Origin of the sequence: Methylorubrum suomiense (assembly GCF_022179765.1) — a bacterium.
In the GTDB taxonomy this organism is placed as follows: domain Bacteria; phylum Pseudomonadota; class Alphaproteobacteria; order Rhizobiales; family Beijerinckiaceae; genus Methylobacterium; species Methylobacterium suomiense.
On record NZ_BPRE01000014.1, the window covers coordinates 56,100 to 113,770 of the forward strand.

The following is a 57,671-nucleotide window of genomic DNA, read 5'->3' on the forward strand; positions in this document are numbered from 1 at the left end:
CACCGCGAAGGCGCCGAGCGTCATGGCGAGATAGATCACCATGTAGATCACGACGCCGCGGATGCCCTCCTCCGAGCCGGCGGCCAAGCCGATGAGGGCGTAGCCGACATTGCCGATCGACGAGTAGGCCATCAGGCGCTTGAGGTTGCGCTGGCCGATCGCCGCGAAGGAGCCGAGCGCCATCGAGGCGATCGAGACGAACACGATGATCTGCTGCCAGACCGCGGTCACGTCGGGGAAGGCACCGATGAACACGCGCACGGTCATCGCCATGGCGGCCATCTTGGGGGCCGAGGCGAAGAAGGCGGTGACCGGCGTCGGCGAGCCCTCGTAGACGTCCGGCGTCCACATGTGGAACGGCACCGCCGCCAGCTTGAAGGCGACACCCGCCGCGACGAACACGATGCCCAGCACGATGCCGAAGCTCACCGGGCCGTCGAGCGCCGTGACGATGCCGGGGAACGAGACCGTGCCGGTGAAGCCGTAGACCAGCGAGGCGCCGTAGAGCAGCATGCCCGACGAGAGCGCGCCGAGCACGAAGTACTTCAGGCCGGCTTCCGTGGACTTCACGTCGTCGCGGTGGAAGGCGGCGATGACGTAGGCGGCGAGCGATTGCAGCTCCAGGCCGAGATAGAGCGAGATCAGATCGTTGGCCGAGGCCATCACCATCATGCCGATGGTGCACAGCACGATCAGCAGCGGATACTCGAACCGGTCGATGCGCTCGCGCTGGAAATAGTCTCGCGAGAGCAGGATCGTGGCGGACGAGCCGATCAGGATCAGGGCCTTCATCACCCGGGCGAAGGGGTCGGCGATGAAGGCGCCGTTGAGCGTGGTGACCTGGCCGGTCTGGGAGACCACGAGGAAGAAGGTGAAGATCAGAAGCCCGAGCGCGCCGAGATTGACGCTCTCAGCCGAGCGCTCGCCGCGCCACGCGCCCCAGAGCACCAGCAGCAGCGCGCCGATGCTCAGGACGATCTCCGGCAGGACCGGCGTGATCGCCGGCAGGACGGATTGGATCGGGGTCATCGCGCGGCGGCCTCGATTTTCTGGGACTTCGGTCCAGCCATGTTCTCGGCCGCTGCGAGCTTCGCCGCCTTGGCGGCCGCTTCCGCGGTCTGCGTGTTGGCGAGCGCCGTGCGCATGTTCTGCATCAGGGCTTCGGTCGAGGGCGCGAAGGTATCGAGCACCGGGGCCGGGTGGACGCCGTACCAGATCGTCAGCGCGACGAGCGGCGCGATGATGATCTTCTCTCGCAGGTCGAGGTCGAGGATACCCTGGAGATTGGGCTTCTCCAGCTTCCCGTAGATCACCCGCGCGTAGAGCCACAGGGCGTAGCCCGCCGACAGGATGATGCCGAAGACCGAGAAGAACGCGACCGTCGGGTTGGCCTTGAACGCGCCCATCATCGCGAGGAATTCGCCAACGAAGCCCGAGGTGCCGGGCAGGCCGACATTGGCCATGGTGAAAACCATCATGGCGGCGGCGTAGAGCGGCATCCGCTTCACCAGACCGCCATAGGCCGCAATCTCGCGGGTGTGCATCCGATCGTAGACGACGCCGACGCAGAGGAAGAGCGCGCCCGAGACGATACCGTGGGAGATCATCAGGAACAGGGCACCCTGTATGCCCTGCTCGTTCAGGGTGAACAGGCCCAGCGTCACGAAGCCCATATGCGCCACCGAGGAATAGGCGATCAGCTTCTTGATGTCGGTCTGCATCATCGCGGTGAGCGAGGTGAAGATGATCGCGATCACCGAGAGGGCGAAAACGAGGGGCGCGAATTCGGCGCTCGCGTCCGGCAGCATCGGCAGCGAGATCCGGATGAAGCCGTAGCCGCCCATCTTCAGCAGGATGCCGGCCAGGATCACGGAGCCCGCCGTCGGCGCCTCGACGTGGGCGTCGGGGAGCCAGGTATGAACCGGCCACATCGGCATCTTCACCGCGAAAGAGGCGAAGAAGGCGAGCCACAGCCACCATTGCATGCCGACGGGGAAGCGGTGGGCCAGCAGCGTCGGGATGTCGGTGGTGCCGGCCTCCCAGTACATCGCCATGATGGCCAGCAGCATCAGCACCGAGCCGAGCAGGGTGTAGAGGAAGAACTTGAAGCTGGCATAGATGCGCCGCTTGCCGCCCCAGATGCCGATGATGAGGAACATCGGGATCAGGCCGGCCTCGAAGAACAGGTAGAACAGCACCAGATCGAGGGCGCAGAACACGCCGATCATCGTCGTTTCCAGAACGAGGAAGGCGACGAAATACTCCTTCACCCGGTGCTCGACCGAGAGCCACGAGGCGCCGATGCAGAACGGCATCAGGAAGGTGGTCAGCAGGATCAGCGGCATCGAGAAGCCGTCGACCCCGAGCTTGAAGCGGATGGTCTCGGCCAGCCACGCATGGCTCTCGACCAGCTGGAAGCTGGGGGACGCGATGTCGTAGCGGGCCCAGGCGGCGAGCGAGAGCAGGAAGGTGACGATGGTCGTGATGAGCGCCGCCCAGCGGGCGTTGCGCTTCACGGCCTCCGTCTCCTCACCCAGCGTCAGGATGAAGGCGGCGCCCGCGAGCGGGACGATCAGGAGCCCGGAGAGAATGCCGAGGCCGAACATCAATGCGCTCCTCCGACCGCCGGCACGCCGGAGACGAGGTACCACGTGATCAGGCCGGCGACCCCGACGAGCATCACGAAGGCATAGTGGTAGACGTAGCCGGTCTGGAAGCGGACCACGCCGCGGGTGACGTCCACGACCCGGGCCGAGATGCCGTCGGGGCCGAAGCCGTCGATGACGCGCCCGTCACTTTCCTTCCAGAGGAACAGCCCGAAGTTCTTGGCCGGACGCACGAAGAGCCGGTCGTAGATCTCGTCGAAGTACCACTTGTTGAGCAGAAAGCGGTACAGGATCGGCTGCGAGGTCGCGAGACGGTTCGGCAGGTCGGGCCGGCGGAGATACATCCAGAAGGCCAGGACGAAGCCGAGCACGAGCATGATCGCGGGCGAGGCGGCGACCCAGCCCGGCGCGTCGTGGATCTTGTGCATGATGTCGTTGCCGGAATGGTGCGGCAGCGCGTGACCCCAGAACCGGTCCATGTCGTGCCCGATGAACCGCTCCTTGAAGATCAGGCCGGCAAACAGCGCACCGAAGGCCAGGATTCCGAGCGGAATCGTCATCACGAGCGGGCTCTCATGCGGCTTGTGGGCGCCGTGATCGTCGTGGTGCTCGATCGCGCTGTGCGAGGCGGGCTCCAGATCGTGACCCTTGTCGTCGTGCGCCACACCCTCGTGATGGCCGGGCTTGCCGTCGGCCTCGTGCGCGAGAGCGTGGGCATGGGCCGAGGCATGATCGTCGTGCGCGGCGTGCGCGTGGTCGTCGTGACCATGGGCTCCATGCGCGACCCACCGCTGCGGCCCCTCGAAGGTGAGGAAGAACAGGCGCCAGGAATAGAACGAGGTCATCAGCGCGGCGATCACGGTGGCGAGGAACGCCAGCACGTGGCCGGGGCGATCCGACATGTAGGCCGCCTCGATGATCGCATCCTTGGAGTAGTAGCCGGCGGTGAACGGGAAGCCGATCAGGGCGAGCGTGCCGATCGTCATCATCGCCGTGGTGAAGGGGATGTAGGGGCGCAGGCCGCCCATGTTCCGCATGTCCTGCTCGTGGTGCATCGCGTGGATGACCGAGCCGGCGCCGAGGAACAGCAGCGCCTTGAAGAAGGCGTGGGTGAAGAGGTGGAACACGCCGGTGGCGTAGGCGCCCACGCCCAGGCCGACGAACATGTAGCCGAGCTGCGAGCAGGTCGAGTAGGCGATGACCCGCTTGATGTCGTTCTGCACGAGGCCGACGGTGGCGGCGAAGAAGGCCGTGATGCCGCCGATGATCGTGACGACGGTGAGCGCGGTCGGGGCCAGCTCGAACAGCGGCGACAGGCGGGCGACCATGAACACGCCGGCGGTCACCATGGTGGCGGCGTGGATGAGCGCCGAGACCGGGGTCGGGCCCTCCATCGCGTCCGGCAGCCAAGTGTGCAGCAGGAACTGCGCCGACTTGCCCATGGCCCCCATGAACAGGAGCAGGCAGGCCAGCGTCAGGGCGTGCCAGTCATGTCCGAGGAAGTGGAAGGTCGCGTCCTTCAGCTCCGGGGCCTTGGCGAAGATGGCGTCGAAGCCCACGGATCCCGTCAGGACGAAGACGAGGAAGATGCCCAGCGAGAAACCGAAATCGCCGACGCGATTGACGATGAAGGCCTTCATCGCCGCAGCGTTGGCCGAGGGCTTCTCGTACCAGAAGCCGATCAGCAGGTAGGAGGCGAGGCCGACGCCTTCCCAGCCGAAGAACATCTGCACGAGGTTGTCGGCCGTCACCAGCATCAGCATGGCGAAGGTGAACAGCGACAGGTAGGCGAAGAAGCGCGGCCGGTGCGGATCCTCGTGCATGTACCCGATGGAATAGACGTGCACGAGGGTCGAGACCGAGGTGACGACGACGAGCATGATCGCCGTCAGCGTATCGACCTTGAAGGCCCAATCGACCACGAGGTCGCCCGCCGTGAACCACTGCGCGACGTGGACCGTCTCGGCCCGGCCGTCCCCCGTAACGAGGAAGAAGGCGCCCCAGGACAGGAGGCAGGCGAAGGCGAGGCAGCCCGTCGTCACAAGTTCGCTCAGCCGGGCGCCGAGCGTGCGGCCGAACAGGCCGGCGATCAGCGCGCCGATCAGCGGGAAGAAGACGATGGCGTGATACATGGGGGATCGTGCCTCGCAGCAGGCGGACGAGAGGGTGGCGCGCTGGTGAGAGCGGTCAGCCCTTCATCATGCTCACGTCTTCGACGGCGATGGAGCCGCGGTTGCGGAAGAACACCACCAGGATGGCGAGGCCGATGGCGGCCTCGGCCGCGGCCACCGTCAGCACGAACAGGGCGAAGACCTGGCCGGTGATGTCGTTGAGATGGGTCGAGAACGCCACGAAGTTGATGTTGACCGCGAGCAGGATCAGCTCGACCGACATCAGGATGACGATGACGTTCTTGCGGTTGATGAAGATGCCGAGCACGCCGAGCGTGAACAGGATCGCGGCGACCGTCAGGTAGTGGCTCAGGCCGATCATGCTCAGACCTCCACGCCCTGCCGGGAGGGCACCTTGATGGTATCGACCGCCATCGCCTGAGTGCGGGCGTTCTGGACGGAAATGTTCTGGCGCTTGACGCCGGTGCGGTCGCGCAGCGTCAGGACGATGGCGCCGATCATCGCGACTAGCAGGATCAGGCCGGCGATCTGGAAGAAGTAGACGTAATCCGTGTAGAGCACCCGCCCGAGCGCCTGGGTGTTGGTCAGGCTCTCGCCGTGGGCGGCACGCCCGAGCGGCGCCTGCACGAGCCCCGGATCGATCGTCCAGCTGCCGACGACCAGCAGCAGCTCGATGAGGAACACGGCACCGATCAAGCCGCCGACGGGAAGGTAGCGCTGGAAGCCTTGCCGGAGGGCGGCGAAATCCACGTCGAGCATCATCACGACGAACAGGAACAGCACCGCCACTGCGCCGACATAGACGACGACGAGGATCATCGCCAGGAACTCGGCCCCCATCAGGATGAAGAGGCCCGCGGCGTTCACGAAGGCGAGGATCAGGAACAACACCGATGTGACGGGGTTCCTGGCGGCGATCACCATGAAGCCCGAGGCAACGGCGAGGCCCGCGAAGAGATAGAAGAAGGCGGCGGCTGCGGTCATGCGGTTTTCAGCATCGGCCGCCCTCGCGGGCGGCTCCCTTCTGCCTCGGTGGACCCTCGGCCGCAGGCGGCGGCCCGTCTATAGAACTCGGCCCTGCGGCGCACAACAGCGCACCGGAAGACCTTGGCCGGAACCTCAGCGATACGGTGCGTCGGTCGCGATGTTCCGGGCGATCTCGCGCTCCCAGCGGTCGCCGTTCGCGAGCAGCTTCTCCTTGTCGTAGAGCAGCTCTTCACGGGTCTCGACCGAGAACTCGAAGTTCGGCCCCTCGACGATGGCATCGACCGGGCAGGCCTCCTGGCACATGCCGCAATAGATGCACTTCACCATGTCGATGTCGTAGCGCGTGGTGCGCCGCGTGCCGTCGTTGCGGCGGGGGCCCGCCTCGATGGTGATGGCCTGGGCCGGGCAGATCGCCTCGCAGAGCTTGCAGGCAATGCAGCGCTCCTCACCGTTGGGATAGCGGCGCAGGGCATGCTCGCCCCGGAAGCGCGGCCCCCGGTGCCCCATCTCGAAGGGATAGTTGATCGTGGCCTTCGGCTTGAAGAAATACTTCATGGCGAGGACGAACCCCGACACGAACTCCTTCAGGAGAAGGCTTCTGGCGACCTGATCGAGCTTCACGGCGCGATCTCCGAATGCGGTTGCGGTCAGGCTCCCGGCGCGAGGCCGGTGAGCTTGAGGACGAAGGCGACGACGATGACCGAGATCAGCGACAGCGGCAGGAAGACCTTCCAGCCGAGCCGCATGAGCTGGTCGTAGCGGTAGCGCGGCACCATGGCCTTCACCATGGCGATCATGAAGAACAGGAAGCTTGCTTTCAGCGCGAACCAGATCACGCCCGGCACCCAGGTGAAGGGCGCGAACGGGATCGGCGAGAGCCAGCCGCCGAGGAACAGCACGGTCCCGAGCGCGCACATGGTCATGATGGCCACGTATTCGCCGAGCATGAACAGCAGGTACGGCGTCGAGGAATACTCGACCATGTAACCGGCCACGAGCTCCGATTCCGCCTCAGGGAGATCGAAGGGCGGGCGGTTCGTCTCGGCGAGCGCCGATACGAAGAACACGCCGAACATCGGGAACAGCCACAGCCAGTACCAGCCGAACAGCCCGAGCGCCGTGTCCTGCGCCATGACGATGCGCGAGAGATTGAGGGAGCCGGCGCAGAGCAGCACGCAGATGATCACGAAGCCCAGCGACACCTCGTAGGAGATCATCTGCGCGGCGGATCGGAGCGCGCCGAGGAAGGCGTATTTCGAGTTCGACGCCCAGCCGCCCATGATGACGCCGTAAACGCCGAGAGAGGAGATAGCGAAGATATAGACGATGCCGACATTGAGGTCGGCGATCGCCCAGCCATCCGCCAGGGGGATCACCGCCCAGGAGGCGAGCGCCAGCATTGCGAAGACCAGCGGCGCCAACAGGTAGATCGCCTTGTTGGCGCCCGCCGGAATGACCGGCTCCTTCAGCACGAACTTCAGGAGATCGGCGAAGGACTGGAACAAACCCCAGGGACCGACCACGTTGGGCCCCCGCCGCAACTGCACCGCCGCCCAGATCTTGCGATCCGCCAGAAGGGCGTAGGCGATGAAGACCAGGAGCGCTGCGAGCAGCACGAAGCTCTTCAGCGCGATCAGGAGAACGGTGCCGAGCACCTCGAGGAAGGTCATCGGGCCGTTCCCTATTCCGCCGCTTCGAGCGCGCGGCCCCGGGCGAGCCCGGAGCACTCGGCGAGCACCCGCGAGGAACGGGCGATCGGATTGGTGAGATAGAAGTCGGCGACCGGCGAGGCGAACGCCGCCTTCTCGGACCGACCCGGCAGCGCCGCGAGCGTCTCCAACGCCGCCATATCCGACGGCTCGACGGACCCGACCGCGGCGAGATGCGGATGAGCGGCGTACAGCGCCTTACGCAGGCCTCCGAGCGAATCGTAGGGCAGGCGCTTGCCCAGGATGTCGGAAAGAGCGCGCAGGATCGCCCAATCCTCGCGGGCATCCCCGGGCGGGAAGCCGGCGCGATTGGTCATCTGCACCCGGCCTTCCAGATTGACGTAGGTCGCGCTCTTCTCGGTATAGGCGGCGCCCGGCAGGATCACGTCGGCGCGGCTCGCACCGGCATCGCCGTGGGTGCCCTGGTAGATCACGAAGGCACCCGGTGGGATCGCCCGCTCATCGGCACCGAGGTTGAACACCACATCGAGCGCGCCCGGCTCCAGCATCTGCGAGAAGGTCAGCCCGCCCTCCCCCGGCACGAAGCCGAGATCGAGCGCACCGACGCGGGCCGCCGCCGTCTGCAGCACGCCGAAGCCGTTCCAGCCCTCCGCGACGGCGCCGACTTCCTTCGCCAGGGCCGCCGCGGCGGCGAGCGCGCCGGGCACGCCGAGCGCGCCCTCGCCGACGATGATGAGGGGGTGCTCGGCCTTTTGCAGGATCTCGAAGAAGCTGTGCTCGCCCTTGCCCAGCGAGGTCAGGGTGTCCGTGCCCGCGCCGAGATAGGTGTAGGGGTAGGTAAGGTCGGGCTGCTCGTCGAGGATCAGGCCGACGGCGAGCGGCGCCATGCGCCAGCGCTTGCGGATGCGCACGTTCAGGAGCGAGGCCTCGGTGCGTGGATTGGTGCCAACCAGGAGGATCGCGTCCGCCCGCTCGATACCGGGGATCGTCGGTCCGAACGTGTAGGCGGCGCGGCCCCAGGCCGGATCGAGTGCCTCGCCGGTCTGGCGCGCATCGAGATTCGTGACGCCGAGCGATCCCATCAGCTGCTTGAGGGCGAAGATCTCCTCGACGCCCGCGAGATCACCGACCAGCGCGCCGACGCGCTTCGGGTCGGCCCCCTTCATCTTGGCGGCGATAGCCGAGAAGGCCTCGCCCCAGGAGGCCGGACGCAGGCGTCCGTTCTCGCGCAGGAACGGTCGGTCGAGCCGCTGGAGGCGGAGACCGTCGACCACGTGGCGCGTCTTGTCGGAGATCCACTCCTCGTTGATCTCCTCGCTGATCCGCGGCTCGATCTGCATCACCTCGCGGCCGCGGGCATCGACGCGGATCGCGGAGCCCACCGCATCCATCACATCGACGGATTCGGTCTTGTGCAGCTCCCACGGGCGCACGTTGTAGCTCTGCGGCTTGTGGACCAGCGCGCCGACGGGGCAGAGATCGGCGACGTTGCCTTGCAGCTCCGAGCCCATCGCCTGTTCCAGGTAGCTCGTGATCTCCATGTCCTCGCCACGGCCGATGGCGCCGAGATCCGGCACGCCCGCGACTTCCGCCAGGAAGCGGACGCAGCGGGTGCAGTGGATGCAGCGATTCATCGCCGTGCGCACCAGCGGGCCGATATACTTCTCTTCGACCGCGCGCTTGTTCTCGTGATAGCGGGTCGAATCGACGCCGTAGGCCATCGCCTGATCCTGCAGGTCGCAATGGCCGCCCTGGTCGCAGATCGGGCAATCGAGCGGGTGATTGATGAGGAGGAACTCCATCACCCCCTCGCGGGCCTTTTTCGTGAGGCCCGAGCGGGTCAGAACCTCCGGCGGCTCACCGTTCGGTCCGGGCCGACAATCCTTCACCGCGTAGGCGCAAGAGGCCACCGGCTTCGGCGCGCCCTTCAGCTCCACCAAGCACATGCGGCAATTGCCGGCGATCGACAGCCGCTCATGGAAGCAGAAGCGCGGGATTTCCGCGCCCGCGACCTCACAGGCCTGGAGCAGGGTGTAATCGGCCGGGACATCGACCTCGGTGCCGTCGACGAGGATTTTGGTCATCGTGTCTTCTCGACGTTGAGCATCGGGGCGGCGGTCACTCCGCCGCCATCGGCACTGCATCCATGTGTGGGTTCGCGCTGTACTGATCGATCCGCTTCTCGATCTCCGGCCGGAAATGCCGGATCAGGCCCTGGATCGGCCAGGCCGCCGCATCGCCCAGCGCGCAGATCGTGTGCCCCTCCACCTGCTTGGTGACTTCGAGCAGCATGTCGATCTCGCGCTTCTGCGCGCGGCCGGCGGCCATGCGGGTCAGCACGCGCCACATCCAGCCGGTGCCCTCCCGGCAAGGCGTGCACTGGCCGCAGGACTCGTGCTTGTAGAAGTACGAGATGCGCGCGATCGCGCCGACGATGTCGGTCGACTTGTCGAGCACGATCACCGCCGCGGTGCCGAGACCCGAGCCGAGATTGCGGAGGGTGTCGAAATCCATCTTGGCGTCGATGATCTGCTCGGCCGGAACGAGCGGGACGGATGAACCGCCCGGGATGGAACACAGAAGATTGTCCCAGCCGCCGCGCATGCCGCCGCAATGCTTGTCGATCAGCTCGCGGAAGGTGATGCCGAGCTCTTCCTCGACGTTGCAGGGCTTGTTGACGTGGCCCGAGACGCAGAACAGCTTGGTGCCGGTGTTGTTCTTGCCGCCGAGACCGGCGAACCACGCGCCGCCCCGGCGCAGGATGGTGCCGGCGACCGCGATCGACTCGACGTTGTTGACGGTCGTGGGACAGCCATAGAGGCCCATATTCGCCGGGAACGGCGGCTTCAGCCGCGGCATTCCCTTCTTGCCCTCGAGGCTCTCGATGAGGGCCGTCTCCTCGCCGCAGATATAGGCACCCGCGCCGTGGTGCACGTAGATGTCGAACGGGTAATCGTGGATGTTCGACGGGCCGACGAGACGGGCCGCGTAGGCCTCGTCCACGGCCCGCTGAAGGGCGAACTTCTCCGCTACGTACTCGCCGCGGATATAGACGTAGCAGGCATGCGCGCCCATGGCGAAGGACGCCAGCAAGCAGCCTTCGATCAGGAGATGCGGATCGTGCCGCATGATCTCCCGGTCCTTGCAGGTGCCCGGCTCCGACTCGTCGGCATTGACGACGAGGTAATGGGGACGCCCATCAGACTTCTTGGGCATGAACGACCATTTCAGGCCGGTCGGGAAGCCTGCGCCGCCGCGGCCGCGCAGGCCCGAGCCCTTCATCTCGTCGATGATCCAGTCCCGGCCCTGATCGAGCAGGAACTTGGTGCCGTCCCAGGCGCCCCGCTTCTTCGCCGCCTCGAGATCGGGCGAATGCAGGCCGTAGAGGTTGGTGAAGATGCGATCCTGATCGGAGAGCATGTCTCGGTCCTCAGCCCTTCGTTCCGGCGAGGTCGGCGGCCTGCCGCACCCAGTTCTCGCGATCGATCCGACCGGGGAACGCCAGATAAGCGCCGATCCAGGCGACCTCCTGCGGGGTCCAGGCGGCGATCTGGTCGTAATGCCAGATGCCGAGCCCGTTCAGGCGGGTCTGGTTGACCGGGCCGATTCCCCGGATCCGGGTCAGGTCGTCCGGACGGTCGTCGCGGGCAGCCGGCAATCCTTCGGGACGCTGGCCCGCCGCGTCGGCGCGCGCCTCCGGGCTCTCCGTCTCGGGCACCGCGTCGTCCGCGCCCCCGGCCACCGGGTGCTGCGGCGGTTCGGTGCGCAGAGCCGCATCTTCGGCGAGCGCACGGGTCTCCTCGTCGGGCGTCACGGTCACGGCCGGGGGTTCGCCGGCTGCGACGCGCTCGGCCGGCGAGTCGAGGGCCGAGCTGTCCCCCGGCCGGGACCCGGCGGTCTTGGCCTGCGAGGTGCCCCGCTCCGTGGCCTCGGCCTTGTCCGATTCCCGCACCGGAGGTTCACCCGCGGCGGCGCGCTGCGCCGGCCCGTCGGCGGTGCCCTGCTCGATGGGGCGGCCGGCCTCCGGACGGGCGGGCTTCGCCTCCGTCGCGGCCCGTGCCTCGGAGGAGGCAGCTTCCTCGTGCTTGATCTCTTCCTCGGCCTTCGTTGCCTCGAAGCGCTTGCGCCACGCACCGACGCGCGAACCGTCGAACAGCGTCGGGTCGGTGAGCGTGTTGACCGCGTCCTTCGGCTCGGACGAGACGCGACCGATCTGCGATCCGATCTTGACCGGGCGCCCGGCGGCGAGATCGTCCATGAGCTTGTTGAGGCTCTCGGGCGTCAGATCCTCGTAGTAATCCTGATTGATCTGCACCATCGGCGCGTTGCAGCAGGCGCCCAGGCACTCGACCTCGAGCCAGGAGAAGTTGCCGTCCGCCGAAACGTGGCCGGGCGGGCCGAGGCGCGCCTGAAGCGCGGCCTTCAGCTCCTTCGCCCCGCAGCAATCGCAGGGAACCGTGCCGCAGAGCTGAATCCAGAAGCGGCCGACCGGCTCCAGCGCGAACATCGTGTAGAAGGTCGCGACCTCCAGCACGCGGATATGCGGCATGCCGAGCTGGTCGGCGACCGCCTCGATCGCCTTCTGCGGCAGCCACCCGCCGTTCTGCTCCTGCGCCTTCCACAAGAGCGGGATCACGGCGGAGGCCTGACGCCCTTCCGGGTACTTCTCGATCTGGCCGCGGGCCCACTCGGCGTTCTCCGGGGAGAACGCGAAGTTCTGAGGCTGCTCGGCGGCGGGGGCGAGTCTGCGGTTGGCCATGACGTCCGACGCGTTCCTTCAGCGGTCCACTTCACCGAACACGATGTCCAACGTGCCGAGCACGCAGGACACGTCGGCCAGCAGGTGGCCGCGGCACATCCAGTCCATCGCCTGCAAATGCGCGAAGCCCGGAGCCCGGATCTTGCAGCGATACGGCTTGTTGGTGCCGTCCGACACGAGATAGACGCCGAACTCGCCCTTGGGCGCCTCGACCGCCGCGTAGACTTCGCCCGCCGGGACGTGGAAGCCTTCGGTGTAGAGCTTGAAGTGGTGGATCAGCGCTTCCATCGAGCGCTTCATCTCCCGGCGCGGCGGGGGCGCGAACTTACCGTCGGTGGAGGCGATCGGGCCCTGACCGGCAGGCTCACGCAACTTGGCGCAGCACTGCTTCATGATCTTCACCGATTCCCGCATCTCTTCCATGCGGATGACCTGCCGGTCGTAGGTGTCGCCGTTCTTGCCCACGGGGATGTCGAAATCCATCTCCTCGTAGGCCTCGTAGGGCTGCGACTTGCGCAGATCCCACGGGATGCCCGAACCGCGCACCATCACGCCCGAGAAGCCCCATTCCATCGCCTCGTCCTGGCTGACGATGCCGATGTCGACGTTGCGCTGTTTGAAGATGCGGTTGGCCATGACGAGGTTGTCGAGGTCGTCGACCACCTGCAGGAACGGGTCGCAGAACGCCTCGATATCGTCGATGAGCGCGGGCGGCAGGTCCTGATGCACGCCGCCGGGGCGGAAATAGTTGGCGTGCAGGCGGGCACCCGAGGCGCGCTCGTAGAAGATCATCAGCTTCTCGCGCTCCTCGAAGCCCCAGAGGGGCGGCGTGAGAGCGCCGACATCCATCGCCTGCGTCGTCACGTTGAGGAGATGCGAGAGCAGCCGTCCGATCTCACAGAACAGGGTGCGAATGAGCTTGGCGCGGCGCGGCACCTCGATGCCGGCGAGCTTCTCGATCGCCAGACAGAAGGCGTGCTCCTGATTCATCGGCGACACGTAGTCGAGCCGGTCGAAATAGGGCGTCGCCTGGAGGTAGGTCTTGTGCTCGATCAGCTTCTCGGTGCCGCGATGGAGCAGGCCGATATGCGGATCGACGCGCTCGACCACCTCGCCGTCGAGCTCGAGCACGAGGCGCAGCACGCCGTGCGCCGCCGGGTGCTGCGGCCCGAAATTGATCGAGAAGTTGCGGATATTGTGTTCGGACATGCCCGCGGCCTCAGCTCGACGTCTTCTCGTCGCCGGGGAGCACGTAATCCGTGCCCTCCCACGGCGACAGGAAGTCGAAGTTCCGGAATTCCTGGGTGAGCTTGACCGGCTCGTAGACGACGCGCGCCTCGTCCTGGTCGTAGCGGACCTCGACGAAGCCGGTCAGCGGGAAGTCCTTGCGGAGCGGATGCCCCTCGAAGCCGTAATCGGTGAGCAGCCGGCGCAGGTCGGGATGACCCGAGAACAGGATGCCGTAGAGGTCGTAGGTCTCGCGCTCGTACCAGTTGGCGGCCGGGAAGACCGTGATCGCGGAGGGCACCGGCGTCGCGGCATCCGTCTGCACCTTCACCCGCACGCGGGTGTTATGGCGCAGGCTGAGCAGGTGGTAGACCACCTCGAACCGGCGCGCCCGCTGCGGATAATCGGCGCCGCAGATATCGATGAAGCACCGGAAGGCGCAGGCCGGCTCGTCCCGCAGGTAGGTCAGCGCATAGACGATGTCGCTGCCCTGCACGGTCAGGGTCAGTTCGCCGAAGGCGATCGCCCAATCGGTGACCGCGGGGCCCAGGGCGCCGGCGATGCGCTCGCCCATGGCGCGCAAAGCGTCGTCGCCCTGGGGCGCCGCGACGGTGCCGCGCAGGACAATGCCGTTGGTGGTCACGGCGGCGGGCATGGCTTCGCTCATCGCCTCTCCCTCAGCGCTCGATCGTGCCGATACGGCGAATCTTCCGCTGCAGCAGCAGAACACCGTAGAGCAGCGCCTCCGCCGAAGGCGGACAGCCCGGCACGTAGATATCGACCGGCACGACGCGGTCGCAGCCGCGGACCACCGAGTAGGAATAGTGGTAGTAGCCGCCGCCATTGGCGCAGGAGCCCATGGAGATGACGTAGCGCGGCTCCGGCATCTGGTCGTAGACCTTGCGGAGCGCCGGGGCCATCTTGTTGGTCAGCGTACCGGCGACGATCATGACGTCGGACTGACGCGGGCTGCCACGGGGCGCGAAGCCGAAGCGCTCGCAATCGTAGCGCGGCATCGACATCTGCATCATCTCGACGGCGCAGCAGGCGAGGCCGAAGGTCATCCACATCAGCGAGCCGGTGCGGGCCCAGTTGATGAGTTCGTCGGCGCTGGTGACCAGGAACCCGCGATCGGCCAACTCATCGTTGATCGACAGGAACATCGGATCGCTGGCACCAATGGGCCGGCCGGTCGCGGGATCGATGATCCCTTTCGGCTGGGGCGCGATCTCGGGCGCGCGGGACAGGGTCGGGTTCAGGGCCATTTCTGCCTCTGAGCGAGGATAGGAAGGGCGACGTCGGACCGGCCGTGGCCTAGTCCCATTCGAGGGCGCCCTTGCGCCACTCGTAGACGAAGCCGACGGTCAGGACGCCGAGGAAGATCATCATCGACCAGAAGCCGAACCAACCAAGTTCCCCGAACGTGATCGCCCAGGGAAACAGGAAAGCGACCTCTAAATCGAAAATGATGAATAGAATTGCGACGAGGTAAAAGCGCACATCGAACTTCATGCGCGCATCATCGAATGCGTTGAAGCCGCATTCGTAGGCCGAGAGCTTCTCAGGATCCGGGCTCGAATAGGCGACCACGAAGGGCGCAACCAGCAGGGCCGCCGCGATGAACAGCGAGACGCCGATGAACACGATAAGCGGAAGATAGTCCGCAAGCAGGCCGGTCATGCCGAACCCCTCGTTTCGTTGCGCGGGAGGATCATGGAAGTGCCCTCGCGTCGACGCCTGGCCGCGGAGAGGGTTCCTCCCGTGGAATTCCTCCAATGCCAGACTGGGCGCTGGCGAGGCTTAGACGAGGCCTCAGGACGAAACAAGGGTATTGCGCGTCGCACAAACACCCCATGCACCCCGAGACAGCCACGCTGGTATACCAGTGCATGGGCTACCTTCGCAGCACGCATGGGTTGCCCCCACGGAAGGGCGGGTCGGGCGATCCGCGCGATGGCCCATACCACTTTTCTCGCTCGATACACGTTAAACGCGTAGGCCGCGCCGAGATCTTTCCGATCGCCCTTCACCGCGCCGGAAGCCGGCCGGAAAACGAATCGCGAAAGTGCGATTCCCTTGCTTGACAGCCCGAAGCGCCCCCCCTAAACCCCGCCTCGTCGCCGGCAGCGAGGCCATCCCCTCCGGCGACCGCCACGCGGGCGTAGCTCAGTCGGTTAGAGTGCCGGCCTGTCACGCCGGAGGTCGCGGGTTCGAGCCCCGTCGCCCGCGCCACGTCTTCTCAAGAAGACAATCTAGACCGCAAGCTGAAATCGGCACAAGCGGCCCGAACTTGTCCGATTCCGTGCATTGTCGAATTCGGTCCGCGCCCTCGGGCCGGTCGGCCTGTTCGTGCGCCGGGATGCATGGGTGTCGGCGGCGCATGCGTGGCCGCGACGACACGGCGGCGGCCGCACCGTTGCGTCTGTCCGGACTCGCCGCTGTTTCGCCGCATCGGCCGGGGATGCGCTGGGGCAACGCCTCACGCCCTCGCTCCGAATCGCCCGATGCCGATCCTGCGCCCCGTTGCCGCCGCGCTTCTCCTCGCTCTCACGCTCGCGGGCTGCGGCGGCTCGCCCGTTCTGGACGCCAGCCTTCCGACGGTCCCGGTGATACTCGACGAGGGCGCCGCCGCCCAGGCGATCTCGCGCTATCGGGCGCAGCACGGCCTCGGACCCGTCACGATCGATTCGAGCTTGATTCGCGCGGCCTCGTTCCAGGCAGGCGCCAATGCGCGGATGGGGCGCCTCAGCCACGAGGCCGCCGGCTCGTTCGAGAGCCGAATGGCGCAGGCCGGCTTTGCCAAGCGCTACGCGTCGGAGAATCTCAGCGCGGGTTCGGAAACCTTCGATCAGGTCCTCGCCCGCTGGAAGGCCTCGCCCGAGCACAATCGCAACATGCTCATGCCGCAGTTGCGCCGGATCGGCATCGCCCGGGTCGATGCCCCGGGCACCCGCTACAAGCGCTTCTGGGCGCTGGTCATGTCGGGGGATTGAGCGGCGGTCCTCGCTAGATGAGGCGGGACCGCCTTCCCGGGGCGGACTCCGGTTACTGCGCCTGGGCGAAGAGCGGCTCGAACCGCTTCTGCGTCAGCTTATTGTGGGGGACGCTCTTGGCGGCCTCCAGGTTGTCGCGCTTGTCGCCGACGACCACGAGCGCGACCATGCCCATGATGTAATGCGGCGCGCATTTGAAGCCGTAGACACCCTCCTTATCGAACTTGACGACGGCGTCCTGGCTCACGACCGTCTTCACGTATTCCGCGCCCTCCGGCGCCATGCCCTTGATGGTCTCGACGTTGTGGCCCTTGTCGGTCTGCACGAACTTGATGCTGTCGCCGGGCTTCAGCTTCACGAAGGCCGGATCGAACACCATCGACCCGCCCGGCCCGTTGTTGAGGGCCTTGACCGTGAATTCCTCGGCCGCGGCCGGCAGCGCCGACGCGACGCCCGAGAGCAGGGTCACCGCGACCATCAGATGCTTCAACGCCATTGTTCGCTTCCTCGGAATGATTCTCATGATGATCGGCATACATCGCCGATCTTCGTCCGATATAGACTCTATTAGGAAACAGCAAATGGAGATATACTGGTATAATTTCGAATAATTAAACTTTCAAAATCAGTCGAGGCGGAGGGGGTCGCTGAGCCGGCGGGAGAGATCGCGGGGTTGGAAAACGGGCATGGCGGGGCCGCTCTTTCAATGCCGCGCGGCCGGGTGTAAACGCGGGGCTTGACGATCATCCAGGCCGCCCGATCCCTTCGGGCGCCGCCCGAAAGAGGCGGCGCGCGGGGGGTGAGCGCGCGCGAGCTAGACCTCAAGGCGCTCAATGCCGAAACGCACCGACATCCATTCCATTCTCATCATCGGTGCGGGGCCGATCATCATCGGGCAGGCCTGCGAGTTCGATTATTCCGGCACCCAGGCCTGCAAGGCCCTGCGCGAGGAAGGCTACCGGATCGTTCTGGTGAACTCGAACCCGGCGACGATCATGACCGATCCGGACATGGCCGACGCCACCTATGTCGAGCCGATCACCCCGGAGATCGTGGCCAAGATCATCGAGAAGGAGCGGCCCGACGCCCTCCTGCCGACCATGGGCGGCCAGACCGCGCTGAACTGCGCCCTCTCGCTGAAACGCATGGGCGTCCTCGAGAAGTTCGGCGTGCAGATGATCGGCGCCACGGCGGAGGCCATCGACAAGGCCGAGGACCGCAACCTCTTCCGCGACGCGATGACGAAGATCGGCCTTGAGACGCCGAAATCCGAGCTCGCCAACGCCTCCGCCGCCAAGAAGGCGGATCGCGACCGGTATCTGGCCGAGACCGCGCGGATCGAGGCGGCCAATGCCGATCCGGATGCCCGCGCGGCAGCGCTCGCCGAGTTCGAGCGGCAGTGGAGCGGCGGTGAGGGCGACCGTCGCCGCCGCTACATCGAGCACGCTCTGGGCCAAGCCCTGATCGCGCTGGCCGAGGTCGGCCTGCCGGCGATCATCCGCCCGTCCTTCACCATGGGCGGAACCGGTGGCGGCATCGCCTACAATCGCGAGGAATTCCTGGAGATCGTCGAGCGCGGCATCGACGCGTCGCCGACCAACGAGGTGCTGATCGAGGAGAGCGTGCTCGGCTGGAAGGAATACGAGATGGAAGTGGTCCGCGATAAGGCGGACAACTGCATCATCGTCTGCTCCATCGAGAACGTCGATCCGATGGGTGTCCACACCGGTGACTCGATCACGGTGGCGCCGGCCCTCACGCTGACGGACAAAGAGTATCAGGTGATGCGCGACGCCTCGCTGGCGGTCCTGCGCGAGATCGGCGTCGAGACCGGCGGCTCGAACGTGCAGTTCGCCATCGACCCGGCCACGGGCCGGATGATCGTCATCGAGATGAACCCGCGCGTCTCGCGCTCCTCGGCGCTGGCCTCGAAGGCGACGGGCTTCCCCATCGCCAAGGTCGCGGCCAAGCTCGCCGTCGGCTACACCCTCGACGAGATCGCCAACGACATCACCGGCGGGGCGACGCCGGCCTCGTTCGAGCCGACGATCGACTACGTCGTCACCAAGATCCCGCGCTTCGCGTTCGAGAAGTTCCCCGGCGCCGAGCCGACCCTGACCACCGCCATGAAGTCGGTGGGCGAGGCCATGGCCATCGGCCGCTGCTTCGCGGAATCGCTGCAGAAGGCCCTGCGCTCCCTGGAGACGGGCCTGACCGGCCTCGACGAGATCGAGATCGAGGGCCTCGGCAAGGGCGACGACCACAATGCCATCAAGGCCGCGCTCGGCACGCCCACGCCCGACCGCCTGCTCAAGGTCGCCCAGGCGATGCGGCTGGGGATCAGCCATGAGGAGATCCACGCTTCCTGCAAGATCGACCCGTGGTTCCTCGAGCAGCTCCAGGCCATCGTCGATCTGGAAAACCGGGTGAAGGCCCACGGCCTGCCGACGACGCCCGGCGCCTTCCGCCAGCTCAAGGCCGCGGGCTTCTCCGACGCTCGCTTGGCGGTTCTGGCCGATACCGACGAGCAGGTCGTGCGCGACGCGCGCCGTGCCTTGAGCGTCCGTCCGGTCTTCAAGCGGATCGATACCTGCGCCGCCGAGTTCAAGGCGCCCACCGCCTACATGTACTCGACCTACGTCGCCCCCTTCGCCGGCACGGTGGCGGACGAGGCTTACCCGTCGGACAAGAAGAAGGTCATCATCCTCGGCGGCGGCCCGAACCGGATCGGTCAGGGCATCGAGTTCGACTATTGCTGCTGCCACGCCTGCTTCGCCCTGACGGAAGCCGGCTACGAGACCATCATGGTCAACTGCAATCCGGAGACGGTCTCGACCGATTACGACACGTCCGACCGGCTCTATTTCGAGCCGCTGACGGCGGAGGACGTGCTGGAGATCGTCGAGACGGAGCGGCAGGCCGGAACGCTCCACGGGGTGATCGTGCAGTTCGGCGGCCAGACGCCGCTCAAGCTCGCCCGCGCGCTGGAGGCGGCGGGCGTGCCGATCCTCGGCACCTCGCCCGACGCCATCGACCTCGCCGAGGACCGCGATCAGTTCAAGCGGCTCCTCGACAAGCTCAGCCTCAAGCAGCCCAAGAACGGCATTGCCTACTCGGTGGAGCAGAGCCGGCTCGTCGCGGCCGAACTCGGCCTGCCCTTCGTGGTGCGCCCCTCCTACGTGCTGGGCGGGCGGGCCATGGCGATCATCCGCGACGAGGCGCAATTCGCCGAGTACCTGCTGGGCACCCTGCCGAGCCTGATCCCCTCCGACATCAAATCTCGTTATCCCAACGACAAGACGGGGCAGATCAACACGGTCCTGGGCAAGAACCCGCTGCTGTTCGACCGCTACCTGTCGGATGCCACCGAGGTCGATGTGGACGCGGTCTGCGATGGCGAGACCGTGTTCATCGCCGGCATCATGGAGCATATCGAGGAGGCGGGCATCCATTCGGGGGACAGCGCCTGCTCGCTGCCGCCGCGCTCGCTCAGCCCTGAGATCATCGCCGAACTGGAGCGCCAGACCAAGGCGATGGCCCTGGCCCTCAAGGTCGGCGGCCTCATGAACGTGCAATACGCGATCAAGGACGGCACGATCTACGTGCTGGAGGTGAACCCGCGGGCCTCGCGCACCGTCCCCTTCGTCGCCAAGGTGATCGGCGAACCGATCGCCAAGATCGCCGCGCGGATCATGGCGGGCGAGCGGCTGGACGGCTTCGGCCTCAAGCCGAAGAAGCTCGACCATATCGCGGTCAAGGAAGCGGTGTTCCCCTTCGCCCGCTTCCCCGGCGTCGATGTCCTGCTCGGGCCGGAGATGCGCTCGACCGGCGAGGTGATCGGGTTGGATGCCGGCTTCGGCGTGGCCTTCGCCAAGAGCCAGCTCGGCTCCGGCACCGCCGTGCCGCGCACCGGCACCGTGTTCATCTCGGTGCGCGACGACGACAAGCCGCGCGTGCTGCCGACCATCCGGCTCCTGTCGGAGCTCGGCTTCAGCATCCTCGCCACCGGCGGGACGCAGCGGTATCTGGCCGACGAAGGCATCCCGACGGGCCGCATCAACAAGGTGCTGGAGGGCCGCCCCCACATCGTCGATGCGATCAAGAACGGCGAGATCGCGCTCGTCATCAACACCACCGAGGGAGCGGGCGCGCTGTCCGACTCCCGCTCGCTCCGGCGGGCGGCCCTCTTGCATAAAGTGCCGTACTACACCACTCTGGCGGGCGCGATGGCGGCGGCCGAGGGGATCAGAGCCTATCTCGAAGGCGACCTTCGGGTGCGGGCCTTGCAGGAGTACTTCGCGGCCTAAATACCTCCGGCGCGCGAGGTGCCCGGCGGACAGGGCGCCTCGCGGTCTGAACTGAGAGCCGTTTTCCGGCCCGGAAGGAGCTCACCGCTCCCGCCGGGCCTCTTCATTGTGGCGCGAGACCATGAGCATCGACAAGGTTCCGATTACGATCCGTGGCTACGCAGCTCTCGAGGAAGAGCTGAAGCATCGCCAGCAGGTGGAGCGGCAGCGCATCATCCAGGCGATCTCCGAGGCGCGCGCCCTGGGCGACCTGTCCGAGAACGCCGAGTATCATGCCGCCAAGGAGGCCCAGTCCCACAACGAGGGCCGGGTGCTCGAACTGGAAAGCATGATCGCGCGGGCCGAGATCATCGACACCGCGAAGCTCTCGGGCGCCAAGATCAAGTTCGGCGCGCGGGTGAAGCTCCTCGACGAGGATACCGAGGAAGAGAAGACCTACCAGATCGTCGGCGAGCCGGAGGCGGACGTGCGCGAGGGTCGGGTCTCGATCTCCTCGCCGATCGCGCGCGCGCTGATCGGCAAGGGCGTCGGCGACACCGTCGAGGTGACGACGCCCGGCGGCGGCAAATCCTACGAGGTCGTCGCCGTCGAGTGGGGAGCCTGATCCCGTTGCCGGCCCCCGGCCTCAAGGCCTCCTTGGCCCTCTCGGCCTTCTTGGCCCTGGGCCTCGACCTGCTCGCGGGACCGGCCGTCGCCCAGGATTTCGGCCGGATCGGCGGCGTCTCCGTCGATGTGCGCCCGCTCGCCGCCTATGGCGGCGGGCCCCAGGCGGAGGCTCTGCGGGCCGATCTGACGGCGGCGCTGCGGCAGGCCTTCGGCGATCGGATCGTGCGCGGGGCGCCGACCCTGGTGGTGCGCGTGAGCGGTCTCTCGCTCAACCCCTATGCCGGGGCCCAAGGCGCGAGCCGCGGCAGCTTCGGTGGAGGCGGCGTCACCGATTATCTCGATGGCGAGGCGCTGCTGGTCGGCCGTGACGGTGCGGTTCTCGCCCGCCATCCCCAGCTCTCGGCTCTGCCGGCGAGTTCGGGCGGCGCGTGGTACGATCCGGCCTCGGAACGGCGGCGCGTCGCGGCGCTGGCCGAGCATTACGCGGCATGGCTTCGGCGCCAACTGCCGGCTCAGTAGAGTCGGCCGGTCGGGTCGGAAGCGGGACACAGTTCGGGGACGTGCGTGGCGTGAGCGGAAGCGGGCCGGTGGCGGGGGACGGCGTCGTGCCGCCCGAGATCGGGCGCGCGCGCGCTTGGATCGTGACCGACGGCAAGGCCGGCGACGAGAACCAGTGCATCGGGATAGCTCAAGCCCTCGGCCTGGATGTCGAGCGTCGGCGCATTCCGCGCGGTCGCCCGCTGACCTGGATGGCTCCCTGGGGACCGATCGATCCCCGCGACGCGCCCGGCCGGGCCGGGGGCGTCCTCGAAGGCCCCCTGCCGGATATCCTGATCGCCTCGGGCCGACGCGCGGTGCCCTATCTGCGGGCGGTGCGACGTGCCTCGCAGGGGCGCACCTTCACGGCTTTCCTCAAGGACCCGCGGACGGGGCACGACACCGCCGACTTCATCTGGGTTCCGGATTACGACGATCTGCGCGGCCCCAACGTCTTCACGACGCTCACCGCCCCGCACCCCGTCTCCCGCGCCAGGCTCGACGCCGCCCGCGCTCAGCCGGACCCGCGGCTGTCGGCCCTCCCCTGGCCGCGCATCGCCGTGCTGATCGGTGGCGACAGCCGGCACCTCAGTTACCGCAAGTCCGACACGCGCCGCCTCGTGCGCGACCTGACCAAGCTCGCCGATGGCGGCTGCACCCTGATGATGACTGTGTCGCGGCGCACCCCGCCCGATCTCAGCGCGGCCCTCGGCGACCTGACCCGCCGCAAGGGCGGCTTCCTCTGGGACGGCACGGGAGAGAATCCCTATATCGGCATGCTGGCGATCGCCGACCACATCGTCGTCACCTCGGATTCGGCGAACATGGTCGGCGAAGCGGCGAGCACCGGGGTGCCGCTCCTGCTGTTCGACCTTCCGCGCACCTATATTCGGCATCGGCGGATGTTCGCGGGGCTTGCCATGGCGGGAGCCCTCAAACCCTTCATCGGCCGTCTGGAGGCCCTGCGCTACACCCCGATCGACGCGACCCCAGAGATCGCCGAAGCGATGGCCGCAGCCTACGCGGCGCATCGGCGGCTATTCGATCCGGCGCGGCGGGTGGAAAGCCCTGAGGCGGCGGGCCCATCGGCGGTCATACCGGCGCCGAAGGGGTCCATCTGAACCGTACTCCGACGGGGCGGAAACCAATTCGGCGCGAGAATTCGCGGCATACACGGAGCGAGGGATGCGCCCGGACTGAACGGGGTCGGGAGGCATTCTCGGACGAGGCAAAAGACGGAGATCGAACGCCTCCGGGCGGCACGGACTCCGAAACGATCAATTTCCGTGCGCTGTGCCACACTGCGCGCGAATCGATGAGGCGACGGGCCCGCTCTGCCGCGCGGGTCCGGCCGGAACCAGGAGACGGCGAGAGATGGCCCACACCCACACGAGACTCGTGATCATCGGCTCGGGACCTGCGGGCTACACGGCCGCCATCTACGCCGCCCGCGCCATGGTCGAGCCGCTACTGATCTCCGGCTTCCAGCCCGGCGGCCAGCTCATGATCACGACCGACGTCGAGAATTATCCGGGATTCGCGGAAGCGATCCAGGGGCCTTGGCTGATGGAGCAGATGCGCCTTCAGGCAGAGCATGTCGGCACGAAGATCGTGTCCGAGTACATCACCAAGGTCGATCTGCAGACCCGTCCCTTCCGGCTGGAAGCCGATTCCGGCGAGACCTATAGCTGCGACGCGCTCATCATCGCCACCGGCGCGCAGGCGAAGTGGCTCGGCCTTCCGTCGGAGGCGAAGTTCCAGGGCTTCGGCGTCTCGGCCTGCGCCACCTGCGACGGCTTCTTCTTCCGCGGCAAGGACGTGACGGTGGTGGGAGGCGGCAACACCGCCGTCGAGGAGGCCCTGTATCTGGCCAATCTCGCCAAGTCGGTCACGGTGATCCACCGTCGCGGCGAGTTCCGGGCCGAGCGCATCCTGCAGGAGCGGCTGTTCAAGCACGCCAACGTCACCGTGAAGTGGCATCATGCCGTCGAGGAGATCTGCGGCTCCGAGGCGCCGCCCTCGGTCACGCATCTGCGCCTGAAGGATCTGCGCTCCGGCCAGATCGTCGAGCACGCCACCGACGGCCTGTTCGTCGCGATCGGCCATCAGCCCGCGACCTCCATCTTCGAGGGCCAGTTGCCGATGCGACATGGCGGCTACATCGCGGTGACGCCGGGCACGACCGCGACCGACGTGCCGGGCGTGTTCGCGGCGGGCGACGTCACCGACGACGTCTACCGGCAGGCGATCACCGCCGCCGGCATGGGCTGCATGGCGGCCCTCGAAGCCGAGAAGTATCTGGCGGCCCTCGATGTCGGCGAGAGCCCGGCCAAGGCCGCGGCCGAGTAAGGCCGCCGCTTCGCAGGTTCGTTTGGGGATAACGGTGGGCACCGGCGACCGGCGCCCATTTCACTGTTGACGGCCCTGTGACGCAACCAAATCGCAAGCTTGCCGTCCTAGTCTGAACCATGCAGGAGCCCTACGGTTTCGCGAGGAGCCCTTCGCTCAGCGAATGACGGGGGCGCCAGCAGGGTGGATGTCGTGCAACGCCCAAGGGTCGCGGCCTCCCGTGACGGGCAGACCTCGACGGGCGGGAGTGACGGCCTTGGATTGGGACAAGATCCGGATTTTCCTCAACGTCGCGGAGGCCGGCAGCTTCACGCGGGCGGGCGACGATATCGGGCTCAGCCAGTCGGCGGTGAGCCGTCAGATCAGCGCCCTTGAGCGCGAATTGAAGGCGCCGCTGTTCCACCGCCACGCCCGCGGCCTGATCCTGACCGAGCAGGGCGACCTGCTGTTCCGCGCCGCGCGGGACATGAAGCTGCGGCTTGAGAACACCCGCGCCCGCCTCGTCGAGACGAGCGAGCGCCCGTCAGGCGATCTGCGGGTGACAACGACGGTCGGGCTCGGCTCGTCTTGGCTCGCGGGCCGCATCTCGGAATTCCTCGACCTCTACCCGGATGTCCGGGTCGAATTGGTGCTGACCAACGAGGAACTCGATCTCGCCATGCGCGAGGCCGACATCGCCATCCGCATGCGTCGGCCGGCCCAGCCGGACCTGATCCAGCGGCGGCTGTTCACGGTGCATTACCACGCCTTCGCCAGTCGCGATTACGTGAAGCGCTTCGGCGAGCCCAAGACCATCGCCGATCTCGACGAGCACCGGCTCGTCTCCTTCGGCGGAAACGAGCCCTCCTACCTGCTGGCCACCCACTATCTCTCCAGCATCGGCCGCGAGGGCGATGACCGCCGCCCGGTCCACTTCACGGTCAACAACATCACCGCCCTGCACAAGGCCATGGAGGCCGGGATCGGCGTCGGCATCCTGCCCGACTACGCGGTGGACGGCGACGAGAACCTCGTCCAGGTCCTGCGCGAGGCCGAGATGCCGACCATGGAGAGCTACCTCGTCTATGCCGAGGAAATGCGCACGGTCGCCCGCGTTCAGGCGTTCCGCGACTTCCTCGTCAACAAGGCCCAGCGCTGGACCTACTGAGGGCTCTTCCGTGTTATCTTCGCCCGGTCATTCCGGAGCACGAAGAAGGCCGGATCCGGCATCCACGACGGGCCTCGCCCCTGCCCCAGCCGCGCATTGCGGGCGGGCTCCGGGTTAAGCTGAGCGGTCCCAGAATGACGGCACGCGTCGAAGGACGGCGTGAACGCGGACGCGACCATCGCAGGGAAACCACGACCGCCCTTGTCGCGGGCGCTCGGCCTCGTCTAAGACCGGCCCTCCCGCCGGGCGGCTCCTCAGGCCCCCGTCGAAAGAAATCCGGCTGGCATGACCGCGATTCACTGTCTCAACGGGCCGAACCTCAATCTGCTGGGCACGCGCGAGCCGGGCATCTACGGCGCGGCCACCCTGGCCGATATCGAGCGCGACCTGCGATCGCGCGCGGATCGCCTCGATATCGCCCTGACCTTCCGTCAGACGAATCACGAGGGCGAACTCGTGACGTTCGTGCAGGAGGCCGGCGCGGCCGGAGCCGGGGTGCTCATCAACGCCGCCGCCTACACGCACACCTCGGTCGCGCTCCGCGACGCCATCGCAGGAACCGGCGTGACCGCGGTCGAGATCCACCTCTCGAACGTGCATGCCCGCGAGGCGTTTCGTCATGTCTCTCTGATCGCACCGGTCTGCGCCGGGGTGATCGCGGGCTTCGGCCCCTACAGCTATCTCGCAGGGCTCGAAGCCCTCGCCCATCTCCTGCGCGGACGGTCCCCGTCCGCTCCCTGACTGCAGAACCAAGAGCCGATGGCCAAGAACGAACCCTTCGATCCCGATCTGGTGCGCGAACTCGCCAAGATGGTCGCCGAGACCGATCTGACCGAGATCGAGGTCGAGAAGGGCGACCTGCGCATCCGCGTCGCCCGCAAGATCGAGACGGTGGCGGTTCAGGTCGCCCCGCCCGCCGCCATCGCCGCGGCGGCGCCTGCGGCCGCGCCCGCGGCGGTTCCGGCGGCTCTCGCCCCCGCACCGGCCAAGGCCGGGGCCGGGCATCCCGGCGCCGTCCCTTCGCCGATGGTCGGCACCGCCTATCTGCGCCCCTCCCCGGAGGCGAAGCCGTTCATCGAGATCGGCACGAAGGTCCAGGCGGGCGACAAGCTGCTGCTCGTCGAGGCGATGAAGACCTTCAACGAGATCGTGGCGCCCCGCGCCGGCACCGTCACCGCGATCTTCGTCGAGGACGGCATGCCGGTCGAGTACGGCGAAGCGCTCCTCGTCCTCGAGTGATGGCTGGCGGATGTTCGACAAGATCCTGATCGCCAACCGCGGCGAGATCGCCCTGCGCATCCTTCGGGCGGCCAAGGAACTCGGTATCGCGACCGTGGCGGTCCATTCCACGGCCGATGCCGATGCCATGCATGTGCGGCTGGCCGACGAGAGCGTCTGCATCGGGCCGCCCGCGGCCCGCGACAGCTACCTCAACATCCCCTCGATCATCGCGGCCTGCGAGATCACGGGGGCGGACGCGGTGCATCCGGGCTACGGCTTCCTGTCCGAGAATGCCCGCTTCGCCGAGGTGCTGGCCCACCACAATATCGGCTTCATCGGCCCCAAGGCCGAGCATATCCGGGTGATGGGCGACAAGATCGAGGCCAAGCGCACGGCGAAGGCGCTCGGCATCCCCTGCGTGCCGGGCTCGGAAGGCGGCATCACCGATACGGACGAGGCCAAGCGGGTCGCCGCCGAGATCGGCTATCCGGTGCTCGTGAAGGCAGCCTCCGGCGGCGGTGGGCGCGGCATGAAGGTCGCCCGCACCGAGGCCGACCTCGAGCAGGCACTGAACATGGCCCGCACCGAGGCCAAGGCGGCCTTCGGCGACGATGCGGTCTATCTCGAGAAGTACCTGACCAAGCCGCGCCACATCGAGGTGCAGATCCTCGGCGACGGTCGCGGCGACGCGGTGCATCTGGCCGAGCGCGACTGCTCGCTCCAACGTCGGCACCAGAAGGTCTGGGAAGAAGGCGGCTCGCCGGCCCTCAATGCCGAGATGCGCGCCGAGATCGGCGGCATCTGCGCCAACGCCATGCGGAAGCTCGGCTATCTCGGCGCCGGCACCATCGAGTTCCTCTACGAGGACGGGCGGTTCTACTTCATCGAGATGAACACCCGCATCCAGGTGGAGCATCCGGTCACCGAGATGATCACCGGGATCGACCTGGTGAACGAGCAGATCCGGGTCGCGGCCGGCGGCGGTTTGTCCGTGGCGCAGGAGGACATCAAGGTCGAGGGCCATGCCATCGAGTGCCGGATCAATGCCGAGCACCCGGCGACCTTCCGGCCCTCACCCGGCCTCATCACCTATTTCCACCCGCCGGGCGGTCTCGGCGTGCGCGTCGATTCGGCGGCTTTCCAGGGCTACCGCATTCCGCCGAACTACGACTCGCTGATCGGCAAGCTGATCGTGCACGGGCGCACCCGCAACGAGTGCCTGATGCGCCTGCGCCGCGCCCTCGACGAGTTCGTGGTCGACGGCATTGACACGACGCTGCCGCTGTTCCGCACCCTGGTGCGGAACGCCGACGTGCAGAACGGCCAGTACGACATCCACTGGCTCGAGGCCTTCCTGGAACGCGAGGGCCTGTCGGAGACGGATCCGAAGCGCTGAGCGAACAAGACGAGGATACGAGAGCCGGCCCTCGTCAGAGGGTCGGCTTTTTCATGCCCTCCGCTGTCGTTCCGGGTCTCGCCGAAGGCGAGAACCCGGCATCCATGACGGGCCACGACGACGCAGATTCCGCCTTGCATCCCGCATCATGGGTGGAGTCCGCGCCCCGCTCCGCGGCCTCGGAATGAGGGTTGAGGATAGGGCTGGCGTTCCCACGCGACCGGAGCGACAACACTTGTCGATGCACGACAGGACTTCCGTGGACATCACGCCCGACATCCTGCTCAAGGCCTACGCCGCGGGGATCTTCCCGATGGCGGAGGATGCCGATGACCCGACGATCTACTGGGTCGAGCCGCGGGCCCGAGGCGTCCTGCCCCTCGACCGCTTTCACGTGCCCCGGCGCCTTGCCCGCACCGTCCGGTCGGACCAGTTCGAAGTCGTCACCGACCGCGATTTCGATGCGGTGATCGACGGCTGCGCCGCCCCACGGCGCGATACGGCGCGGACCTGGATCAATGGCCGGATCCGCGACCTCTACGGCGCCCTCTACGACCGCGGCGCCTGCCACACCGTCGAGGTCTACCGCGACGGGCAGCTGGTGGGCGGGCTCTACGGCGTCTGCCTCGGTGCCGCGTTCTTCGGCGAGAGCATGTTCCACGAGGCCCGCGACGCGTCCAAGGTCGCCCTCGTCCATCTCGTCGCCCGGCTGCGCCGCGGTGGCTTCCGGCTCGCCGACACCCAGTTCCTCACCGACCACCTCAGCCAGTTCGGCGTCGAGGAAGTCCCGCGCCACATCTACAAGCGCCGCCTCGCCGAAGCCGCCACCCACCGGGCCGAGTGGGGCGACCCGGCCCGGGTCTTCTCCGGCAGCGAGGCCCTGGCCGATCTCGGCTTGGGGCGCGATACGCCGGACTGACCGGCCTCAGCGCCCCCGCGCGTCGAGAGCGAGCAGCCGCTCGGCGAGCGCGGCGACAGCCTCACGATTGCCGCGCAGATCCGCGCCGAGCAGCCCGTCGAGCGCCAGCACGGCGATGCCGTGGACGAGCGCCCAGCACCGGAGCGCCTCGTCCGTCGCGCGCTCGGGCGGCATCAGCGCCGCCACCCGGTGAGAAAGCACGCCGAAAGCTCCCGAGGACGCCGCCGCCAGGGCCTCGGGCGGCTCGGCCGCGCAGGTGCGAAACATCAACCGGAACAGTCCGGGATGGGCCGCCGCGAAGCCGATATAGGCGACGCCTTGAGCCACCAGCGCCGCCTGCCCCTCCCCTGCCCCACCCGCAGCCGCCGAAGTCTCGACATCGCGGCGGAGACCGGATCGGCCGTCCATCGTCTCCCCGACGGAACCCTGAACGCCTCGGCCCGGATCGTCCGCGGCCTCGAGCGCGGCGCGCAGTCGTTCGAAGCCGACCGTGGCCACGGCGGCGAGCAGGGCGTCCTTGTCCGGAAAATGCCGGTACGGCGCCATCGCCGAAACGCCTGCCCGTCGGGCGGCTTCGCGCAATCCCAGCGAGGCCGGATCACCCCCCTCCTCCAGGATGGCCAGTCCCGCCTCGACCAGGGCTTCGCGCAATCCGCCATGGTGGTAGCCAGCCTTCGCCGACGGTGATGTTGACACTGTACGCGACGATCCTATGATGACAGCGTAAACATCGAGGTGGTGCCATGCGGATCGGCCAAGCGCAAGCGACCCAGGAGCCTCGTCCGGACCGGGAATCGGTCGATCTCTCCGGCTTTCCGGATCTCGTCGTGGTCTATCTCGGCTTTCGCGTCGGCACCTGGCGAGGTCTGAAGGCGCTCTTCGGGATCGGTCGTGGCCTCGTCGGTATCCAGCGCGACATGCCCGACGGGCTCTTGGCCCACGAGAACCTCGTATTCGGTCTCAACCATATCGGCATGCGCCAGTACTGGCGCGACTTCGAAAGCCTGGAAGCCTTCACTCGTTCGGAGCCGCACCGGACATGGTGGCGTGATTTCGGGCGCGATCGCTCCGGCACCGCGTTCTGGCACGAGGCTTACCGTCTGTCGGGGGGTATGGAGGCGATCTATGTCGGCCTGCCGCGCCCGATCGGGCTTGCGCGCTTCGCCGGTGCCCGCAAGCCGCTCGGCCCGTTCCTGAGTTCGCGGCAAAGACTGGCGGGGTGAGTCCCCCAATCGAGCGGCCTCTCCCACCCGGCCCCCTCATCCTGAGGCGCCACATGAGCGGCCTCGAATGAGGGCTCCACTGCGCGCCGCCACCTCAGGATGAGGGGGAGTATGAGGGGTAGAGGGTGAGTGCCCCTACCGGAACAGCGCGTCGAACAGGTTCTGCGGCTCGCGGGGCGGCGGCGGAGCCGGTGCCGGGCCCTCGTTGTTCGGGAAGAACTTCCGGGACGGCTTCTGCTTGGGCTGGACCGGCACGCCGCGCGGTCCCTCGACATCGACTTGGCCGTTCTGGTTGACCTGGCTGGCGGTCTTGGTCGGATCCGTCCCCTTCTTGCGGCCGGGCTTCTCCTGGCGAGAAGCGAGGGCCGGCACGTCTTCCTGATCCTTCGCCTCGGCGATCACGTCGGTGCCGCCCTTACAATCGGTCAGCCACACATCGTAGATCGGGTGCTCGATGGCGTGCAGTCCCGGGCTCGCCGCGAACATCCAGCCCGTGAAGATGCGCCGGTACTTGCTGTCGAGCGTCACCTCGTCGACTTCGAGGAACGCGGTGGTCTTGGGCGTCTCGGTGGGCGGCCGCGAGTAGCAGACCCGCGGCGTCATCTGCAGGGCCCCGAACTGCACGGTCTCGTCGATGGCGACCTCGAAGGTCACGATGCGGCCGGTGATCTTGTCGAGCCCGGAGAACACCGCGGTCGGGTTCTTGATCTTGTCGGCCGCAGCCGGCAGCGCGGCGAGGCCGAGGGCGAAGACGGCGAGCGCGGTCCGGCGCACGGCTCTGACGGGGATGCGGCTCAAGTCGCCCTCTTGAGTCATTCGAACGGCCGGTGGGCCCGAACACTGGTTCGGCCGTCTCAACACCCCAAGGGTGGTGGAAAAAGGGCGATGGCGTGCGGTTCGGTCAGTTCCGCACCGGCTTCGCCCCGATCGCCATGCGGTAGACGGTGGTCGGGAACACGATCTTGCCCGTGCCGCCGTTCATGGCTTTGCTGCGGTTCATCTGCGCCGCCGGAATCCACAGCCCCCCCTCCTCGTCGATCCACATCGCGTCGACCCATACGAGGCGGGGATCCTGCACCAGGGTGCTCTGCGTGCCGTCGGGCGCGAATTTGAGGATGCGCAGATTGTCGGTATCGGACGCGTAGATGTTGCCATCCCCGTCGATGGCGGTGCCGCCGGTGGAGACGGTGGCGGCGAACAGCGCGACATGGCGTCCCCGCTCCTGCTCGCTCGCCCCCTTGTCGTCCAGCCACTTCGTCTCGATCCGGTAAAGCGGGCCGGTGCAGGCCTGGTAGTAGAACCATTTGCCGTCGGGCGAGACCTCGAGCTGGTCGGCGTGGATCGCGATCGGCTTCTCCTTCTCGCTCAGGAGCACCTTGTTCTCGCCGGTGAGCGGGCGCTGCGCCACCGTGGACGGATGCCCGTCGAGGACGCGGCGGAGCGAACCGTCGTCGAGGTCGAGCACGATGATTCCCGGCTGGCCGGCATCGGTCAGGTAGACTTTGCGACCGTTGAACCGGAAATCGTCGATGAAGCTCTTGTCCGTGGTCGCACCCCCGAGCGGGTGGACCTTGCGGACGGCGTTGGTGGCGAGGTCGATCTGCACCAGCTTCGGCCCGCCGGGCAAAGGCGTGCCGCCGAGTTCGGCCGCCCCCTTGTCGACCACCCAGAGATCGCCGTCCGGTCCGATGCGGATCGCGTTGGCGCCGACGAAGGCCTTGGCCGGGTCGTCACCGGTCTTCCAGCTGTTCCAGGCCGTGTCGGGATAGGCTTGCGGCTTGCCGTCGATCCACTCGCCGAGCTGGATGCCCTTGTCCTTCTGCTGACGCTGGAACGGCGAGAACAGCCGCCCGTCTTTGGTGCGGGTGATGCCGTTGAAGACGAGGCTCTCGGATTTCAGGGCCGGGGTCAGCTCGGCCTGCGCCCGCGCATCGGCCTCCTGGGCATGAGGCGCCGAGGCCGCGAGGCATAGCAGGGCCGCCATCGTGATCGCGCGCATCCGAGTCCCTCCATCCTGTCTGGGGAGGGAAAGGCCGCAGCCCCGGATCGGTTCAGTTCAGGCGTTGCCCCGACCGATCACGGAATCGTCGGATCACTCGCCCGGCGTCCAGGGGACGTAATCGCCGGTCGCGGCCGGGCGTGCCCCCCAGGAGAGCTGCGAGCCCTTCGGCCGATAGGCGGCCGCGGTGCCGGTCATGTTCTCCTCGTGCGGCTTCTGCCACTCGCGGGGGCGGTAATCTTCCTCGCTCGGGGGGATATCGTTGTTGTGGCAGAGCCATGCGCGCCAACCGGGCGGCACGCGGGAGGCGTCGGCGTAGCCATTATAGACCACCCAGCGTCGCTCCGGGCCGACCGAGCGATCGATCAGGGGGCCCTGCGCCTTGTAGTACTTGTTGCCGAGCTCGTCCGTGCCGACGAACTGGCCGCTGCGCGCGGTGATGAGCGCGAGCGACACGGTCTGCCCGTTCCACCACGTGAAGATCCGCAGCAGCGTGTCCTTCAGGGCCATGGTTCCTCCCGGCGGCGCGGGCCGGCGCGATACGATGCGGGCGTTATGCGGCAGCCCGCACGCCCCGTCCAGCGAGACGGCGCATCTGTCGCATTTTCGGCACGCCCGCCCGGGTTCCAAACGCCCGTTTACCATGCCGACCGGCGGGTCGGCGCGGTTGCCTGTGAATCGAAAATAATTCGCGGTCGAATCCGACAGGCGAAAACGGCACTTAGCGGAATGGCGGCGATATCCACAGGATTATCCCTCAAACCACTACATCTAGCGCGGAACACGGGTAGCCGGCACTAGTTATTGACGTCAGAGGCAGCCGGGCGTTAAGGTTCGGGCATCGCTTCGGACGGGTCGGCGCCGGGTCACCATCCCCAGCCCGCACATCGGATCGAACGGTTTCGTGCGCGGTTTGCCGCGACACGGCCGGAGCGGACATCCTGCTTTTCATCCTGACACGGTGCGGCACCTTCCGCACCGGGCGCTTCCACGCGTCCCATGGGGAAATGATTCATGCGGTTCGATCGGCGCTACACCACGGCCGGCCAGTCCCCCTACGCATCCATCGCCTTTCGCGAGGCGGTGAGCGAGATCCGCAACCCGGACGGTTCGGTCGTCTTCCGGCTCGCCGGCATCTCGGTGCCCGAGAGCTGGAGCCAAGTCGCCGCCGACGTGCTGGCGCAGAAGTATTTCCGCAAGGCGGGCGTGCCGGCCCGCCTGAAGAAGGTCGAGGAGAACAGCGTTCCCTCGTTCCTGTGGCGCTCGGTGCCCGACGAGGCCGCTCTGGCCGCGCTGCCGGAGGACGAGCGCTTCGTCTCCGAGATCTCCTCGACCCAGGTGTTCGACCGGCTCGCCGGGTGCTGGACCTACTGGGGCTGGAAGGGCGGCTACTTCTCGTCGGAGGAAGACGCCTCGGCCTTCCAGGACGAGCTGCGCTTCATGCTGGCCCGCCAGATGGTGGCGCCGAACTCGCCGCAATGGTTCAACACCGGCCTGCACTGGGCCTACGGCATCGATGGCCCGAGCCAGGGCCACTATTACTGCGACTACCGCACCGGTGAGCTGACCAAGTCGGCCTCATCCTACGAGCACCCGCAGCCGCATGCCTGCTTCATCCAGGGCGTCCAGGACGACCTCGTCAACGAGGGCGGCATCATGGACCTGTGGGTGCGCGAGGCGCGCCTGTTCAAGTACGGCTCCGGCACCGGCTCCAACTTCTCGATGCTGCGCGCCGAGAACGAGAAGCTCGGCGGCGGCGGCAAGTCGTCGGGCCTGATGTCCTTCCTCAAGATCGGCGACCGGGCTGCGGGCGCGATCAAGTCCGGCGGCACCACGCGGCGCGCCGCCAAGATGGTGATCGTCGACATCGACCATCCGGACATCGAGGCCTTCATCGACTGGAAGGTGAAGGAGGAGCAGAAGGTCGCCGCGCTGGTGACCGGCTCCAAGGTCGTCTCGAAGCACCTCACGGCGGTGATGAAGGCCTGCACCCAGTGCGAGGCGGAGGGCGACGCCTGCTTCGACGCCGAGCGCAACCCGGCGCTCAAGCGCGAGATCAAGGCCGCCCGCAAGGCGATGGTGCCCGACGCCTATATCAAGCGCGTGGTGCAGTTCGCCCGCCAGGGTTTCACCAAGATCGAGTTCCCGGTTTACGACACCGATTGGGATTCGGAGGCCTACCTCACCGTCGCCGGCCAGAACTCCAACAACTCGGTCTCGCTGACCGACGAGTTCCTGCGGGCCGTCGAGGCGGATGAGGATTGGGCGCTCACCGCCCGCACCACCGGCAAGGTCTCCAAGACGGTGAAGGCGCGGGACCTGTGGGAAAAGATCGGCGAGGCCGCCTGGGCGTCGGCCGATCCGGGCCTGCACTTCAACACCACGATGAACGACTGGCACACCTGCCCGACCGGCGGGCGGATCCGGGCCTCGAACCCGTGCTCCGAGTACATGTTCCTCGACGACACCGCTTGCAACCTGGCCTCGGCCAACCTGCTGACGATGTATGACCGTCAGGCCAAGCATTTCGACGTCGAGGCCTTCGAGCATCTCAACCGTCTCTGGACGGTGGTGCTCGAGATCTCGGTGATGATGGCGCAGTTCCCGTCGAAGGAGATCGCCGAGCTTTCCTACAGGTACCGCACGCTCGGTCTCGGCTACGCCAATATCGGCGGCCTGCTGATGACGATGGGTCTGCCCTACGACTCGGACAAGGGCCGGGCCCTCGCCGGCGCCCTCACCGCGATCATGACGGGCGTGGCCTATGCCACCTCCGCCGAGATGGCGGCCGAGCTCGGCACCTTCGAGGCCTATCCCGAGAACAGCGCCCACATGCTGCGGGTGATCCGCAACCATCGCCGCGCCGCCCATGGCGAGGCCGAGGGCTACGAGGGCCTCAACGTCGCCCCGGTGGGCCTCGACCACGCCAACATCCCGCAGGCGGATATCGGCGCCCATGCCCGGGCGGCCTGGGACCGGGCGCTCGCCCTGGGCGAGCAGCACGGCTACCGCAACGCGCAGGCCACCGTGATCGCGCCGACCGGCACGATCGGCCTGGTGATGGATTGCGACACCACCGGCATCGAGCCCGACTTCGCCCTGGTGAAGTTCAAGAAGCTCGCGGGCGGCGGCTACTTCAAGATCATCAACCAAGCCGCGCCCGACGCCCTGCGGGCGCTGGGCTACCGGGAGGCCGAGATCGCCGAGATCGAGGCCTACGCGGTCGGCCACGGCTCGATGGGTCAGGCGCCGGCGATCAACCCTGGCTCCCTGCGGGCCAAGGGTTTCACGGACGACAAGATCGCGGCCATCGAAGCGGGGCTGAAGTCGGCCTTCGACATCAAGTTCGTGTTCAACCGCTGGACGCTCGGCGACGATTTCCTCACCCAGACCCTCAAGGTCCCGGCGGAGAAGCTGGCCGATCCGACCTTCGAGCTGCTGCCCTTCCTCGGCTTCACCAAGAAGGAGATCGAGGCCGCCAACACCCATGTCTGCGGAGCGATGACCCTGGAGGGCGCGCCGTTCCTGAAGCGCGAGCATTACGCGGTGTTCGATTGCGCCAATCCCTGCGGGCGGTTGGGCAAGCGTTACCTCTCGGTCGAGAGCCACATCCGCATGATGGCCGCGGCGCAGCCCTTCATCTCGGGGGCGATCTCCAAGACCATCAACATGCCGAACGACGCCACGGTGGACGACTGCAAGGCCGCCTACCTGATGTCCTGGCGCCTCGCCCTGAAGGCCAACGCGTTGTACCGCGACGGCTCGAAGCTGTCGCAGCCCCTCAACGCGGCGCTGATCTCGGATGACGACGAGGAGGCCGACGACGCGGTCGAGGCGATCATCCAGGCCCCGGCGGCCGCCAAGGCCTCGATCGCAGCCGAGAAGATCGTCGAGCGGGTGATCGAGCGGATCGAGCGCATTCGCTCGCGGGAGAAGATGCCGGACCGGCGGAAGGGCTACACCCAGAAGGCGGTCGTCGGCGGGCACAAGGTCTATCTCCGCACCGGCGAGTACGAGGACGGCCGCCTCGGCGAGATCTTCATCGACATGCACAAGGAGGGCGCGACCTTCCGAAGCCTGATGAACAACTTCGCCATCGCGATCTCGCTCGGCCTGCAATACGGCGTGCCGCTCGAGGAATATGTCGAGGCCTTCACCTTCACCCGCTTCGAGCCCGCGGGCTTCGTGCAGGGCAATGACGCGATCAAGAACGCGACCTCGCTGCTGGACTACGTGTTCCGCGAGCTGGCCGTCTCGTATCTCGGTCGCACCGACCTCGCCCACGTCAATCCGGCCGAGATCGGCGGAACGGTGCTCGGCGGCGGCGAGGGCGACACGACCCGCGAAGCGTCCAAGGCGGCCCCGGCCGCCTCCGCGGTGGTCTCGCGCGGCCTGCTGCGCGGTTCGGCCGACCGGCTCACTCTGATCCAGGGCGGTCCGTCGGGCGCCACCCTCGGCGTCGGCGCGGGCAGCACCGGCCAGACGGCGCCGGCCGGCGGCGCGGTCCACGCCGTGCACGGAGCGACCGCGCTGAAGGCGGAAGTAACTGAGCAAGCGAACGAGAAGGTAGCACTAGGCTTCTTCCATCCATCTGAAGAGCCAAAAGCCCCCTCACTCAATGCCAGGAGAGCAGAGGCTAAACTGAAAGGGTACGTGGGAGAAGCTTGTCCCGAATGCGCCAACTTTACCATGGTTCGGAATGGAACCTGCCTAAAATGCGACACCTGCGGTAGCACCACTGGCTGCTCCTGAGAATAAATATGACGAACTCTCAATTCTCCGACAGATATGTAGAGTTCGTCAGCGAACAACGCATAAAAGAACATGCGCACTCCTGGAGGAGCGCGCATGGTAACCCACTCAGCTGGAAGATAAACGTCGTTGATTTTCTGTTAAACACATTTCAGAAGAGATTCAAAAAACATTTTGAAATCAAGCTTTTTAAGCGCAGCGACAGTAAAGACGCCCCCGCCTATGTTCGTTTCGATCCAATCGAATTGTGGATAGACGAAAATATATGGGCTCTAGCAAAGGCGGGATCAGGCTACTCCGCCTTTGTGATAGCCCATGAAATTGGACATCTAATATTTCATTCAGCCCTACCTAAAGGATTTTCTAGCGATAGATCACATCAGATAAGCTATACAGAGGATGGCCACTCAGCAGAATGGCAAGCAAATACGTTTGCAGGACACTTCCTATTGCCTTCGTTGCTAGTAGAGCAATTTGATAATCCCGAACAAATTATCGAGTGCTGCTCTACCTGGGAAGAGATTGCTCAGAGTCGCTTCGCAGAAGTTCACGATAAAAGGAACGATTTAGCGAGCGTATGGGCCTCTCAACAGACTTGCGCAAACTGCGGAAACTTGGGGCTCGTCAGGGCAGGAACGCTATCTCGCTGCAAGATATGCAAGTCCAGCTATAGCGATTAATTTTTGCATATCAACTCGAAACAAAAGTTATTTCGACGAAGCCTGCCCGGAATGCGCGAACTTCACGCTGGTCCGCAACGGCACCTGCCTGAAATGCGACACCTGCGGCAGCACCACCGGCTGCTCGTAATCCGGCAAGGACGGCTGTGATGAAAGGTTGTGTCCACCTCCATCCAGCCTTGCCTTGATTTGAATAGGTTCCAGGCTGCCCTCGAATGGCAGCCTGGAACGGTGAGGGGAACAAAACATGAAAGCTTAGCCGTCGTGTCCAGGCGAGGCCGGACAGGCATCATTGCTGTTCATGCGACCTTGTTTTTCAGTATTCGATTGCCCGTCGTCTACCGCTGGACCGAGGCGCACGCCGTCGCGGGGCATGCGGGGGCCATGACGCCTGGGGGTGGCTGCCTCAGGTGCGGGCTGGACCGGACGGGGGTACCCCATATCCGGGAAGCGGCTTGGCCCGACGAGCAGGCCGTCGCTGTCGAGGAGCCCGCTTGCGGCGCCCACTATCAGCCGTACGGACCCATCGAGCTCGGGTTCGTCACGTCGCTGGTCGCCCAGCTGGCCCTGGACTGCCTCCTGGGGAAGGTGACCCGTCCGTGCCATAGGGTTCATGCCACGCCGCGTGCTTCGCTCACCGAAACGGGCGGCCGTTGGTCCGACCAGTGGCTCGATCGATACCCTCTGAACGACACCGCGGCGACGGGCAAAGGCCGCCGAGGTGTCGTTTAAACCTCGGTCCCAAACTCCGATTTCCGGCGTTCCCGCTGCCGCAAGACCGCAGGTGCTGGGTATCGTCAATCTGCCGGAGGGCGAGCCCGCATCAGTTCGTTACCTGCCGTGTCGGCAGCCAGACCGTGAAGGCAGAGCCGCGTCCGACCTCGCTCTCGACGGTGATCAGGCCGCAGTAGCGCGCGATCAGCGTGTAGCTGATCGAGAGGCCGAGCCCCGTGCCGCCGTGGGTCCGGGTGGTGAAGAAGGGGTCGAACACTTTTTGCAGCCGGTCGGGCGGGATGCCGACGCCGGTATCCGCGACCTCGATCGCGACGCCGGGAGTGCCGGAGCGGTCCTCGTCCCGCGTCGCCAGCCGGAGCCGACCACCTTCGGGCATCGCGTGGATGGCGTTGACCATCAGGTTGATGACGACCTGTTGCAATTCGGTCCGACTGACCTCGACGGTCCGGTTTGCCGTGTCACCGCTCTCGACCGCGATGTCGGCCCGTTCGAGCAGGTGGCGGACGAGCACGCGGCAGTCGCTCACGACCTCGGCGGGCACCACTGTCTCGACGTAGCCGGCATACTCGTCCGGCCGGGCGAATTGCAGCAGGCGCGTGACGATCATGTTCACGCGGTGGACCTGCTGGTCGATCAGGTCGAATTCGGTCCGCACTTCGTCCGCCGCTGAACCCAGCGCCTCGCGGGCGACTTCGAGGTTGCCCTGGATCACCGCGATCGGATTGTTGATCTCGTGGGCAACGCCGGCGGTGATCTCGCCGATCGAGGCGAGCTTTTCCGACATCACGAGCTGCCGCTGAGTCTCCTCGAGCTGGCGCGTGCGCTCCTCGACGCGGTCGTCGAGTTCGCGCGCGAAGGCGCGCAGCTCCGCGTCGCGGGCCTGGAGGCGGTCGAGCAGCTCGTCGAAGCGGCGCGCCACGATCCCGATCTCGTCGTGGCCGGCGACCGTTCCAGTGCGGGCGCCGAGATCGCCGGCATCGACCGCCGCGATGGTGCGGTTCATGCGTTCCAGCGGCCGGAAGATCGCGCGGGCAGCCGTCAGCAGGAACGGGAGCGTGACGACGGCCGCGACCGCGAAGGTGGCCAGCACGGCCGCCACCATTGCCCAGCGCGCGAGGCGGAACGGCCGTTCGAGGAAGCCGACATAGAGCATGCCGATCCGCCGGCCGGCGCTGTCGGCGATGGGTTCGTAGGCCGAGATGTAGCGATCGTTGACGACGAAGGCGCTGTCGAGCCACGTGCGGCCCTGGCCCAGCACGGCGTCGTGCACCTCCCGCGAGACCCGCGTACCGAGGGCGCGGCGATTGCCGAACAGGCGCACGTTGGTGGCCACGCGCACGTCGTCGAGGAACAGCGTCGCGGTGCCCTGGCCGCCGGCAGGCAAGCCTGCGGGGGCATAGATCAGCTCGTTGAGGGTGTCGACGAAACCGAGATTGCCGTTGAGCAGCGAGCCACCGACGAGGGCGCCGTTGCCGCCGTCGGCCAGCGGCGTGGGGCTCGCCGAATGGATGACGAGGCCGCGCGTCTCGACCGTGCGGTCAGTCTCGGCCGCCGCCGTCGTCGGCACGAGATCGAGGCGCGCCCGCGTCGCCAGGGCTGGGGAGATCGCGGTCATCTCGCCGGCCTCGAACAGGTCGAGGCCAGTCTCGGGCTTGCCGGCGAGCGCGGCGGCAACGACGCGCCAATGCGTCGGGCTCGACGGCTTAGCGCCCACGGGCGAGGCGGCCAGGATCATGCCGTCGGGCGCCGTCAGGTAGAGAAAGTCGAGGCCGAGCGCGCTGCGACGTGCTTCGAGCAGCGCGTCGAGCCCGCCCGTGCGGGCGGCCTCGGCAAAGGCGGCGGATTGGCCGAGTGTGGCGATCTGCTCGTCGCCCCGCTCCATGATGCGGCGCAGGTACTGGCGGGCGATGATCAGGTCGTCGCGCGCTTTCGAGACCAGCAGCGCGTCGAACTCGGCAAGCCACCAGAACAGGGCGAAGCCGAGGACGATCGGCAGCACCGCCACCGTCGGCAGCAGTGCGAGGGCGAGCAGGCGGACGCGGACCGAGCGCAGCCCCCAGCGGCCCATGGAAGGCTCGGAGTTCGGCTCACAGGTCGGCGGACGGCTCGGCATTCCATTCCGCGCATTTACGGTCGAGAGTCTTGCGCGAGACACCGAGCCGGCGCGCGGCTTCCGCCCGATTGCCGTCGCAGGCGGCGAGCACCCGCAGAATGTGGCGCTTCTCGACATCGGCGAGGTCGTCGGTGCGCGGCTCGGCGGGCGCGCTGGAGCCGGGCTCGTCGAAGGTGCCGAGGATCAGGGCCCGCTCGATGCGGTTGCGCAGTTCCCGCGCATTGCCGGGCCACGGATAGGCCTCGAAGCGCTGCAGCACGCTCATGGAAATCGGCAGCGGCGGCAACGCGAGCTGGAGCGAGAGCTGATCCATGAACATCCGCGTGAACGGCTCGATGTCTTCGACCCGCTCGCGCAGGGGCGGCAGGTGGATGCGGACGACGTCGAGCCGGTAGAACAAATCGGCCCGGAACCGGCCATCCGCGACCCGCTCGGGCAGGTCGGCGTTGGTGGCGGCAATCAGGCGCACGTCGATCGGGATCTCGCGGTCCGAGCCGACGGGGCGGACCTTGCGGTCCTCGATCACCCGGAGGAGCTTGGCCTGCATCGCCAGGGGCAATTCGGCGATCTCGTCGAGGAAGAGCGTGCCGCCTTGCGCGTAGAAGAACAATCCCTCGCGGGAGGAAGCGGCGCTGGTGAACGCGCCCTTCACATGGCCGAACAGTTCGCTTTCGATGATGTCGGCGGCGATCGCCCCGCAATTGACCGGCACGAACGGCCGGTCGGCGAAGGGCGACTGCTCGTGGAGCGCGCGCGCCGTGATCTCCTTGGCTGTCCCCGACTCGCCGGTGATCAGGACGGTGCTGCGCGTCGGGGCGGCGCGCAGGACGAGGTCGCGCACCGCCGCCATCTGCGGCGAGGTGCCGACGATGCGCTCGACCGCCTGCGTGCGGGCCGGCACCGTCAGCTGGCGGCGCAGGACGAAGTTCTCCCGCCGCAGGGCCGCGCGGTCGAGGCAGCGCACCACCGCGTTGAGGATCTGCTTGGTTCGGAAAGGCTTCAGCACAAAGTCGGCCGCGCCCGCCCGCACGGCCTCGATCGCGGTTTCGAGATCGGCGAAGGCGGTGATCAGGATCACGTCAGTGAACAGGCCGTCGCAGCGCAGCTCCGCCAGCCAGGCGAGGCCGGTGCGTCCGCCCAGGATGTTGTCGAGGATGATGAGGTCGAAATGGCTCGCCTCGATCAGCCGGCCCGCGGCGACGGTATCGCCGACCGCCTCGACCCGGGCGCAGCGCGGCGCGAGCGTGCGGACGAGGAAGTTGCGCATGCCCAGCTCGTCGTCGACGATGAGGATCTGCGCCGTAGCGAGCCAGGAATCGCCGGCGATCGAGGCATCGTCCGAGGCGGCGGAGCCGTGTGTCATGGAGCCGAGAATCGGTCCGGCAGGAGGGCTGCCGCGAGCGGACTCACAGCGTGAGTCTGCTTAGCGGGAGCCGTTCCGGCTGGCGATGGTCGGGCGCTGCCAGCGATGCCTTAGTTTGACACCAAGCGGACATTCGACCTCTGTCCGCCGGAGGTCCGGATGGGGTGGTGAGCGGCCTCCAACGCGCCACCCGGAACCGGGCATTCACGAGCAGCTCGACGACCGATCGAGGCCCGTCCGAGGCGGTGGCCTTGAAGGCGTCTGTCCCATTTCCGGGCTGATCCGACATCGGATGCGTACGGTCCAGATCCCTGCCCTGGGCCCTAAGCGGCGTGCTCGATCCTGTCTCGAGCCCCGATCGCGACGCCCTCGCCGTGCTGCTTGAGCGGGCGGTTGCCCGAGAGGCGGCGCAGCAGCACGTAGAAGACCGGCGTCAGGAACAGGCCGAAGGCGGTCACGCCGATCATGCCAGAGAACACCGCCACGCCCATGGCGCTGCGCATCTCCGATCCGGCGCCGGTCGCGGTGACGAGCGGCAGCACGCCCATGATGAAGGCCATGGAGGTCATCAGGATCGGGCGCAGCCGCAGGCGGCTCGCCTCGATCGCCGCCTGGACCGGCGAGCGGCCGGCGAACTCCAGCTCGCGGGCGAATTCGACGATCAGGATGGCGTTCTTGGCCGACAGGCCGACCAGCACGATCAGGCCGATCTGCGTGAAGACGTTGTTGTCGCCCGCCGACAGCCAGACCCCGAACATCGCAGCCAGCAGGCCCATCGGTACGATGAGCAGGATCGCGAGCGGGAGCGCCAGGCTCTCATACTGCGCCGCGAGCACGAGGAAGACGAGCAGCAGTGCCAGCGGGAAGACCCAGATTCCGGAATTGCCCGCGATGAACTCCTGATAGGTGAGATCCGTCCACTCGAACGCGAAGCCGCGCGGCAGCGTTTCGGCGGCGATGCGTGCGGCCGCCGCCTGCGCCTGGCCCGAGGAGAAGCCGGGGGCGGCGCCCGCATTGATGTCGGCCGACAGGAAGCCATTGTAGCGCATGGCGCGCTCCGGGCCCGCGGTCTGGCGCACCTGAAGGAGGGCCGACAGCGGCACCATCTCGCCCGATCCGGCGCGCACCTTCAGCTGGCCGATGTCGTCCTGGCGGGCGCGGAACGGCGCGTCGGCCTGGACGCGCACCGAGTAGGTGCGCCCGAACCGGTTGAAGTCGTTGACGTAGAGCGAGCCGAGATAGATCTGCAGCGTGTCGAACACGTCGGTGACCGGGATGCGCAATTGGCGCGCCTTGGTGCGGTCGATGTCGGCGAAGAGCTGCGGCACGTTCATCTGGAAGCTGGAGAACAGCCCGACCAGCTCCGGCGCCTGGGCGGCCTTGGCCATGAACGCCTTGGTCGCCTCGTTCAGCGCCTCATAGCCGAGGCCCGCGCGGTCCTCGATCTGCAGCTTGAAGCCGCCGATGGTGCCGAGCCCGTTGACGGGCGGGGGCGGAAACATCGCGATGAAGGCCTCGGGGATGCCCGCGTACTTCTTGTTGAGCGACATCGCGATGGCGGCGCCGCTCAGCGCCGGGTCCTTCCGCTCCTCGAAAGGCTTCAGCGTCGAGAACACGATTCCCGAGTTCGACGAGTTGGTGAAGCCGTTGATCGACAGCCCGGGGAAGGCGACCGCACTTTCGACGCCGGGTTCCCTCAGGGCGATCTCGCTCATCTGCCGGATCACGTCCTCGGTCCGGTCGAGGGTGGCGCCGTCGGGCAGTTGCGCGAAGCCGACGAGGTACTGCTTGTCCTGGCCCGGCACGAAGCCGCCGGGAATTTTTTGGAACAGTCCCACGGTCACGCCGACGAGGACGAGGTAGAGCACCATCATCGCCCCTTTGCGCGAGACGACCCCGCGCACGCCGTGCCCGTAGGCGTCGGAGGCCCGTCCGAAGGCGCGGTTGAAGCGGTGGAAGAACCAGCCGAGCCCGGCGTCGAGCACGCGGGTCAGCCGGTCCTTCGGGGCGTGGTGGCCGCGCAGGAGCAGCGCCGAGAGGGCGGGCGAGAGGGTGAGCGAGTTGATCGCCGAGATCACCGTCGAGATCGCGATGGTCAGCGCGAACTGCTTGTAGAACTGGCCCGTCAGACCGCTGATGAAGGCCAGCGGCACGAACACCGCCACCAGCACCAGCGCGATGGCGATGATCGGCCCCGAGACCTCGCGCATCGCCTGATAGCTGGCGTCGCGGGGCGATAGGCCCGCCTCGATGTTGCGCTCCACGTTCTCGACCACGACGATGGCGTCGTCGACGACGATGCCAATGGCGAGCACGAGGCCGAACAGGCTCAGCGCGTTGATGGAAAAGCCGAAGGCATGCATCACCGCGAAGGTGCCGACGATGGAGACCGGCACGGCGAGCAGCGGGATGATCGAGGCCCGCCACGTCTGCAGGAACAGGATCACCACCAGCACCACGAGGGCGATGGCTTCGAGCAGCGTGTGGATCACCGCCTCGATCGAAGCGCGCACGAACTGGGTCGGATCGTAGACGATCTGGTAGTCGATGCCTTCCGGCATGTTGCGCTTGATCTCGGCCATGGTCCGGCGCACCTCGTCGGAGATCTGGATCGCGTTCGAGCCGGGTGATTGCGAGATCGGGATCGCCACCGCCGACTTGTTGTCGAGGAGCGAGCGGAGCGCGTAGTCCGAGGCGCCGAGTTCGATCCGGGCGATGTCGCGCAGGCGCGTGATCTCGCCGTTCTCGCCGGTTTTCACGACGATCTCCCCGAACTGCTCCTCGCTGGTGAGGCGCCCTTCGGCGTTGAGCGACAGCTGTAGGTCGAGGCCGGGCACGGCCGGCGAGGCGCCGATGACGCCGGCGGCGGCTTCCACGTTCTGGGCCTGGATCTCGCGCACCACGTCGCCCGCCGACAGGCCGTGCTCGGCGACCCGCTGCGGGTCGAGCCAGATGCGCATGGAATAGTCGCCGGAGCCGAACAGCTGCACCTGGCCGACGCCGTCGAGGCGGGCGAGGCGATCCTTGATGTTCAGGACCGCGTAATTGCGCAGATACGTCATGTCGTAGCGCCCGTCGGGCGAGACGAGGTGCACGACCATGGTGAGGTCGGGCGAGGACTTCACCGTGACGATGCCAAGCTGGCGCACGATCGCCGGCAGCCGCGGCTCGGCCTGCGAGACGCGGTTCTGCACGAGTTGCTGCGCCTTGTCCGGGTCGGTGCCGAGCCGGAAGGTGACGGTCAGGGTCATGATGCCGTCGGTCGTGGCTTGGCTCGACATGTAGAGCATGCCCTCGACGCCGTTGATCTGCTCCTCGATCGGCGTCGCCACGGTCTCGACGATGACCTTCGGGTTGGCGCCGGGGAAGGTCGCGCGCACAACGACCGAGGGCGGCACCACGTCCGGATACTCGGAGATCGGCATCGCGAAGAGCGAGACCAGCCCGCCGATGAAGATCATGACCGAGAGCACGCCCGCGAAGATCGGGCGATCGATGAAGAACTTGGACAGGTTCATGTCGCCCTCCGGGGTCGGGCATCGGGCACGAGGCGTCGGGCGGCCGCCGAAGGGGCGGTCGCGCGGGTCGGATCGGGAGTGGGGGAAAGGACTGGAGGCTACGGCGCTTCGGCGCTGGCGAGCTGGCTGGCGCCGGGCGTGCGCTGGCCCATCGCCACGGCCTCGGGCCGCAGGAGCGTTCCGGGGCGGATGCGCTGCAGGCCGTTGACGACGATGCGCTCGCCGGCCGACAGGCCGGAGGTCACGACGCGCAGTCCCTCGACGGCGCGTCCGAGGGTGACGGCGCGGAACGCGGCGCGGTCGTCCGCTCCGACGACGAGGACGAACTTCTTGTCCTGATCGGTGCCCACCGCCCGCTCGTCCACGAGGATCAGCCGCTCGGGCGCCACTTGGCCGAGCCGCATCCGCGCGAACTGGCCGGGGATGAGGTGCCCGTCGCCGTTGGCGAAGGTGGCGCGCACTCGCACCGTGCCGCTGCGGGCATCGACCCTGTTGTCGATGAACTGGAGATGGCCGCGGGCGCGGGTGCCCGCCGCCGTCACCATCTCGACCGGGATGCGGTCGAGCTTGCCGCGCGTCCCCGCGGGGCCGGCGATGGAGGCGAGCGCCTTGAGGACGACGGTCTCGTCCGCGTCGAAGCTTGCGTAGACCGGATCGACCGAGACGAGGGTGGTGAGCACCGCAGCCCCGGCGCCGGTCGCCACGAGGTTGCCCGGCGTGATCTCGCGGCGGCCGACGCGCCCGCTCACCGCCGCCCGCACCTGCGTGTAGCTCAAGCTGAGCCGGGCCGCCTCCAGGGCCGCCTTCGCCCCGTCGAGGCCGGCCTTCGCCTCCCGGAACGCATTGGCGCGCACGTCGAGGTCGCGCGCAGTGACGATCTGCTGGTCGGACAGCCGGCGCCCGCGATCGAGATCGCTCGCGGTCAGCGCCACGCGCGCCTCGGCACCCGCGACCTGGGCCTCCAGGCGCTGGACCTCCGCGGCGTAGGGCGCCGGATCGATGGTGACGAGAAGGTCACCGGCCTTGACCAGATCGCCCTCGACGAAGTGCGTCGCCTGGATCGCGCCACCGACGCGGGCCCGCACGTCGATGCGCTCGACCGCCTCCAGCCGACCGGAGAACTCGTCCCAGAGAACGACCTCGCGCGGTTCGATCGTAGCGACCGCGGCAGGTGCGGCGGGCTCGGGCTGGGGCGTCGCCGCGACCGCCGGTGTTCCCTTGAGCAGCGGACCGGAGGCGAAGTGGTAGGAGCCACCCGCGAGCAGGGCGAGGGCCAAACCGACTCCGGCGCTGCGCCGGAAGAGGAAACGGGTCAGGGAAGTGTCGCGATGAGGGTCCACGGCCGGCTCCAACATCTGTAGGGTTCACTACACATGTCGGTATGGACGCGGAACGTCAAGAGACTTATCTATCACTCGATACAAAAGTTGGAGCCGGCAGACAATGGCGATGGGACGGCCCCGGTCGTTCGACGCGGACAAGGCCCTCGACGAGGCAATGGAGGTGTTCTGGCGCCACGGCTACGACGGGGCGAGCCTCGCGATGCTGACCAAGGCGATGGGCATCAAGCCGCCGAGCCTCTACGCGGCTTTCGGCAGCAAGGAGGGCCTGCTCAAGGCCGCCCTCGACCGCTACGCGCAGCGCCGCTCGGCGCATATGCACTACGTCCTGGCGGGCCCGACGGCGCGCGAGGTGGCGGTGCGGTTCCTGAGCAGCATCGCCGAGAGCCACACCGATCCGGCCAACCCGCCCGGCTGCCTGCTGGTCCAGGGCGGGCTCGCCTGCGGCGAGGGCTCGGAGAACATCCCGTTCGAGCTGGCCGCGCGGCGCGCCCAGGGCGAGGCGGAGTTGCGCGAGCGCTTCGTCCAGGCCCGGCACGACGGCGATCTCAGCCCGGAGGCCGACCCGGCGGCGCTGGCCCGCTTCCTCTCGACCGTCGCCTCGGGCATGGGCGTCCTGGCCTCTTCCGGCGCCGACCGCGAGGCCCTGCGGGAGGTGGCGCGGGTCTCGCTCAGCGCCTTCCCGAAGCGGGACGCATCGTCCTGAGGGGTCCGCCGATCAGATCGGTTGGCCGAGGATCGTGCGGCGCAGGCGCACCAGTTCGGGGTCGTCGCGGTGGCGCGGGTAGGGCAGATCGACGGGGAGGTCCGCGCGGATCGCCGCCGGGCGGTCGGAGAGCACGATCACCCGCTCGGCCAGCACCAGGGCTTCCTCCACGTCGTGGGTGACGAGGAGAGCGGTGAAGCGTGTCTCCTGCCAGAGCCGCAGGATCTCGGCCTGCAGCGCGAGCCGGGTCAGGGCGTCGAGCTTGCCGAGCGGCTCGTCGAGCAGCAGCAGGCGCGGCGCGTTCACCAGCGCGCGGGCCAGCGCCGCGCGCTGCGCCATGCCGCCGGAGAGCTGGTGGGGAAACACCTCGGCGAAGCCGTCGAGCCCGACGAGGCGCAACGCCGCCTCGACCTTTGCTGCGCGCTCCGGTTTCGCAACGCCGCGGGCCTCAAGCCCGAGCCTCACATTCCCCTGCACCGTCCGCCAGGGATAGAGCGTCGGGTCCTGGAACACGAGGAGGCGCGACGGATCGGGGCCTTCGACCCGCCGTCCATCGACGGCGATGCGGCCCGCCTCCGGCGGCTCCAGCCCGGCGACGAGGCGCAACAGGGTGGACTTGCCGCAGCCGGAGGGGCCGAGCAGGGCCACGAAGCCACCCGGCGCCACGTCGAGCAAGATGCGGTCGAGGACGGGCAGCGCCGTGCCGCGGATGTCGAAGGCGTGCGAGACGGCCTCGACCGCGAGGCGCGATCCGGCCACGGCGGCAATGGGGCGTTCGAGCGTCGCGGCTACCATTGCACCAGCCCCTTCTGCCAGGAGAGCACCCGGTCGCGTAAGCGAAACAGCAGGCTGATGAGGCCCGAGCACATCAGCGCCATCACGATCAGCGCGGCGTAGAGGTTGGCGTAGGCCGCCCAGCCCTGGGCCCATTGCAGGTACCACTCCCGACGACCTTGCCGAACATGCTACGGAGAACGCCGTAGGGGTCGACCGGATAGTGGGCCGACAACGCGAATTCCCTCGTGCTTGCCGATCAGACGCTCGCGAGCGGGGGGCCGCGTGAAGCGTCTGCTCTCGGTTCCGGAACCGATGCTCGGAGCCGTGACGCACCGAATCGACAAGGTGCGTCAGGGCCGCCGGGGCGGTCAGCCCTCGCTTGCGTAGGCTTCGAGTTCCTCCCGCAGATACGCCGCCGTGCGGCTCGCCCGCGCCTTCGCCACCACCTCGGGACGGCCGGCCGCCACAACCATGCCGCCCAGGCCTCCGGCGCCGGGCCCCACATCGATGACGTGATCGGCGCTCGCCACGACGCGCATGTCGTGCTCGACCATGACGACCGTGTTGCCCGCATCGACCAAGCCGTTGAGCTGGAGCATCAGGCGGTCCACGTCGGTCGGGTGCAGCCCGGTCGTCGGCTCGTCGAGGACGTAGAGCGTGCCCCCGCGCTGGCCCCGCTGCAATTCGGTCGCGAGCTTGATGCGCTGGGCCTCGCCGCCGGAGAGTTCGGTCGCGGGCTGGCCCAGGCGCAGGTAGCCGAGGCCGAGATCGCGCAGCACGGCGAGCGGGCGCAGCACGGAGGGCTCGTCCGCGAAGGCCGCGCAGGCGCGCTCGACGGTCAGCCCGAGCACGTCGGCGATCGAGAGCCCGTTCCAGGTCACCTCCAGCGTCTCGGGCGCGTAGCGGGTGCCGTGGCAGGTCGGGCAGGGAGCGTAGACGCTCGGCATGAACAGCAATTCGACGCTGACGAAGCCCTCGCCCTCGCAGGCCGGGCAGCGGCCCTTGGCGACGTTGAAGGAGAAGCGGCCGGCGTCGTAGCGGCGGCGTTGCGCCTCGGGCGTGCCGGCGAACAGCCTGCGCACGGCGTCGAACAGGCCGGTATAGGTCGCGAGGTTCGAGCGCGGCGTGCGCCCGATCGGCTTCTGATCGACCTTCACGAGGCGACGGACGCCCTCCATGCCGCCGACGATGCGCCCCTCGGTCGGGCCCGGCGCCGCGTCGAGCGGATCGTCCGGCTCGTCGTCGGTCTCGACCGGGCGCCCGAGGCGGTCGCCGACGAGTTCGAGCAGGGCTTGGCTGACGAGGCTCGACTTGCCGGAGCCCGAGATGCCGGTCACGGCGGTGAAGCAGCCGAGGGGGAACGCGGCCGAGATCCCGTTCAGGTTGTTGCGGACGATGCCTTCCAAGCGCAGCCAGCCCGAGGGTTCGCGGCGCGGGCGCCGGGGCGGCTCGGCCAGTCCGAACAGGTGCAGCCGCGTGCGCGACGCTTCGATGTCCCGGAGCCCCTCCGGCGGGCCGCTGTAGAGCACGGTGCCGCCGTGCTCGCCCGCGGCCGGGCCGACATCGACAAGCCAGTCGGCCCGGCGCATCGTGCCGATGTCGTGCTCGACGACGAACAGCGAATTGCCCGCGGCGAGGAGCCCGGCCAGCGCATTGTGCATCGCGTCGCCGTCGGCCGGGTGCAGCCCGGCGGTCGGCTCGTCGAGCACGTAGGCCACGCCGAAGAGCTGCGAGCGCAGCTGCGTGGCCAGCCGCAGGCGCTGCAGCTCGCCCGACGACAGGGTCGTGGTGACCCGGTCGAGCGAGAGGTAGCCGAGGCCGAGTTCGGTCAGCGTCCCGATCCGGTCGACGAGGTCGGCAGCTAGCCGCTGGGCGGCGAGGCGCTTCTCGATCGAGAGATTGGGCGTCACGCGCACGTCCGGCGCGCCTTTGTGCGCCGAGGCGCCCGCAGCGGCACGTCGGGCGCGGTCCTGCCGGGCGGCGTCGCGGTCGAGCGTCGTCGGGGTGGTGTCCTCGTCGGGGAGCCGGTCCTCGGCCGCGGGCCGCATCGCCTCCGCCAAGTCGGATAGCGTCATGCGCGATAGCTCGCCGATGTCGTACCCGGCGAAGGTGACCGAGAGCGCCTCGGGCTTCAGGCGCTTGCCATGGCAGGTCGGGCAATCCTCGCTCACGAGATAACGCGCGGCGCGGCGGCGCATGAGCGCACTCTGGGAGGTGGTGAAGGTGCCGAGCACGTGGCGACGGGCGCTCGTGAAGGTGCCCATGTAGCTCGGCTCCAGCCGGCGTCGGCGGGCGGCCTGCGTCTGCGCAGGGGTCAGTCCGGCATAGACCGGCTCCTGCGGCTGCTCGTCGGTGAACAGGATCCAGTCCCGCAGCGCCCGCGGCAGGTCCTTCCAGGGCGTATCGACATCGACGCCGCGGCTGACCAGGATGTCGCGCAGGTTCTGCCCGCCCCAGGCCTGCGGCCAGGCCGCGACCGCCCGCTCGCGGATCGTCAGCGAGGGGTCGGGGACCATCGAGGCTTCCGTCGCCCGATAGATCCGCCCGAGCCCGCCGCAGGACGGGCAGGCGCCCTGCGGCGTGTTGGGCGAGAAGTCTTCCGCGTAGAGCATCGGCTGGCCCGGCGGGTAGGTGCCGGCGCGCGAGTACATCATCCGCACGAGGCTCGACAGGGTGGTGACGCTGCCGACCGAGGAGCGGGCGCTCGGCGTGCCGCGTTGCTGCTGGAGGGCGACCGCGGGGGGAAGCCCCTCGATGGCGTCGACGTCGGGCACGCCGACTTGGTCGATCATTCGCCGTGCGTAGGGTGCGACCGATTCGAAGTAGCGCCTTTGCGCCTCGGCGTAGAGCGTGCCGAAGGCCAACGATGACTTGCCGGAGCCGGAGACGCCCGTGAACACCACGAGGGCGTCGCGCGGCAACTCTACGTCGACATCGCGCAGATTGTGCTCCCTGGCGCCCTTCACCGTGACGAAACCCGGCCGTCCCGCGCCTGATCGAGCGATCCTGACCAATTCCCTAGGCTTCGGCTGGTCCATCAATTTCCTCTCGCCGGGTCCCATCCCGCCAGCGACCGGACGTTGCGCGCAGTCTGCCTGGGCCCGGTCGCTGCTCCTCCATCGGTGTGATCAGCCTCCACATCACCGGATCGTCAATGGGTTTGAGCGAGCCGTGCATGCGGCCCGCTCGAGACACCTGCCCGCTCTATGCCCGGTTCGGCAGGGGCTCCACTCCGAGAGGCCGTCCTGCTCTCGAACGCCGACGAGCGCCACGTTAGAGCGCCATTGAACTCAATTGAGGCCGTCCACCTCAAGCGACGCGTCCGTGTGTCGAGGTAACTCCAGATGGTGTCGGCTGGCCGACGTGGTACCTGGATCGATCCTACGTGTGATACCGGACGGACGAGCCATCAGGGCACAAACCAAAGCATCACCGACCCGCCGGCAACCTGCTGGCGGGTCGCAGGCACGGGTCAGTGCAACAGGATCGCCGCCTTCTGGATGGTGATCAGCACACCGGCTGCGAGCGGCAGGCCGACGGCGGCCCAGGCCAGCACGACGAGAGCCGGCGCGGACGTGCGCTCGGCCATCGGCGTGGCGGCGAGCGCACCCTGCGCCTCGGGGCCGGTGGCCACGGGCGCCGTCTCCTCCGCCATGTAATGCCGGGCCGCCACCGGGCGGATCAGCAGGTTGCAGATCAGGCCCAGCACCAAGAGCCCGGCGAGGATGTGCATGGTCTGATTGTAGGCCTGCGCGTTGGGGAGACCCGCCGCTAGCTGGTATTCGCGCAGATAGTTCACCAGCACCGGGCCGAGGATGCCCGCGGTCGCCCAGGCGGTCAGCAGCCGGCCGTGGATCGCGCCGACCATCTTGGTCCCGAACATGTCGGCGAGGTAGGCCGGCACCGTCGCGAAGCCGCCGCCATACATCGAGATGATGACGCCCATGGCCAGCACGAAGAGCAGCGTCGTGCCAAGCCCCGCCAGCGTCGGCACTGCGGCGTAGAGCACCATGCCGAGCAGGAAGAAGATTGCGAAGGTGAGCTTGCGACCAAGCCGGTCCGAGGAAGTCGCCCAGAGGAAGCGCCCGCCGATGTTGCACAGGCTGAGCAGCCCGGTGAAGCCGGCAGCGATCGCTGCGATCTGCGCCTTCTGCGCGGCGTCGAGCTGACCGAAGGGCACGTCGAGGCCGATGAGACGGCCGCCGAACACCTCCTGCAGCATCGGCGAGGCCATGCCGATGACGCCGATACCAGCCGAGACGTTGAGGCAGAGCGCGGCCCAGATCAGCCAGAATTGCGGCGTGCGCGTCGCGACGCCGAGATCGACGTTGCGCGACGAGACCATCGCGCTTTTGGCGGTCGCGAGCGGGGTCCAGCCCGCGGGCTTCCAGCCCTCCCGCGGCACCCTGTAACCCAGCGCCCCGGCCGTCATGAACACGGCGTAGATGACGGCCATCGCCACGAAGGTCTGCCACACGCCCACCGAAGTCGGGCTCGCGAACTGGCGCATCAGCCAGTCGGCCAGCGGCGCGCCGATCATCGCGCCGCCGCCGAAGCCCATGATCGCCATGCCGGTGGCCATGCCGCGCCGGTCGGGGAACCACTTGATCAGCGTCGAGACCGGCGAGATATACCCGAGCCCGAGACCGATGCCGCCGATCACGCCGGAGCCGAGCCACAGCATCCAGAGCTGGTGCCAGTAGACGCCGAGTGCGGAGATCAGAAGGCCGCCGCACCAGCACAGGGCCGAGACCAGGCCGGCCTTGCGCGGCCCGGCGCGCTCCAGCCAGCCGCCCCAGACCGCCGCGGAGCAGCCGAGCAGCACGAAGAAGAGCGTGTACATCCAGCCGAGCTGGCTGATCTTCCAGTCGCAGTCCGAAGCGACGAGACCGGCGAGGAAGCCCATCTCGGCCGGGCAGGCAACCGGCTGGGTGATGCCGACGGCGCGCGAGAGCGGCAGCCAGAACACGCTGAAGCCGTAGGCCATGCCGATGCAGAGGTGGATCGCCAACGCCGCCGGCGGTACCAGCCAACGATTGAAGCTCGGCGCGGCGACCGTGCGCTCGCGACTGAGAAAGCTTGGGCCCGCTGCGAGACTGACCGACATGTGTCCTCCTGGCGTATGTTCTCGGGTGCGGTCTCTGCCGCATCACGAGACACCCGTCAGCAATGTCCAAGCCAGACTATCAATTCCGATTTTACTGAATGTATCCAATATCTTAAAAGGTTTCGCGAGCCCCTGCTCACGGACATTTTGTCCATCACTAGATGTTGTCCCGGGGTGGGATTTGGACATTTCGACCGCCGACCGTGCCGCCCGGCCGCGTCGGATTCGCGTGCGATCGCTCCGACCAACGGCGTGCGCCTCTCTGGTTCGATCCGCGTGACCATGAAGCCGATGCAACGTCTTGTGACGGTGAGCATGAGGTAGGTCGCAGCCGCGGAGCCCCGGCCCAAGCAGCTCACTGACCCGTAACAGATCGCTGGTCGAGGCCTCAAAATGGATCGGGCCGAAACTGCCGAGCCCGAACCGCCACTTGATGTCGCGCGCGATCTTCGTTGCTCGCGCGAGATCCGACCCCGATCCCAAGCCGACTGCGATCGAACCGGTATCGAACGCAATCTCCTCCGCCACGCGTCCGACCAGTGCAATTTCGAGGATGGCATCGAGTTGCGGCAGTGTCGCATCGCCGCCGATCGCGTGCTCCAGCATCAACTCGCTTCCGCCGTCGTGGATGGAGAGATCGATGTTGGACCCGATGTCGAGCGCGCGGCTGACGACCGCATGACCAACCTCGTGGATCGCGGCGCGGTGACGGGCCCCACCCGTCAGTGGCACGCGCCCCTGCCGGATTTCGGCCAGAATGTCGTCGAGGACGCGTGCGCGCGCCTGCCGCCTTGCCGCGCTTCGGGCACGCCACGCGCTACGACCGCTCGGCGACCAATGATTTTGCCGCCTTTGGCCTCGCCGCAACCGTCAGCGACTGGTTGTGAGTCTGAAGCCTACAGCCCGCGAAACCTGTCATGTAAACAAGCGATGGTCAGTGTCTGTCTCGGCCATACGGACGCTGATGCGTTTTGCGTGATTTTTTAACGGAGGGCGTGCCTTCGGCGATGCAGAATGCCCGCGGCACTCCCTCTCAAGGCCTGCCGCGCAGGGAGGCCGGCTGGCCCGGCAGCGCGAGGCGGAAGCCCGTATCCCGGATCGCATCCCCCTCGATGCGATACACGCCGAGACTGCGATCGGTGTAGTTGCCGATATAGACGTATTCCCCGCTCGGATCGAAGGCGATGCCCTGGACCACGGCACCGGCGGGGGCCTCGCCGAGGAAGCGCAGCCGTCCCTCGGGCCGGATCGCCACCAGCACAGCGGCGCTGCCGGGCGTGTAGGCGGGGCTCGCCTGTGCCGCCGCGGAACCCTTCACGACGGCGATGGCCGCATGACGCCCGTCCGGGCTGATCGCGAGGGTCTCGGCGGTATCGCCGACCCCGAGATGATCGAGCACGACCGGCCGCGCGGGGTCGGCCCGGATCAGCGCGACGGTGTCGGCATGGCCGTCGCTCGGCGCGGGGCCGGTGTTGCCGGAGAGCGCGAAGGCCCCGTCCGGCGTCACCTCCAGGCCGTAGGTGCCAGGCCCCACCGGCATGTCGAGGGCGGGATCGTAGCGCCACTGTCCGTCCGTGAGGGTGAGGACGCCGATCGTGCCGGACTTGTTCTTGGCCACATAGGCGCGCTGCCCATCCGGCGCGAGGGCCACGGCGGCAGCCTCCGCCCCGACATCCACCTCGGCCACGACGCGCACGGTCCGATCACCGATCGCCAGGACCGACACGCTGCGGCCCTCCCGGTTGGCGACTAGCGCGACACCGCCGGCTCTGGCGATCGCCAGCCCCGAGGGCTGCCGGCCGACGCGGATCGTCTCGATCAGCACAGGCGGTTCGGCCGCGAGATCGACCACGTGCAGGCGGTCATCGGCCTGCGCCCACCAGTTCTCGCCCTCCTGCCGCATGGTCACGGGGCTGGTGATCAGGCCGAGGCGGCCGTCCGGTGTGATCTGCAGGTTGGTCGGCGGCCCGTAGACCGAGGTGTCCAGCCCCAGCACGTGGGCGAGACGCGGCCGAGCCGGATCCGAGATGTCGATGACGGCGAGCCCGTCATGCCCGTTCGGCCCGTTCACCGAGCCCTCGCGCCGGAAGAACGTCTTTCCGTCGAGGCCCGCGATCAGGAAGGCCCGCCCCTCCGCGGCCCGGGATTCCCCGGCCAGCAGAAGGACCGAGAGCAGGCCCATGGCCCAGAATCCGCCGCCCCGCATCGCTTCCCCCTGCCGGCCCGCCGGAACAGTCTTCTCCTCATCTTTGTGCCGGCCTGCGGCCCGACCGTCGACCGCCGCGCCTTGCGGCACCGCGACGCCTCAAGGCGCGACGAGTGTCGTGAGCAGATAGCAGCCTGCGGCGATTCCCGCGGCGGCCGGCAGGGTGACCACCCAGGCGATCACGATGTTGCCGGCCACGCCCCAGCGTACCGCCGAGGCGCGCCGCGCCGCGCCGACACCGACGATGGCCCCCGTGATGGTGTGGGTCGTCGAGACCGGCACGCCGAGCCAGGTGGCGAGGAACAGGGTGATGGCGCCGCCGGTCTCGGCGCAGAAGCCCTGCATCGGGTTGAGCCGGGTGATGCGCGAACCCATCGTGTGCACGATGCGCCAGCCGCCCGAGAGGGTGCCTAGTGCCATCGCGGATTGGCAGGCCAGCACCACCCAGAGCGGGACGTGGAAGTCGTTCCCGAGATGCCCCTGCGCGTAGAGCAGCACCGCGATGATGCCCATCGTCTTCTGGGCGTCGTTGCCGCCATGCCCGAGCGAGTAGAGCGAGGCCGAGACGAATTGCAGTCCGCGGAACGTGCGATCCACCCCGAACGGCGTCGCCCGCACGCAGGCCCACGACACGGCGAGAACGAGCAGCAGCGCCAGAATGAAGCCCAGCAGCGGCGAGAGCACGATGGCCGCCACGGTCTTGCCGAGACCGGACCAGACGACGACGCTCGGACCGGCCTTGGTGATGCCGGCGCCGACGAGGCCGCCGATCAGAGCGTGCGAAGAGCTCGACGGAATTCCGAAGATCCAGGTCGCCACGTTCCAGACGATGGCGCCGATCAGCGCGCTGAGGATCACCTGCGGATCGACGATGCCGGCATCGACGATCCCCGTGCCGAGCGTCTGCGCCACGTGCAGGCCGAAGAACAGGAACGCGATGAAGTTGAAGAAGGCTGCCCAGAGCACCGCGTATTGCGGGCGCAGCACGCGGGTCGAGACAATAGTGGCAATGGAGTTCGCCGCGTCGTGCAGGCCGTTGAGGAAATCGAAGAGCAGTGCGATCCCGATGAGGGCGATCAGGTAGGGCAGCGCGAGCGTGGCGGTGTCCATGCGCGTCACACGTTCTCGATCACGATGCCACTGATCTCGTTGGCGACATCTTCGAAGCGATCAACGACGTCCTCCAGATGTCCGTAGATCTCGGCCCCGATGATGTAGGCCATGGCGTCGCCGTCCCCGCCATCCTGGCGATGGGCTTGGTAGAGGCGCTTCAGGCCGCGCTGCTCGAGGTCGTCGGAGCGACCCTCGACTCGGGTGATCGCTTCGGTGATCTGGTTGATGCGGGCCGCGTGGGTGCCGACCGCGCTGAGCAACGGCACCACTTCGACGGTAAGCCGCGCGGCCTCGACGACCGTGCCGCCCATCTCCTGCATCAGCGGATCGAACGACCGCAATTCGTAGAGCTGGATCGCCTTGACCGTCTTATTCATCTGGTCGACGGCATCGTCCATCGACTGGATCAAGTCCTTGATGTCACCGCGGTCGAAGGGGGTGATGAAACTACGGCGCACGGCGAGCAGAACCTCGGCGGTGATCGCGTCGGCCTCGCGTTCCTGTTCGACGACGGTCTGGCAATGGCGCGACACGTCGTTTCCACCCTGCAACACGCCGTGCAGTGCCTCGGCGGCGGCGATCAGGGTGTGAGAGTGACGCTCGAAGAGGTCGAAGAAGCGATCCTCTCGCGGCATCAAAGCGCGAAACCAGCCCAGCATTCCCGACCTGCGCCTCCGGCGACCCTAGGGCCACCATATAGAAGCCGGCTAACGTCGAGCGAGGGGTGGGACTCGGTGCGGCTCCGGTGGCTCCGCAATGCGGAGCCCCCACGATGCCAGGAAGGGGCGAAGCGAAGCCCCGCCGCCCGACCGAAGCTCCGTCGCTCAGGCCGACGGCGCGGTCTCAAGCGGCCTGTCGTCGTGCCGCGATTCCGGCGACCTCGGCAGCGATCTCCGGCAGGGGGGCGAGGCGACCGGTGGCGTGAAGCACGCCCAGGGCGCCGTCGAGGGCACCCGGCGCGAGATCGAGCCCGAGGAAGCGCGCGCGCTCGAACGGGCCGGGCATCGCGAGTTCGGCCACCCGTTCCGGCGCGAAGCCGAAGCGGGCGTAATAGGGCGCATCGCCCACGAGCAGCACGGCGCTGTGGCCGAGATCGGCCGCGCGGGTGAGCGCCGTGCGCATCAGGGCGCCGCCGAGGCCTACGCCCTGGAGAGCCGGATCGACCGCGAGCGGGCCGAGCAGC

General features: G+C 67.7%; 46 protein-coding genes, 1 tRNA gene and 1 pseudogene (2 of these 48 cut by a window edge). 16 read left to right on the plus strand and 32 right to left on the minus strand.

All coding sequences use genetic code 11. The features are described from left to right. The 14 genes from nuoN to MFF26_RS19825 form a co-directional block, all read right to left on the minus strand. On the minus strand, nt 1-1,029 hold the 5' portion of the coding sequence (nuoN, locus tag MFF26_RS19760; RefSeq protein WP_137828748.1) for an NADH-quinone oxidoreductase subunit NuoN. Its footprint begins 411 nt before the window's first position; the window shows 1,029 of its 1,440 coding nt (coding positions 1-1,029); its start codon is at nt 1,027-1,029; its stop codon lies beyond the left edge, outside the window. After that, nucleotides 1,026-2,606: an NADH-quinone oxidoreductase subunit M gene (locus tag MFF26_RS19765; protein ID WP_137828749.1), complete on the minus strand. Its 1,581-nt coding sequence runs from the start codon at nt 2,604-2,606 to the stop codon at nt 1,026-1,028. Before MFF26_RS19765 ends, nuoN begins: the two co-directional genes overlap by 4 nt. Then, complete coding sequence (gene nuoL, locus MFF26_RS19770) at nt 2,606-4,738, minus strand: NADH-quinone oxidoreductase subunit L (protein WP_137828750.1); 2,133 nt, start codon at nt 4,736-4,738, stop codon at nt 2,606-2,608. Before nuoL ends, MFF26_RS19765 begins: the two co-directional genes overlap by 1 nt. Nucleotides 4,739-4,793: 55 nt before the next feature. Continuing rightward, complete coding sequence (gene nuoK / locus MFF26_RS19775; protein WP_137828751.1) at nt 4,794-5,099, minus strand: NADH-quinone oxidoreductase subunit NuoK; 306 nt, start codon at nt 5,097-5,099, stop codon at nt 4,794-4,796. 2 nt (nt 5,100-5,101) lie between these two features. Then, the gene (locus MFF26_RS19780; protein ID WP_137828752.1) at nt 5,102-5,722 is read right to left on the minus strand and encodes an NADH-quinone oxidoreductase subunit J; all 621 of its coding nucleotides are present in this window, start codon (nt 5,720-5,722) and stop codon (nt 5,102-5,104) included. Nucleotides 5,723-5,857: 135 nt separating this feature from the next. Next, nucleotides 5,858-6,346: an NADH-quinone oxidoreductase subunit NuoI gene (gene nuoI / locus MFF26_RS19785; protein WP_091942023.1), complete on the minus strand. Its 489-nt coding sequence runs from the start codon at nt 6,344-6,346 to the stop codon at nt 5,858-5,860. Between the two features lie 26 nt (nt 6,347-6,372). Further along, a complete protein-coding gene (gene nuoH / locus MFF26_RS19790; RefSeq protein WP_137828753.1) occupies nt 6,373-7,395 on the minus strand; it encodes an NADH-quinone oxidoreductase subunit NuoH in 1,023 nt (340 codons plus the stop codon). Nucleotides 7,396-7,406: 11 nt separating this feature from the next. Further along, nucleotides 7,407-9,479, minus strand: a complete 2,073-nt coding sequence (nuoG, locus tag MFF26_RS19795) for an NADH-quinone oxidoreductase subunit NuoG (protein ID WP_137828754.1) — start codon at nt 9,477-9,479, stop codon at nt 7,407-7,409. 34 nt (nt 9,480-9,513) lie between these two features. After that, nucleotides 9,514-10,815: an NADH-quinone oxidoreductase subunit NuoF gene (gene nuoF, locus MFF26_RS19800; RefSeq protein ID WP_137828755.1), complete on the minus strand. Its 1,302-nt coding sequence runs from the start codon at nt 10,813-10,815 to the stop codon at nt 9,514-9,516. 10 nt (nt 10,816-10,825) lie between these two features. Then, the gene (gene nuoE / locus MFF26_RS19805) at nt 10,826-12,154 is read right to left on the minus strand and encodes an NADH-quinone oxidoreductase subunit NuoE (RefSeq protein ID WP_137828756.1); all 1,329 of its coding nucleotides are present in this window, start codon (nt 12,152-12,154) and stop codon (nt 10,826-10,828) included. Nucleotides 12,155-12,172: 18 nt separating this feature from the next. After that, nucleotides 12,173-13,363, minus strand: a complete 1,191-nt coding sequence (locus tag MFF26_RS19810; protein WP_137828757.1) for an NADH-quinone oxidoreductase subunit D — start codon at nt 13,361-13,363, stop codon at nt 12,173-12,175. A gap of 10 nt (nt 13,364-13,373) precedes the next feature. After that, nucleotides 13,374-14,048 (minus strand): NADH-quinone oxidoreductase subunit C, encoded by a 675-nt coding sequence (locus tag MFF26_RS19815; RefSeq protein WP_373324504.1) that lies wholly within the window; start codon nt 14,046-14,048, stop codon nt 13,374-13,376. A 10-nt stretch (nt 14,049-14,058) separates the two neighbouring features. After that, nucleotides 14,059-14,646 carry a NuoB/complex I 20 kDa subunit family protein gene (locus tag MFF26_RS19820; RefSeq protein ID WP_137828758.1) on the minus strand — a complete coding sequence of 196 codons (588 nt, stop codon included), beginning with the start codon at nt 14,644-14,646 and terminating at the stop codon, nt 14,059-14,061. A 49-nt stretch (nt 14,647-14,695) separates the two neighbouring features. Then, nucleotides 14,696-15,061 carry an NADH-quinone oxidoreductase subunit A gene (locus MFF26_RS19825; RefSeq protein WP_137828759.1) on the minus strand — a complete coding sequence of 122 codons (366 nt, stop codon included), beginning with the start codon at nt 15,059-15,061 and terminating at the stop codon, nt 14,696-14,698. Between the two features lie 475 nt (nt 15,062-15,536). Between MFF26_RS19825 and MFF26_RS19830 the strand changes: the two genes are divergently transcribed. Beyond that, nucleotides 15,537-15,613: transfer RNA gene (locus MFF26_RS19830), tRNA-Asp, on the plus strand. A 272-nt stretch (nt 15,614-15,885) separates the two neighbouring features. Further along, complete coding sequence (locus MFF26_RS19835) at nt 15,886-16,374, plus strand: CAP domain-containing protein (RefSeq protein ID WP_238308436.1); 489 nt, start codon at nt 15,886-15,888, stop codon at nt 16,372-16,374. A gap of 52 nt (nt 16,375-16,426) precedes the next feature. Here MFF26_RS19835 and MFF26_RS19840 read toward each other — a convergent pair whose 3' ends face one another. Beyond that, nucleotides 16,427-16,870 carry a pseudoazurin gene (locus tag MFF26_RS19840; protein WP_137828761.1) on the minus strand — a complete coding sequence of 148 codons (444 nt, stop codon included), beginning with the start codon at nt 16,868-16,870 and terminating at the stop codon, nt 16,427-16,429. Between the two features lie 337 nt (nt 16,871-17,207). On the opposite strand from MFF26_RS19840, the gene carB reads away from it, so the two are divergent. The 10 genes from carB (at nt 17,208) to aat (ending at nt 28,856) form a co-directional block, all read left to right on the plus strand. After that, nucleotides 17,208-20,681 (plus strand): carbamoyl-phosphate synthase large subunit, encoded by a 3,474-nt coding sequence (gene carB, locus MFF26_RS19845; RefSeq protein ID WP_137828762.1) that lies wholly within the window; start codon nt 17,208-17,210, stop codon nt 20,679-20,681. A 127-nt stretch (nt 20,682-20,808) separates the two neighbouring features. Beyond that, nucleotides 20,809-21,285, plus strand: a complete 477-nt coding sequence (gene greA, locus MFF26_RS19850; protein ID WP_171015441.1) for a transcription elongation factor GreA — start codon at nt 20,809-20,811, stop codon at nt 21,283-21,285. Nucleotides 21,286-21,290: 5 nt separating this feature from the next. After that, nucleotides 21,291-21,806 carry a hypothetical protein gene (locus tag MFF26_RS19855; protein ID WP_137828763.1) on the plus strand — a complete coding sequence of 172 codons (516 nt, stop codon included), beginning with the start codon at nt 21,291-21,293 and terminating at the stop codon, nt 21,804-21,806. Between the two features lie 50 nt (nt 21,807-21,856). Then, on the plus strand, nt 21,857-22,945 hold the full coding sequence (locus tag MFF26_RS19860) for a mitochondrial fission ELM1 family protein (RefSeq protein ID WP_171015439.1): 1,089 nt from the start codon (nt 21,857-21,859) through the stop codon (nt 22,943-22,945). Nucleotides 22,946-23,198: 253 nt separating this feature from the next. After that, on the plus strand, nt 23,199-24,173 hold the full coding sequence (trxB, locus tag MFF26_RS19865) for a thioredoxin-disulfide reductase (RefSeq protein ID WP_137828765.1): 975 nt from the start codon (nt 23,199-23,201) through the stop codon (nt 24,171-24,173). Nucleotides 24,174-24,429: 256 nt separating this feature from the next. Beyond that, nucleotides 24,430-25,320, plus strand: coding sequence for a LysR family transcriptional regulator (locus MFF26_RS19870; RefSeq protein WP_137828766.1), 891 nt, complete (start codon nt 24,430-24,432; stop codon nt 25,318-25,320). 285 nt (nt 25,321-25,605) lie between these two features. Continuing rightward, a complete protein-coding gene (gene aroQ, locus MFF26_RS19875; RefSeq protein WP_137828767.1) occupies nt 25,606-26,061 on the plus strand; it encodes a type II 3-dehydroquinate dehydratase in 456 nt (151 codons plus the stop codon). A gap of 18 nt (nt 26,062-26,079) precedes the next feature. Continuing rightward, a complete protein-coding gene (gene accB, locus MFF26_RS19880) occupies nt 26,080-26,559 on the plus strand; it encodes an acetyl-CoA carboxylase biotin carboxyl carrier protein (RefSeq protein ID WP_137828768.1) in 480 nt (159 codons plus the stop codon). Between the two features lie 10 nt (nt 26,560-26,569). Beyond that, nucleotides 26,570-27,937 (plus strand): acetyl-CoA carboxylase biotin carboxylase subunit, encoded by a 1,368-nt coding sequence (accC, locus tag MFF26_RS19885; RefSeq protein ID WP_137828769.1) that lies wholly within the window; start codon nt 26,570-26,572, stop codon nt 27,935-27,937. A gap of 241 nt (nt 27,938-28,178) precedes the next feature. Next, nucleotides 28,179-28,856 (plus strand): leucyl/phenylalanyl-tRNA--protein transferase, encoded by a 678-nt coding sequence (aat, locus tag MFF26_RS19890; RefSeq protein WP_137828812.1) that lies wholly within the window; start codon nt 28,179-28,181, stop codon nt 28,854-28,856. Nucleotides 28,857-28,862: 6 nt separating this feature from the next. Here the strand turns inward: aat and MFF26_RS19895 are convergent, their stop codons facing one another. Next, the gene (locus tag MFF26_RS19895; RefSeq protein WP_137828770.1) at nt 28,863-29,552 is read right to left on the minus strand and encodes a TetR/AcrR family transcriptional regulator; all 690 of its coding nucleotides are present in this window, start codon (nt 29,550-29,552) and stop codon (nt 28,863-28,865) included. 47 nt (nt 29,553-29,599) lie between these two features. Between MFF26_RS19895 and MFF26_RS19900 the strand changes: the two genes are divergently transcribed. Further along, the gene (locus tag MFF26_RS19900) at nt 29,600-30,079 is read left to right on the plus strand and encodes a monooxygenase family protein (RefSeq protein ID WP_137828771.1); all 480 of its coding nucleotides are present in this window, start codon (nt 29,600-29,602) and stop codon (nt 30,077-30,079) included. 135 nt (nt 30,080-30,214) lie between these two features. Here MFF26_RS19900 and MFF26_RS19905 read toward each other — a convergent pair whose 3' ends face one another. The 3 genes from MFF26_RS19905 to MFF26_RS19915 all read right to left on the minus strand — a co-directional run bounded on the left by MFF26_RS19905 (nt 30,215) and on the right by MFF26_RS19915 (nt 32,588). Next, the gene (locus MFF26_RS19905) at nt 30,215-30,877 is read right to left on the minus strand and encodes a DUF2155 domain-containing protein (RefSeq protein ID WP_137828772.1); all 663 of its coding nucleotides are present in this window, start codon (nt 30,875-30,877) and stop codon (nt 30,215-30,217) included. 103 nt (nt 30,878-30,980) lie between these two features. Next, nucleotides 30,981-32,078: an SMP-30/gluconolactonase/LRE family protein gene (locus MFF26_RS19910; protein ID WP_137828773.1), complete on the minus strand. Its 1,098-nt coding sequence runs from the start codon at nt 32,076-32,078 to the stop codon at nt 30,981-30,983. A gap of 93 nt (nt 32,079-32,171) precedes the next feature. Further along, a complete protein-coding gene (locus tag MFF26_RS19915; RefSeq protein WP_137828774.1) occupies nt 32,172-32,588 on the minus strand; it encodes an NADH:ubiquinone oxidoreductase subunit NDUFA12 in 417 nt (138 codons plus the stop codon). Between the two features lie 504 nt (nt 32,589-33,092). On the opposite strand from MFF26_RS19915, the gene MFF26_RS19920 reads away from it, so the two are divergent. Both MFF26_RS19920 and MFF26_RS19925 read left to right on the plus strand, forming a co-directional pair. Next, complete coding sequence (locus MFF26_RS19920; RefSeq protein ID WP_137828775.1) at nt 33,093-36,830, plus strand: vitamin B12-dependent ribonucleotide reductase; 3,738 nt, start codon at nt 33,093-33,095, stop codon at nt 36,828-36,830. Nucleotides 36,831-36,838: 8 nt separating this feature from the next. Next, on the plus strand, nt 36,839-37,510 hold the full coding sequence (locus MFF26_RS19925) for an ImmA/IrrE family metallo-endopeptidase (protein ID WP_137828776.1): 672 nt from the start codon (nt 36,839-36,841) through the stop codon (nt 37,508-37,510). Nucleotides 37,511-38,333: 823 nt separating this feature from the next. On the opposite strand, the gene MFF26_RS19930 is transcribed toward MFF26_RS19925, so the two are convergent. The 4 genes from MFF26_RS19930 to MFF26_RS19945 form a co-directional block, all read right to left on the minus strand. Beyond that, a complete protein-coding gene (locus MFF26_RS19930; protein WP_238308437.1) occupies nt 38,334-40,313 on the minus strand; it encodes a sensor histidine kinase in 1,980 nt (659 codons plus the stop codon). Between the two features lie 19 nt (nt 40,314-40,332). Then, a complete protein-coding gene (locus tag MFF26_RS19935) occupies nt 40,333-41,721 on the minus strand; it encodes a sigma-54-dependent transcriptional regulator (protein ID WP_137828778.1) in 1,389 nt (462 codons plus the stop codon). A gap of 323 nt (nt 41,722-42,044) precedes the next feature. Continuing rightward, nucleotides 42,045-45,239 (minus strand): efflux RND transporter permease subunit, encoded by a 3,195-nt coding sequence (locus MFF26_RS19940; RefSeq protein ID WP_238308438.1) that lies wholly within the window; start codon nt 45,237-45,239, stop codon nt 42,045-42,047. A 98-nt stretch (nt 45,240-45,337) separates the two neighbouring features. Continuing rightward, nucleotides 45,338-46,594 carry an efflux RND transporter periplasmic adaptor subunit gene (locus tag MFF26_RS19945; protein WP_238308439.1) on the minus strand — a complete coding sequence of 419 codons (1,257 nt, stop codon included), beginning with the start codon at nt 46,592-46,594 and terminating at the stop codon, nt 45,338-45,340. A gap of 88 nt (nt 46,595-46,682) precedes the next feature. Between MFF26_RS19945 and MFF26_RS19950 the strand changes: the two genes are divergently transcribed. Beyond that, complete coding sequence (locus MFF26_RS19950) at nt 46,683-47,285, plus strand: TetR/AcrR family transcriptional regulator (protein WP_238308440.1); 603 nt, start codon at nt 46,683-46,685, stop codon at nt 47,283-47,285. 12 nt (nt 47,286-47,297) lie between these two features. Here the strand turns inward: MFF26_RS19950 and MFF26_RS19955 are convergent, their stop codons facing one another. The 9 genes and pseudogenes from MFF26_RS19955 to MFF26_RS19995 form a co-directional block, all read right to left on the minus strand. Continuing rightward, nucleotides 47,298-48,080, minus strand: coding sequence for an ABC transporter ATP-binding protein (locus MFF26_RS19955; protein ID WP_238308441.1), 783 nt, complete (start codon nt 48,078-48,080; stop codon nt 47,298-47,300). Then, nucleotides 48,074-48,226: pseudogene (locus MFF26_RS19960) on the minus strand (ABC transporter permease); the annotation flags it as partial. The pseudogene MFF26_RS19960 and the gene MFF26_RS19955, both read right to left, overlap by 7 nt. A gap of 204 nt (nt 48,227-48,430) precedes the next feature. After that, nucleotides 48,431-51,100 carry an excinuclease ABC subunit UvrA gene (locus MFF26_RS19965; protein WP_238308442.1) on the minus strand — a complete coding sequence of 890 codons (2,670 nt, stop codon included), beginning with the start codon at nt 51,098-51,100 and terminating at the stop codon, nt 48,431-48,433. A gap of 434 nt (nt 51,101-51,534) precedes the next feature. Next, nucleotides 51,535-53,169: an OFA family MFS transporter gene (locus tag MFF26_RS19970; RefSeq protein WP_137828784.1), complete on the minus strand. Its 1,635-nt coding sequence runs from the start codon at nt 53,167-53,169 to the stop codon at nt 51,535-51,537. Between the two features lie 42 nt (nt 53,170-53,211). Continuing rightward, a complete protein-coding gene (locus MFF26_RS19975) occupies nt 53,212-53,901 on the minus strand; it encodes a M41 family metallopeptidase (protein ID WP_171015440.1) in 690 nt (229 codons plus the stop codon). Nucleotides 53,902-54,202: 301 nt separating this feature from the next. Further along, nucleotides 54,203-55,351: a YncE family protein gene (locus MFF26_RS19980; RefSeq protein WP_137828786.1), complete on the minus strand. Its 1,149-nt coding sequence runs from the start codon at nt 55,349-55,351 to the stop codon at nt 54,203-54,205. A 123-nt stretch (nt 55,352-55,474) separates the two neighbouring features. Then, nucleotides 55,475-56,485, minus strand: coding sequence for an inorganic phosphate transporter (locus MFF26_RS19985; RefSeq protein ID WP_137828787.1), 1,011 nt, complete (start codon nt 56,483-56,485; stop codon nt 55,475-55,477). 5 nt (nt 56,486-56,490) lie between these two features. Further along, the gene (locus tag MFF26_RS19990; protein WP_137828788.1) at nt 56,491-57,147 is read right to left on the minus strand and encodes a DUF47 domain-containing protein; all 657 of its coding nucleotides are present in this window, start codon (nt 57,145-57,147) and stop codon (nt 56,491-56,493) included. Nucleotides 57,148-57,331: 184 nt separating this feature from the next. Next, nucleotides 57,332-57,671, minus strand: partial view of a GNAT family N-acetyltransferase gene (locus MFF26_RS19995; RefSeq protein WP_137828789.1) — the 3' portion only. Its footprint extends 218 nt past the window's final position; only the last 340 of its 558 coding nucleotides appear in the window; its start codon lies beyond the right edge, outside the window — the gene reads right to left on this strand; its stop codon occupies nt 57,332-57,334.

What these genes read in the sequence shown, in the direction of transcription:
- MFF26_RS19940 (WP_238308438.1), bottom strand. Translation starts at nt 45,239, where the DNA reads ATGAACCTGTCCAAGTTCTTCATCGATCGCCCGATCTTCGCGGGCGTG.
- accB (WP_137828768.1), top strand. Translation starts at nt 26,080, where the DNA reads ATGGCCAAGAACGAACCCTTCGATCCCGATCTGGTGCGCGAACTCGCC.
- MFF26_RS19815 (WP_373324504.1), bottom strand. Translation starts at nt 14,048, where the DNA reads ATGAGCGAAGCCATGCCCGCCGCCGTGACCACCAACGGCATTGTCCTG.
- MFF26_RS19840 (WP_137828761.1), bottom strand. Translation starts at nt 16,870, where the DNA reads ATGGCGTTGAAGCATCTGATGGTCGCGGTGACCCTGCTCTCGGGCGTC.
- MFF26_RS19955 (WP_238308441.1), bottom strand. Translation starts at nt 48,080, where the DNA reads ATGGTAGCCGCGACGCTCGAACGCCCCATTGCCGCCGTGGCCGGATCG.
- MFF26_RS19900 (WP_137828771.1), top strand. Translation starts at nt 29,600, where the DNA reads ATGCGGATCGGCCAAGCGCAAGCGACCCAGGAGCCTCGTCCGGACCGG.
- MFF26_RS19970 (WP_137828784.1), bottom strand. Translation starts at nt 53,169, where the DNA reads ATGTCGGTCAGTCTCGCAGCGGGCCCAAGCTTTCTCAGTCGCGAGCGC.
- MFF26_RS19780 (WP_137828752.1), bottom strand. Translation starts at nt 5,722, where the DNA reads ATGACCGCAGCCGCCGCCTTCTTCTATCTCTTCGCGGGCCTCGCCGTT.
- MFF26_RS19930 (WP_238308437.1), bottom strand. Translation starts at nt 40,313, where the DNA reads ATGGGCCGCTGGGGGCTGCGCTCGGTCCGCGTCCGCCTGCTCGCCCTC.
- aat (WP_137828812.1), top strand. Translation starts at nt 28,179, where the DNA reads ATGCACGACAGGACTTCCGTGGACATCACGCCCGACATCCTGCTCAAG.
- MFF26_RS19825 (WP_137828759.1), bottom strand. Translation starts at nt 15,061, where the DNA reads ATGACCGGCCTGCTTGCGGACTATCTTCCGCTTATCGTGTTCATCGGC.
- nuoE (WP_137828756.1), bottom strand. Translation starts at nt 12,154, where the DNA reads ATGGCCAACCGCAGACTCGCCCCCGCCGCCGAGCAGCCTCAGAACTTC.
- nuoL (WP_137828750.1), bottom strand. Translation starts at nt 4,738, where the DNA reads ATGTATCACGCCATCGTCTTCTTCCCGCTGATCGGCGCGCTGATCGCC.
- MFF26_RS19990 (WP_137828788.1), bottom strand. Translation starts at nt 57,147, where the DNA reads ATGCTGGGCTGGTTTCGCGCTTTGATGCCGCGAGAGGATCGCTTCTTC.
- MFF26_RS19915 (WP_137828774.1), bottom strand. Translation starts at nt 32,588, where the DNA reads ATGGCCCTGAAGGACACGCTGCTGCGGATCTTCACGTGGTGGAACGGG.
- MFF26_RS19810 (WP_137828757.1), bottom strand. Translation starts at nt 13,363, where the DNA reads ATGTCCGAACACAATATCCGCAACTTCTCGATCAATTTCGGGCCGCAG.
- MFF26_RS19820 (WP_137828758.1), bottom strand. Translation starts at nt 14,646, where the DNA reads ATGGCCCTGAACCCGACCCTGTCCCGCGCGCCCGAGATCGCGCCCCAG.
- trxB (WP_137828765.1), top strand. Translation starts at nt 23,199, where the DNA reads ATGGCCCACACCCACACGAGACTCGTGATCATCGGCTCGGGACCTGCG.
- MFF26_RS19985 (WP_137828787.1), bottom strand. Translation starts at nt 56,485, where the DNA reads ATGGACACCGCCACGCTCGCGCTGCCCTACCTGATCGCCCTCATCGGG.
- aroQ (WP_137828767.1), top strand. Translation starts at nt 25,606, where the DNA reads ATGACCGCGATTCACTGTCTCAACGGGCCGAACCTCAATCTGCTGGGC.
- accC (WP_137828769.1), top strand. Translation starts at nt 26,570, where the DNA reads ATGTTCGACAAGATCCTGATCGCCAACCGCGGCGAGATCGCCCTGCGC.
- MFF26_RS19950 (WP_238308440.1), top strand. Translation starts at nt 46,683, where the DNA reads ATGGCGATGGGACGGCCCCGGTCGTTCGACGCGGACAAGGCCCTCGAC.
- nuoG (WP_137828754.1), bottom strand. Translation starts at nt 9,479, where the DNA reads ATGACCAAAATCCTCGTCGACGGCACCGAGGTCGATGTCCCGGCCGAT.
- nuoH (WP_137828753.1), bottom strand. Translation starts at nt 7,395, where the DNA reads ATGACCTTCCTCGAGGTGCTCGGCACCGTTCTCCTGATCGCGCTGAAG.
- MFF26_RS19935 (WP_137828778.1), bottom strand. Translation starts at nt 41,721, where the DNA reads ATGACACACGGCTCCGCCGCCTCGGACGATGCCTCGATCGCCGGCGAT.
- nuoK (WP_137828751.1), bottom strand. Translation starts at nt 5,099, where the DNA reads ATGATCGGCCTGAGCCACTACCTGACGGTCGCCGCGATCCTGTTCACG.
- MFF26_RS19925 (WP_137828776.1), top strand. Translation starts at nt 36,839, where the DNA reads ATGACGAACTCTCAATTCTCCGACAGATATGTAGAGTTCGTCAGCGAA.
- nuoF (WP_137828755.1), bottom strand. Translation starts at nt 10,815, where the DNA reads ATGCTCTCCGATCAGGATCGCATCTTCACCAACCTCTACGGCCTGCAT.
- carB (WP_137828762.1), top strand. Translation starts at nt 17,208, where the DNA reads ATGCCGAAACGCACCGACATCCATTCCATTCTCATCATCGGTGCGGGG.
- MFF26_RS19965 (WP_238308442.1), bottom strand. Translation starts at nt 51,100, where the DNA reads ATGGACCAGCCGAAGCCTAGGGAATTGGTCAGGATCGCTCGATCAGGC.
- MFF26_RS19910 (WP_137828773.1), bottom strand. Translation starts at nt 32,078, where the DNA reads ATGCGCGCGATCACGATGGCGGCCCTGCTATGCCTCGCGGCCTCGGCG.
- MFF26_RS19945 (WP_238308439.1), bottom strand. Translation starts at nt 46,594, where the DNA reads ATGTTGGAGCCGGCCGTGGACCCTCATCGCGACACTTCCCTGACCCGT.
- MFF26_RS19835 (WP_238308436.1), top strand. Translation starts at nt 15,886, where the DNA reads ATGCCGATCCTGCGCCCCGTTGCCGCCGCGCTTCTCCTCGCTCTCACG.
- MFF26_RS19765 (WP_137828749.1), bottom strand. Translation starts at nt 2,606, where the DNA reads ATGTTCGGCCTCGGCATTCTCTCCGGGCTCCTGATCGTCCCGCTCGCG.
- MFF26_RS19920 (WP_137828775.1), top strand. Translation starts at nt 33,093, where the DNA reads ATGCGGTTCGATCGGCGCTACACCACGGCCGGCCAGTCCCCCTACGCA.
- MFF26_RS19980 (WP_137828786.1), bottom strand. Translation starts at nt 55,351, where the DNA reads ATGGGCCTGCTCTCGGTCCTTCTGCTGGCCGGGGAATCCCGGGCCGCG.